The 57,671-nt window shown below is 31.4% G+C and carries 52 protein-coding genes (1 of these 52 running past the window's edge); 31 read left to right on the plus strand and 21 right to left on the minus strand.

Translation table 11 applies throughout. From position 1 onward, the window contains the following. Positions 1–155 precede the first annotated feature (155 nt). On the minus strand, positions 156–3,011 hold the full coding sequence (gene gcvP, locus MK851_RS12650) for an aminomethyl-transferring glycine dehydrogenase (protein WP_320244264.1): 2,856 nt from the start codon (positions 3,009–3,011) through the stop codon (positions 156–158). 131 nt (positions 3,012–3,142) lie between these two features. Here gcvP and MK851_RS12655 point away from each other — a divergent pair, with 131 nt between their 5' ends. Together MK851_RS12655 and serA are read left to right on the plus strand one after the other, a co-directional pair. Next, positions 3,143–3,952, plus strand: coding sequence for a hypothetical protein (locus MK851_RS12655; RefSeq protein WP_320244265.1), 810 nt, complete (start codon positions 3,143–3,145; stop codon positions 3,950–3,952). Positions 3,953–4,119: 167 nt separating this feature from the next. Next, a complete protein-coding gene (gene serA, locus MK851_RS12660; RefSeq protein WP_320244266.1) occupies positions 4,120–6,012 on the plus strand; it encodes a phosphoglycerate dehydrogenase in 1,893 nt (630 codons plus the stop codon). Between the two features lie 66 nt (positions 6,013–6,078). On the opposite strand, the gene MK851_RS12665 is transcribed toward serA, so the two are convergent. From MK851_RS12665 to MK851_RS12675, 3 genes are read right to left on the minus strand one after another with little or no spacing between them, the layout of a single operon-like run. After that, positions 6,079–6,531, minus strand: a complete 453-nt coding sequence (locus tag MK851_RS12665; RefSeq protein WP_303507009.1) for a hypothetical protein — start codon at positions 6,529–6,531, stop codon at positions 6,079–6,081. A gap of 57 nt (positions 6,532–6,588) precedes the next feature. Further along, complete coding sequence (locus tag MK851_RS12670) at positions 6,589–7,155, minus strand: Crp/Fnr family transcriptional regulator (RefSeq protein WP_303507007.1); 567 nt, start codon at positions 7,153–7,155, stop codon at positions 6,589–6,591. Between the two features lie 9 nt (positions 7,156–7,164). Then, a complete protein-coding gene (locus MK851_RS12675; RefSeq protein ID WP_303507005.1) occupies positions 7,165–7,941 on the minus strand; it encodes an IclR family transcriptional regulator in 777 nt (258 codons plus the stop codon). 148 nt (positions 7,942–8,089) lie between these two features. On the opposite strand from MK851_RS12675, the gene kynU reads away from it, so the two are divergent. Both kynU and MK851_RS12685 read left to right on the plus strand, forming a co-directional pair. Next, the gene (kynU, locus tag MK851_RS12680; protein WP_320244267.1) at positions 8,090–9,349 is read left to right on the plus strand and encodes a kynureninase; all 1,260 of its coding nucleotides are present in this window, start codon (positions 8,090–8,092) and stop codon (positions 9,347–9,349) included. Beyond that, positions 9,349–10,746: an FAD-dependent oxidoreductase gene (locus MK851_RS12685; protein ID WP_320244268.1), complete on the plus strand. Its 1,398-nt coding sequence runs from the start codon at positions 9,349–9,351 to the stop codon at positions 10,744–10,746. Before kynU ends, MK851_RS12685 begins: the two co-directional genes overlap by 1 nt. 4 nt (positions 10,747–10,750) lie before the next feature. Here MK851_RS12685 and MK851_RS12690 read toward each other — a convergent pair whose 3' ends face one another. Continuing rightward, positions 10,751–11,509: a helix-turn-helix domain-containing protein gene (locus tag MK851_RS12690; protein WP_320244269.1), complete on the minus strand. Its 759-nt coding sequence runs from the start codon at positions 11,507–11,509 to the stop codon at positions 10,751–10,753. A gap of 235 nt (positions 11,510–11,744) precedes the next feature. Here MK851_RS12690 and MK851_RS12695 point away from each other — a divergent pair, with 235 nt between their 5' ends. The 13 genes from MK851_RS12695 to MK851_RS12755 all read left to right on the plus strand — a co-directional run bounded on the left by MK851_RS12695 (position 11,745) and on the right by MK851_RS12755 (position 26,924). After that, positions 11,745–12,140: a molecular chaperone Tir gene (locus tag MK851_RS12695; protein ID WP_303506995.1), complete on the plus strand. Its 396-nt coding sequence runs from the start codon at positions 11,745–11,747 to the stop codon at positions 12,138–12,140. Between the two features lie 11 nt (positions 12,141–12,151). After that, positions 12,152–12,865: a PspA/IM30 family protein gene (locus tag MK851_RS12700; RefSeq protein WP_303506993.1), complete on the plus strand. Its 714-nt coding sequence runs from the start codon at positions 12,152–12,154 to the stop codon at positions 12,863–12,865. 2 nt (positions 12,866–12,867) lie between these two features. Continuing rightward, positions 12,868–13,578 (plus strand): hypothetical protein, encoded by a 711-nt coding sequence (locus MK851_RS12705; RefSeq protein WP_303506991.1) that lies wholly within the window; start codon positions 12,868–12,870, stop codon positions 13,576–13,578. Between the two features lie 27 nt (positions 13,579–13,605). Next, positions 13,606–15,675, plus strand: coding sequence for an SPFH domain-containing protein (locus MK851_RS12710; protein WP_303506989.1), 2,070 nt, complete (start codon positions 13,606–13,608; stop codon positions 15,673–15,675). An 86-nt stretch (positions 15,676–15,761) separates the two neighbouring features. Next, positions 15,762–20,594 carry a DNA repair ATPase gene (locus tag MK851_RS12715; protein ID WP_320244270.1) on the plus strand — a complete coding sequence of 1,611 codons (4,833 nt, stop codon included), beginning with the start codon at positions 15,762–15,764 and terminating at the stop codon, positions 20,592–20,594. After that, positions 20,594–21,115, plus strand: coding sequence for a DUF1697 domain-containing protein (locus tag MK851_RS12720; RefSeq protein WP_320244271.1), 522 nt, complete (start codon positions 20,594–20,596; stop codon positions 21,113–21,115). Before MK851_RS12715 ends, MK851_RS12720 begins: the two co-directional genes overlap by 1 nt. A 62-nt stretch (positions 21,116–21,177) precedes the next feature. Then, positions 21,178–21,591 carry a RidA family protein gene (locus MK851_RS12725; RefSeq protein WP_320244272.1) on the plus strand — a complete coding sequence of 138 codons (414 nt, stop codon included), beginning with the start codon at positions 21,178–21,180 and terminating at the stop codon, positions 21,589–21,591. Between the two features lie 66 nt (positions 21,592–21,657). Then, positions 21,658–23,100: an aldehyde dehydrogenase gene (locus MK851_RS12730; RefSeq protein ID WP_320244273.1), complete on the plus strand. Its 1,443-nt coding sequence runs from the start codon at positions 21,658–21,660 to the stop codon at positions 23,098–23,100. Next, entirely contained in the window at positions 23,093–23,311 is a 219-nt protein-coding gene (locus tag MK851_RS12735) for a DUF6500 family protein (protein WP_320244274.1), read from the plus strand. Before MK851_RS12730 ends, MK851_RS12735 begins: the two co-directional genes overlap by 8 nt. Before the next feature lie 2 nt (positions 23,312–23,313). Next, positions 23,314–24,090 (plus strand): SDR family oxidoreductase, encoded by a 777-nt coding sequence (locus MK851_RS12740; protein ID WP_320244275.1) that lies wholly within the window; start codon positions 23,314–23,316, stop codon positions 24,088–24,090. A gap of 96 nt (positions 24,091–24,186) precedes the next feature. Further along, positions 24,187–24,714: a 3-hydroxyanthranilate 3,4-dioxygenase gene (locus MK851_RS12745; protein ID WP_320244276.1), complete on the plus strand. Its 528-nt coding sequence runs from the start codon at positions 24,187–24,189 to the stop codon at positions 24,712–24,714. Positions 24,715–24,734: 20 nt separating this feature from the next. After that, complete coding sequence (locus MK851_RS12750; RefSeq protein ID WP_320244277.1) at positions 24,735–25,820, plus strand: amidohydrolase family protein; 1,086 nt, start codon at positions 24,735–24,737, stop codon at positions 25,818–25,820. Beyond that, a complete protein-coding gene (locus MK851_RS12755; RefSeq protein ID WP_320244278.1) occupies positions 25,821–26,924 on the plus strand; it encodes a hypothetical protein in 1,104 nt (367 codons plus the stop codon). 227 nt (positions 26,925–27,151) lie between these two features. Here the strand turns inward: MK851_RS12755 and MK851_RS15685 are convergent, their stop codons facing one another. Both MK851_RS15685 and MK851_RS15690 read right to left on the minus strand, forming a co-directional pair. Then, a complete protein-coding gene (locus MK851_RS15685) occupies positions 27,152–27,364 on the minus strand; it encodes a hypothetical protein (RefSeq protein WP_413788390.1) in 213 nt (70 codons plus the stop codon). Positions 27,365–27,428: 64 nt separating this feature from the next. Beyond that, positions 27,429–27,761, minus strand: a complete 333-nt coding sequence (locus tag MK851_RS15690) for a TetR/AcrR family transcriptional regulator (RefSeq protein WP_413788391.1) — start codon at positions 27,759–27,761, stop codon at positions 27,429–27,431. A gap of 198 nt (positions 27,762–27,959) precedes the next feature. Here MK851_RS15690 and MK851_RS12770 point away from each other — a divergent pair, with 198 nt between their 5' ends. Continuing rightward, positions 27,960–29,498, plus strand: coding sequence for a peptide MFS transporter (locus MK851_RS12770; protein WP_320244279.1), 1,539 nt, complete (start codon positions 27,960–27,962; stop codon positions 29,496–29,498). A gap of 55 nt (positions 29,499–29,553) precedes the next feature. Here MK851_RS12770 and MK851_RS12775 read toward each other — a convergent pair whose 3' ends face one another. From MK851_RS12775 to rsfS, 6 genes are read right to left on the minus strand one after another with little or no spacing between them, the layout of a single operon-like run. Further along, positions 29,554–30,186: a YceI family protein gene (locus MK851_RS12775; protein WP_320244280.1), complete on the minus strand. Its 633-nt coding sequence runs from the start codon at positions 30,184–30,186 to the stop codon at positions 29,554–29,556. A 5-nt stretch (positions 30,187–30,191) separates the two neighbouring features. Further along, a complete protein-coding gene (locus tag MK851_RS12780; protein ID WP_303506960.1) occupies positions 30,192–30,449 on the minus strand; it encodes an acyl-CoA-binding protein in 258 nt (85 codons plus the stop codon). Positions 30,450–30,475: 26 nt separating this feature from the next. Continuing rightward, positions 30,476–31,270, minus strand: coding sequence for a phosphatidate cytidylyltransferase (locus tag MK851_RS12785; RefSeq protein WP_320244281.1), 795 nt, complete (start codon positions 31,268–31,270; stop codon positions 30,476–30,478). A gap of 3 nt (positions 31,271–31,273) precedes the next feature. After that, positions 31,274–31,864, minus strand: coding sequence for a hypothetical protein (locus MK851_RS12790; protein ID WP_303506956.1), 591 nt, complete (start codon positions 31,862–31,864; stop codon positions 31,274–31,276). 11 nt (positions 31,865–31,875) lie between these two features. After that, positions 31,876–33,801, minus strand: a complete 1,926-nt coding sequence (ftsH, locus tag MK851_RS12795) for an ATP-dependent zinc metalloprotease FtsH (RefSeq protein ID WP_303506954.1) — start codon at positions 33,799–33,801, stop codon at positions 31,876–31,878. Positions 33,802–33,826: 25 nt separating this feature from the next. Continuing rightward, positions 33,827–34,195, minus strand: coding sequence for a ribosome silencing factor (gene rsfS / locus MK851_RS12800; RefSeq protein ID WP_047789323.1), 369 nt, complete (start codon positions 34,193–34,195; stop codon positions 33,827–33,829). 86 nt (positions 34,196–34,281) lie between these two features. On the opposite strand from rsfS, the gene MK851_RS12805 reads away from it, so the two are divergent. Then, the gene (locus tag MK851_RS12805) at positions 34,282–35,019 is read left to right on the plus strand and encodes a biotin--[acetyl-CoA-carboxylase] ligase (RefSeq protein WP_320244282.1); all 738 of its coding nucleotides are present in this window, start codon (positions 34,282–34,284) and stop codon (positions 35,017–35,019) included. Here the strand turns inward: MK851_RS12805 and MK851_RS12810 are convergent. Beyond that, positions 35,014–35,403, minus strand: coding sequence for an SRPBCC family protein (locus MK851_RS12810; protein WP_320244283.1), 390 nt, complete (start codon positions 35,401–35,403; stop codon positions 35,014–35,016). The genes MK851_RS12805 and MK851_RS12810 overlap by 6 nt on opposite strands. 10 nt (positions 35,404–35,413) lie before the next feature. Then, positions 35,414–36,064 (minus strand): orotate phosphoribosyltransferase, encoded by a 651-nt coding sequence (gene pyrE, locus MK851_RS12815; protein WP_303506945.1) that lies wholly within the window; start codon positions 36,062–36,064, stop codon positions 35,414–35,416. Positions 36,065–36,071: 7 nt separating this feature from the next. Between pyrE and MK851_RS12820 the strand changes: the two genes are divergently transcribed. The 8 genes from MK851_RS12820 to MK851_RS12855 all read left to right on the plus strand — a co-directional run bounded on the left by MK851_RS12820 (position 36,072) and on the right by MK851_RS12855 (position 47,285). Next, positions 36,072–36,692: an NUDIX hydrolase gene (locus MK851_RS12820; protein ID WP_320244284.1), complete on the plus strand. Its 621-nt coding sequence runs from the start codon at positions 36,072–36,074 to the stop codon at positions 36,690–36,692. Between the two features lie 121 nt (positions 36,693–36,813). Further along, complete coding sequence (gene dnaK / locus MK851_RS12825; protein ID WP_303506941.1) at positions 36,814–38,721, plus strand: molecular chaperone DnaK; 1,908 nt, start codon at positions 36,814–36,816, stop codon at positions 38,719–38,721. Positions 38,722–38,988: 267 nt separating this feature from the next. After that, positions 38,989–41,154: a choice-of-anchor D domain-containing protein gene (locus MK851_RS12830; protein ID WP_320244285.1), complete on the plus strand. Its 2,166-nt coding sequence runs from the start codon at positions 38,989–38,991 to the stop codon at positions 41,152–41,154. An 89-nt stretch (positions 41,155–41,243) separates the two neighbouring features. Then, positions 41,244–42,569 carry a hypothetical protein gene (locus MK851_RS12835; protein WP_320244286.1) on the plus strand — a complete coding sequence of 442 codons (1,326 nt, stop codon included), beginning with the start codon at positions 41,244–41,246 and terminating at the stop codon, positions 42,567–42,569. An 88-nt stretch (positions 42,570–42,657) separates the two neighbouring features. Next, the gene (locus MK851_RS12840) at positions 42,658–45,573 is read left to right on the plus strand and encodes a histidine kinase (RefSeq protein WP_320244287.1); all 2,916 of its coding nucleotides are present in this window, start codon (positions 42,658–42,660) and stop codon (positions 45,571–45,573) included. 2 nt (positions 45,574–45,575) lie between these two features. Beyond that, complete coding sequence (locus tag MK851_RS12845) at positions 45,576–46,325, plus strand: LytTR family DNA-binding domain-containing protein (protein ID WP_320244288.1); 750 nt, start codon at positions 45,576–45,578, stop codon at positions 46,323–46,325. Positions 46,326–46,334: 9 nt separating this feature from the next. Further along, on the plus strand, positions 46,335–46,757 hold the full coding sequence (locus MK851_RS12850) for a secondary thiamine-phosphate synthase enzyme YjbQ (protein WP_320244289.1): 423 nt from the start codon (positions 46,335–46,337) through the stop codon (positions 46,755–46,757). After that, complete coding sequence (locus tag MK851_RS12855) at positions 46,758–47,285, plus strand: hypothetical protein (RefSeq protein ID WP_320244290.1); 528 nt, start codon at positions 46,758–46,760, stop codon at positions 47,283–47,285. Here the strand turns inward: MK851_RS12855 and MK851_RS12860 are convergent. Next, complete coding sequence (locus MK851_RS12860; protein ID WP_303506927.1) at positions 47,280–47,714, minus strand: hypothetical protein; 435 nt, start codon at positions 47,712–47,714, stop codon at positions 47,280–47,282. The two genes, MK851_RS12855 and MK851_RS12860, sit on opposite strands and share 6 nt — an antisense overlap. 114 nt (positions 47,715–47,828) lie before the next feature. On the opposite strand from MK851_RS12860, the gene MK851_RS12865 reads away from it, so the two are divergent. The 4 genes from MK851_RS12865 (at position 47,829) to MK851_RS12880 (ending at position 51,241) form a co-directional block, all read left to right on the plus strand. Then, complete coding sequence (locus tag MK851_RS12865; RefSeq protein WP_320244291.1) at positions 47,829–49,142, plus strand: NAD(P)/FAD-dependent oxidoreductase; 1,314 nt, start codon at positions 47,829–47,831, stop codon at positions 49,140–49,142. Beyond that, positions 49,129–49,437 carry a hypothetical protein gene (locus MK851_RS12870; RefSeq protein WP_320244292.1) on the plus strand — a complete coding sequence of 103 codons (309 nt, stop codon included), beginning with the start codon at positions 49,129–49,131 and terminating at the stop codon, positions 49,435–49,437. Before MK851_RS12865 ends, MK851_RS12870 begins: the two co-directional genes overlap by 14 nt. Positions 49,438–49,797: 360 nt before the next feature. Next, positions 49,798–50,331 carry an alpha/beta hydrolase gene (locus tag MK851_RS12875; protein ID WP_303506920.1) on the plus strand — a complete coding sequence of 178 codons (534 nt, stop codon included), beginning with the start codon at positions 49,798–49,800 and terminating at the stop codon, positions 50,329–50,331. Further along, positions 50,318–51,241 carry an AraC family transcriptional regulator gene (locus MK851_RS12880; protein WP_320244293.1) on the plus strand — a complete coding sequence of 308 codons (924 nt, stop codon included), beginning with the start codon at positions 50,318–50,320 and terminating at the stop codon, positions 51,239–51,241. The genes MK851_RS12875 and MK851_RS12880 overlap by 14 nt, the downstream gene beginning before the upstream one ends. Before the next feature lie 72 nt (positions 51,242–51,313). On the opposite strand, the gene MK851_RS12885 is transcribed toward MK851_RS12880, so the two are convergent. From MK851_RS12885 to MK851_RS12905, 5 genes are all read right to left on the minus strand, one after another. Beyond that, complete coding sequence (locus tag MK851_RS12885; RefSeq protein ID WP_303506913.1) at positions 51,314–51,589, minus strand: hypothetical protein; 276 nt, start codon at positions 51,587–51,589, stop codon at positions 51,314–51,316. A gap of 424 nt (positions 51,590–52,013) precedes the next feature. Continuing rightward, a complete protein-coding gene (ribB, locus tag MK851_RS12890; protein ID WP_115900878.1) occupies positions 52,014–53,156 on the minus strand; it encodes a 3,4-dihydroxy-2-butanone-4-phosphate synthase in 1,143 nt (380 codons plus the stop codon). Next, on the minus strand, positions 53,134–54,606 hold the full coding sequence (locus tag MK851_RS12895) for an LptF/LptG family permease (RefSeq protein WP_320244294.1): 1,473 nt from the start codon (positions 54,604–54,606) through the stop codon (positions 53,134–53,136). Before MK851_RS12895 ends, ribB begins: the two co-directional genes overlap by 23 nt. A 93-nt stretch (positions 54,607–54,699) precedes the next feature. Continuing rightward, a complete protein-coding gene (locus MK851_RS12900) occupies positions 54,700–55,353 on the minus strand; it encodes a LolA family protein (protein ID WP_115900876.1) in 654 nt (217 codons plus the stop codon). Positions 55,354–55,392: 39 nt separating this feature from the next. Next, on the minus strand, positions 55,393–57,671 hold the 3' portion of the coding sequence (locus tag MK851_RS12905; RefSeq protein WP_303506900.1) for a DNA translocase FtsK. It continues 187 nt past the right edge of the window; only the last 2,279 of its 2,466 coding nucleotides appear in the window; its start codon lies beyond the right edge, outside the window; its stop codon occupies positions 55,393–55,395.

The following is a 57,671-nucleotide window of genomic DNA, read 5'->3' on the forward strand; positions in this document are numbered from 1 at the left end:
CCAAAGTTTAAATGGTGTGGCTCCTAATATTTTTAACCAAAACTGTCAACGAATTAGTTAACCTTTACAGAAATGACCGTTTTAGCGTAGTTTATAAAAGCAAAAACCTCATCTTTTTTTGATGAGGTTTTTTGAATTTGTATTGAATGTTGTTTTTAAGCTTCCGCCTCCATATAATCTTCAATAGGGTTACAAGAGCAAATTAAGTTACGATCACCAAAAGCATCGTCTACACGACGTACAGAAGGCCAAAACTTATTGTCTGCAATATACTCTAAAGGAAATGCTGCTTGCTTACGAGAGTATGGTAAATCCCATTCATCAGCAGTTAACATTTCTTGTGTATGAGGTGCATTTTTTAGCGGGTTGTTAGGAGTTTCCTTGATTGCTTCAGCAATCTCTTTTCTAATAGAGATTAAGGCATCACAAAAACGATCTAACTCAGCTACACCTTCAGATTCTGTCGGTTCAACCATAATCGTTCCAGCTACTGGGAAAGATACCGTAGGAGCGTGGAATCCGTAATCCATTAAACGTTTTGCGATATCAGTAACTTCAATTCCGTTTTGTTTAAACTCACGACAGTCTAAAATCATTTCGTGAGCTGCACGGTTCATTTCTCCTGTATATAAAGTGCTATAATGCCCGCTTAAACGTTCTTTGATGTAGTTTGCGTTTAAAATTGCATTCTTAGTAGAGTTTGTTAACCCGTCAGCACCTAACATAGTAATGTATCCGTAAGAAATTAAACATACCAATGCAGAACCCCAAGGAGCAGCTGAAATAGCAGTAATGGCATTGTCACCACCAGTTGCTATTACTGGATTGGTTGGTAAAAACGGAACTAATTGTGGCGCTACACAAATTGGTCCAACACCTGGTCCACCACCACCGTGAGGAATCGCAAATGTTTTGTGTAAGTTTAAGTGACAAACATCGGCACCAATAGTTGCAGGATTTGTTAATCCTACCTGTGCGTTCATGTTTGCACCGTCCATATATACTTGCCCGCCATTATCGTGAATAATTTGCGTAATTTCTTTAATAGCCTTTTCAAATACTCCGTGAGTAGATGGGTAGGTAACCATTAAAGCAGCTAAATTATCAGCATGTTTTTCAGCTTTAGCACGTAAATCTTCTACGTCGATATTTCCTCTTTCATCCGTTTTAGTAACTACCACTTTCATACCCGCCATAACAGCAGATGCAGGGTTGGTTCCGTGAGCAGATGCAGGAATTAAACAGATGTTTCTGTTGGTGTCTCCATTTGCTTCGTGAAATGCTCTAATAGTCATTAATCCAGCAAATTCACCTTGCGCACCAGAGTTAGGCTGTAAAGAAGTACCTGCAAAACCAGTAATAACGTTTAATTGGTTTTCAAGGTTATCTAACATGATTTGATATCCTTCTGCTTGGTTTAATGGTGCAAACGGGTGAATATTCCCCCATTGAGGATTGCTTAACGGTAACATTTCAGAAGCAGCATTTAACTTCATGGTACAAGACCCTAAAGAAATCATTGAATGATTTAATGCTAAATCTTTACGCTCTAATTTTTTGATATAACGCATCATGTCAGTTTCTGATTGATACGTATTGAATATATCGTTATCTAAGAAAGAAGTTGCTCTCTTTACGTCTGTTGGAATTACATCTGTAGTAGTAAATTCAGTAACTAAAATGTCTTTGATATTGAATGCTTGTTCGAAACAATCAACAATTTCGTTGATTTCTTTTAATCCAACGGTTTCATTTACAGAGATTGAAATATGATTTTCATCAATGTAGTTAAAATTGATTCCGTTTGCTTCTGCTACAGGGCGTAATTTGTCTGCTTCAACTTCAACCAAAATAGTATCAAAATAAGCACTGTTTTTTTGTTTGAAACCTAAATCGTTTAACGCTTTTGCTAAGGATGTAGTGCTTGTGTGTACACGATCTGCAATGTATTGTAAACCATCTTTACCATGATATACAGCATACATACCTGCCATAACTGCTAATAATACCTGTGCAGTACAAATGTTTGAAGTTGCTTTTTCACGTTTAATATGTTGCTCACGTGTTTGTAATGCCATACGAAGGGCGCGACCACCGTCAACATCTTTGGTAACTCCAATAATACGACCAGGAATACTACGCTTATAAGCTTCTTTAGTAGCAAAATACCCAGCGTGAGGCCCTCCATATCCTAAAGGAATACCAAAACGTTGTGTAGTACCTACCACAACATCAGCACCAAATTCAGCAGGAGCTTTTAACTTTACTAACGATAAAATATCAGCAGCAACAGCTACTTTAATATTGTTTGCGTTACAATTAGCTACGAAATCGGTGTAATCATACACTTGTCCATGCTTTCCAGGGTATTGTACGATAGCACCGTAGAATTCTTCAGAAAAATCAAATTCTTCATGATTACCAACTACTAAATCAATTCCGATAGGAATAGCACGTGTTTGTAATACTGATAAGGTTTGTGGTAAAATTTCTTCTGAAACAAAGAACTTGTTTACGTTTGCTTTCTTTTGTGCTCTTTCACGAACATCAAATAATAAAGCCATAGCTTCTGCAGCTGCAGTACTTTCATCTAATAATGATGCGTTAGCTAATTCCATTCCTGTTAAATCACAAATCATAGTTTGGTAATTTAACAAGGCTTCTAAACGTCCTTGTGCTATTTCAGCTTGGTAAGGGGTATACGCAGTATACCATCCCGGGTTTTCTAAAATATTACGTTGGATAACACTAGGTAAAATAGCTTCGTGGTATCCTAAACCGATATAACTTTTAAAAACTTTGTTTTTTGCACCTAATTCGTTAATGTGATTTAGGTATTCATATTCGCTCATAGCAGGAGCTAAATCAAGCTCTTTTTGTAAACGAATATCGTCGGGAATAGTTTCGTAAATCAATTGGTCTAAACTCTCTATGCCAATTGTTTGAAGCATTTGATCCTGATCTTTAACACGAGGACCTATATGCCTTAGTTGAAATGAATTTGTGTTCATTATTGTGTTGTTGTTTTTCGTGCCTCAAAAATAGTGAAATTGGTTGATTTGTTAACGCATATTTTTTTGTTAAAAGCAATATTTTTTTAACCAAAACAACTGGTTATAAACAGAAAAGTTATTTTTGTTAGATGAACCTTTTTAAAAAAGTACTCGATTTTTATATCAACTCTAGCATTCATGTTGCCTTTGCGGTGTTTTCTTTATTTAGAATTACAGAGCTATACTTTGGTTTTTCGTATGATGAATCACTAAGTTTTTTTGTGTTTTTTGCGACAATTACAGGGTATAACTTTGTAAAATATGCTGGTGTTGCAAAACTACATCACCGAAGTTTGACTAAAAATTTACAAATTATTCAAATATTTTCACTGATTTGTTTTTTGTTGATGTGTTATTACGCATGGTTACTTCCATTAAAGACATTATTATTTTTTGTGCCTTTTGGGTTGTTAACTTTTTTATATGCAGTGCCTTTTTTAAGTGGGTTTCAAAAAAACTTACGAAGTATTGGTTATTTAAAAATAGTAGTGGTGGCTTTGGTATGGGCGAGTACTACGGTATTATTGCCAGTATATGCGAGCGAAACTTTTTTTACAAGCGAAATGTATCTATCTGCGGTACAACGGTTTTTATTAGTGGTGATATTAATTCTCCCTTTTGATATTAGAGATGTACAATATGATGCTATTTCTTTACAAACGATTCCTAAAAAAATAGGTATAGAAAACACTAAAAAGTTTGGTGCTGTTTTGTTAGGGTTGTGTTTGGTGTTGGAGTTTATGATTAGTCCTAATACTCATTTTAGAACTGTTTTTTTGGTGTTGTTTTCTGTACTTTTAGTTTTATTAATGAGATCAAAAGTAAATCAATCTAAATATTATAGCTCTTTCTGGGTTGAAGCTATACCTATCTTTTGGTGGTTGTTCTTACTGGTTTAAAATTGAAGCTTTTTAGAGGGGTGAAATCTTAAAAAGTAATAGCTTTTAAAAAGTGTGTTTTCTTTAGTTAAAAACTGAAACTTAAGGGGTTTGTAATATGTGTTTTTAAGAAAACCTTTGTACATTCGTTGCTTAACAACACAACAAGAAAAACACAAATAAATAACATGAATTTAGTAAAACGAAATTTCGTTTTCGATTTCGATAGCACACTAACCAGTGTGGAAGCATTAGATGTTTTAGCTGAAATCACTTTAAAAGGAAATCAAAAAAAGGAAGAGATTATTCAAGAAGTAATCCATATTACCAATCAAGGAATTGATGGAGAAGTGTCCTTTACGGAATCCTTAGAAAAACGTATTCAGTTATTAAGTGCTAAAAAGTCAGATTTACCTTTGTTAATTGAAGAATTGAGACAAAAAGTGTCTCCTTCTATTGAAAGAAATAAAGAGTTTTTTGAGAGCTTTTCTGATGATATTTATGTGATTTCAGCAGGGTTTAAAGAGTTTATTGATCCTATAGTTGCGGAGTATAACATTCCGTCGGAAAGAGTATTCGCAAATACTTTTGAGTTTGACAAAGATGGAGTTATCATTGGATTTGATACAGAAAATCCATTATCTAAACATAATGGTAAGATAGATTGTTTAAAATCCTTAAATTTAGAAGGTGAAGTGCAAGTTATTGGTGATGGGTATAGTGATGCAGTTACTAAAGAGGCAGGTGTTGCTGATACTTTCTTCGCATATACAGAGAATGTATCGAGGGATAAAACGATTGCAAATGCCGACCATATTACGCCGAATTTAGATGAATTTTTATACGTTAACAAATTGCCTAGAAACTTATCATACCCAAAGAACAGAATTAAGATATTATTATTAGAAAACGTACACTCTGATGCTTTTACAAAGCTAACAGGTGATGGGTTTTCAGTAGAAACTGTATCAAGAAGTTTATCAGAAGATGAATTGATTGAAAAGTTAAAAGATGTTCATGTGTTAGGAATCCGTTCTAAAACACAAGTAACTCGTAAAGTTATTGAAGCTGCCGAAAAGTTAATGGTAGTTTCTGCTTTTTGTATTGGTACGAAGCAGATTGATTTAGAAGCTTGTAAAGAGAGTGGAGTAGTGGTTTTTAATGCACCATATAGTAACACACGTTCGGTGGTTGAACTAGCTATTGGAGAGATTATAATGTTAATGCGTAGTGTGTTTCAAAGAAGTACAGAAATCCATAACGGTCAATGGAATAAAACAGCACAAGGTTCAAGAGAGGTTCGCGGTAAAAAACTTGGAATTGTTGGATACGGAAACATTGGTAAACAATTATCTGTATTAGCTGAAGCTTTAGGTATGGATGTGTATTATTATGATGTAGAAGATAAACTGTCTTTAGGGAATGCCACAAAAATAGATACATTAAATGAATTATTGAATATTTCAGATGTAGTTACGTTACATGTTGATGATAATTCAGCAAATAAAAACTACATAGGAAAAGAGGAAATAGCACAAATGAAAAATGGTGCACACTTGGTGAACTTATCTCGTGGGTTTGTGGTAGATATTGAAGCATTAGTGAGTGCGTTAAAATCAGGTAAAATTGCTGGAGCTGCAGTGGATGTTTATCCTGAAGAGCCAAGAAAAAATGGTGATTTTTATACGGAGTTAAAAGGGCTGGATAATGTGATTTTAACACCGCATGTAGGAGGAAGCACTGAAGAAGCTCAAAAAGATATAGCTGATTTTGTTCCAAACAAAATTATGGCATATATCAACTCAGGAAATACGGTAGATGCAGTGAATTTCCCGAATATTCGCTTGCCAAAGCATAAAAACGCACACCGTTTTTTACATATTCATAAAAACGTACCTGGCGTGATGGCGAAAATCAATAAAGTATTAGCAAAATATGAGTTGAACATTACGGGGCAATACTTATCTACTGATGAAAAGGTAGGTTATGTAATTACTGATGTGGATAAAGAATACAATCAAGAAGTGATTACTAAACTTAAAAAAGTAGAAGGAACGATTAAGTTTAGAGTATTATACTAAATCATGTCTTAAACAAATTATATTGTTCAAGGTCTACAGTAAAATGTAGACCTTTTTTATTTATAATTACTTTTTTAAAGTAGAAAAGTACACCCAAACAATAAAAAAGAACTGTAAAGGAACTCTAAACCATAAATAAGAAAGTCCTTTACCATCATAAGTACCCGTTTGATAGTTTAAGTTCTCCAAGCTTGCTTTTATGTTGGCGGGTAACATTAATACAAGGAATACAATAAGAATCCAGCCCGTGGTTTTTTGGTAGTTTGGTAATAGTAAACCAATTGCCAATATAATTTCAAATACGCCTGTTAGTATTACTATAGATGATTTTAAAGGGATAAAATTCGGAATCATTTTACTCATGCCATCTATAAATAAAAAGTGTCCTAAAGCAGTAAATAGCAACATAGCACACATGGCGATTCTGCCAGAAAGAGTATAGTTCACACTTTTTAAAAATAGTTTCTGAACTCCTGTAGAAATTATAAAAATGATTAGTAAAATAAATAATGGTTTCATTGATTAAAATTTTTCTCAAAATTGAATAAACTTTTAAAAACAATCAATGAACTTGGGTTAATAAATTCGTTTTCTAATTCTACTCAACGCTTGTGGGGTTACCCCAATATAAGAAGCTATATATTTTAATGGAATTTGCTTGATTAACTCAGGTCTTTCATGAAAAAGGTTAAGATATCGTTCTTCAGGGGTGTTGTTTAATAAAGAAAGCTCTCGTTTTGACTTTAGCAAGAATAAACTTTCGGCATTTTTTCTTCCAATTTCATTACCAATAGAAGTATTTTGATAGATGCTTTCTAAATCATTAGAAGATAATCTCCATAAAACAGTAGGAGTCAACGTTTCAATACTATATTCAGATGGAGTTTGTGTTAAAAAAGAGTCATAAGCACTTATAAAGCTATTTTTAAAAACAAAACCAAAGGTAACATCGTTTTCAATTTTTGGAATAAACAATCTTAAAACCCCTTCCTCAACAAAAGAAAGGTAATTTTCTGTTTCTCCTTTGATCAATAGTATTTCCTTTTTTTGAAGCGTTTGTTTTTTTAGTTTAGAAGAAAAGTAATCTGAATCTTTATCAGAAATGTTAGCAAAAGATTGTAAAAGTGTTTTAATTTGTTTCATGATTCAATTTTATAATCTATTAAAATCACTTAGTCTATTTTCTATCTCAGCAGCACCATTCTGTAAGATTTTTATATAGCTAGCAACATTTTCCATTTTAAACCTACTGGAAGGTCCAGATGCGCTCAATCCAGCAATAACCTTTCCTTTTTTGTTGTATATGGGTATTGCAATACATACCAAACCAATTTCAAACTCTTCAATATCTAAAGCAAACTTTTGTTGCTGAATTAATTGTATTTCCTTTTTGAGCTTTGAGGTTGAGGTAAACGTATTTTTAGTGAATGATTGCAGTGTAACTGAACTAAAAAAAGTTCTTTGTGTTTCTAACGAAGAAAAAGCTAATAATAATTTTCCAATTGCGCTGCCATTAATAGGGGCGTAAGAACCAATAGAAGTGCTTATTTTTAGTCCTTGTAAACTGTCTGCTTTATTAATGTGTAGTACTTGTTGTTCTTTTAAAATACCCAACAAAACAGTTTCCTTAATTTCTAAGGCTACTTTTTGTATAGACTCGTTAGTTAAGTTTCTTAGTGATTTATAGATAGCAACACGGTTCCCTAATTCAAATAATTTACTTCCTAGTTGGTATTTTTCGTTGTTGTTTTGTTGCACAGCATTTAACGAAACTAAAGTGCTTAATAATCTGTATACGGTACTCTTGTTATAGCCAGTTATAGTAGCTAATTCTCTAACACCCCATTCTTTTTTATCATTAGTAAAAGCATCTAAAACAGTAAATGCTTTGATGATGGACTGATTTAAATTTTTAGAACCTGTATTCATTTTTTTTTAAAAATATTGACTAATATAATAAAAGTTGGTAAGTTTATAAAACGCTGTTTTAGTATATGAAACACTTTGGTTTTTATTTTGAGTCAAAAATGAAGTATCTTTAGTGTCTTTAAAATGGTTTTTAGAAATAAAGATAAGTATGCACAAACCAACACTTGATTACGCACAACAACTAGATAAAGAAGATAATTTAGCGCATTTAAGAGCGCAGTTTCATATTCCAAAAGATGCCGAAGGAAATGACTGGTTGTATTTTACGGGGAATTCTCTTGGATTACAACCTAAACAAACGCAACAATACATTCAACAAGAATTAGACGATTGGGCAAAATATGGAGTAGAAGGGCATTTTGAAGCTCGAAATCCATGGATGCCATATCATGAGTTTTTAACCAATTCGATGGCAAAAATTGTAGGAGCAAAACCATTAGAAGTGGTGGTGATGAATACCTTAACAACCAATTTGCATTTGTTAATGGTATCGTTTTATCAACCAACTAAAACAAAGTATAAAATTGTTATAGAAAGTGATGCTTTTCCTTCGGATAGATATGCAGTACAATCGCAATTAAAATTTCATGGTTTTGATACTGAAGAAGGATTGATAGAATGGAAACCCCGTGAAGGAGAAGAGTTATTACGAATAGAAGACTTAGAGAAAATAATTGATGAACAAGGTGATGAAATAGCTTTGTTGTTGATAGGTGGTGTGAATTATTATACAGGACAGTATTTAGATATCAAACGTATTGCAGAAATTGGACACGCTAAAAATTGCATGGTGGGAATTGACTTAGCACACGGTGCTGGAAATATTTCTCCAGAATTGCACAATAGTGGAGTTGATTTCGCTGCTTGGTGTACCTATAAGTATCTAAACTCAGGACCAGGAAGTTTAGGAGGCCTATTCGTACATGAAAAACATGCGCACAATAAAGACTTACCTCGTTTTGCAGGATGGTGGAATCATAATAAAGAAACTCGTTTCAATATGCGTCAACCCTTTGATGTAATGGCAGGAGGAGAAGGTTGGCAGTTGAGTAATCCGCCTATTTTATCGATGGCAGCAATTAGAGCTTCGTTAGATATGTTTGAAGAAGTAGGAATGGAAGCGTTAAGAGCTAAATCGGAAAAATTAACGGGTTATTTTGAATATCTAATCAATCAGATTGATACGGCCAGTATTAAAATAATTACACCATCTAACCCGAAAGAAAGAGGGTGCCAATTATCTATTCAAGTAAAGAACGCAGATAAAAGTTTGCACAAAAAATTAACCGAAAATAATATTATTACCGATTGGAGAGAGCCTGATGTAATACGTTGTGCCCCTGTGCCAATGTATAATAGTTTTGAAGATGTGTTTAGAATGGTTGAAATATTAAAAGAATTACTGTAATGAGTAAAAAAGATAACATAGTAATTATAGGTGCTGGTTTATGCGGAAGTTTATTAGCACTTCGTTTAGCGCAAAGAGGGTATAAAGTAGTTATATATGAAAGTCGTCCAGATTTACGAGTTACCGATATTTCAGCAGGACGTTCTATCAACTTAGCATTATCTGATCGTGGTTTTAAAGCACTTCGTTTATGTGGTGTAGAAGAAAAAGCGCGTAAAATTTGTATTCCGATGTACGGACGTTTAATGCACGATAGAGAAGGGAATACGTTTGCTTCTAATTATTCAGGTAGAGAAGGAGAATATATCAATTCTATTTCGAGAGGAGACTTAAACGGAATCTTATTAAACGAAGCGGAAGCACACGAAAATGTAAGCATTCATTTTAATACAGAATGTACTTCGGTAGATATTGAAAATACGGTAGCGCATTTTAAAAACTACAATACGAAGGAAGAGTTTTCAGTAGATGGAGATGTGATTTTTGGAACAGATGGTGCAGGGTCTGCATTGAGGAAAAGCTACTATTTAGAAAGAAAATTCTTGTTTAGCTATTCGCAGAATTTTTTAACACACGGATACAAGGAATTAGAAATTCCTGCAGACAAGTTAGGAAAACACCAAATTAGTAAAGGTCATTTGCATATTTGGCCTCGCGGAGAGTATATGTTAATAGCTTTACCTAACTTGGATGGAAGTTTTACGGTAACCTTGTTTTTAAGTTACGATGAAGGAGAGTACAATTTCAATAGCTTAACTACGGAAGAAAAAATAACTGAGTTTTTTGAAAAAGAATTTCCAGATGCCTTAGCGTTGATACCGAGTATTAAAGATGAGTTTATTAACAATCCAACAGGAGCTTTAGGAACGGTAAAATGCTCGCCTTGGCATTATCAAAATAAAACTTTGTTACTAGGAGATGCAGCACATGCGATAGTTCCGTTTTATGGACAAGGAATGAATGCCTCTTTTGAAGATGTAACTGTATTTGATACAATTTTAGATGAGCACGAAGGAGATTGGCAAGCTACTTTTAAAGCGTATGAAAAAGCGCGTAAAGAAGATACCGATGCGATTGCTGATTTAGCTATCGATAATTTTTACGAAATGCGTGATCATGTAGCAAATCCATTATTTAAACAAAAGAGAAAATTAGAAATGGATTTAGAAAAGACCTTCCCAACAGAATATTTTTCAAAGTACTCTATGGTAACTTTTAATGAAGAGATTCCGTATGCAGAAGCGATGAAAAAAGGACGTGCACAAGACAAAGCCTTATTAAATATGGTAGCGCATAACGATTTAGATACGGTAACTGATTTAAATGAGGTGTTGGAAAAAGTACAAGAAGAAACCAATGAAATCTTAGAAGAAGATAAAATAGCAGGATTTAGGTAACTGTTTACTGTGATTCTCTTTTTAGTTTTAAAAGCTCTTGTTCTAAAAAAGAAAGTTTGTTTTCTATCGAGGTGTTAAAATCAGGAACTCTGTTAAAAAGCACATATTGTATTTTCCATAATTCTTTGATGTCTTTAAAAGGAAATACTTTATCAGGTATATTTTTATGATCTGCACATAGTGTTATAGAATTATTATTAATATAAAGCCTACGTAGTATTAGTTCGTTTTTAACAAGAGTAAGAGCAAGTTCTCCGTTTTTTAAGTTCTTTATGGTGTTGTTTGGTGTAAATTCTCCTATTACTATGTCGTTAGGGTAGAATCCGTTATCGTGATTGGCCATTTCTAAATTTGAAATGGTGTAGGCTCTAAGTTTTTTTTGTGAGTTAATAGGGAGTTGAATTTTAGGTAAATTATTAATGAAAGAAGTTTTATTGTAGTGTTTGAGGTACTGTGTAGCTACTTTTTTAGTGATACAAGGTATTTTAGTGGTGGTTTCTTTGGAGGTTTTTTCTGTTTCTAGAGTTAGGTTCTCTTTGAACTGGAGTAAATTATTAACAGTAAGTTCTGAGGTTAGTAGGTTGTCTATAGGAATGCTAAAATAATTAGCAATTTTTATAATAGTATCAATTTTAGGTTCGCTTCTACCTTCTTCATAAGCACCTAAAGTGGCTCTTTTAAGATTGAAAAGTTCAGCAAAAGCTTGTTGGCTTAAGCGTTTAACACTTCTTATTTTTTTTATGTTTTTACCAAAAAACGACATATTTTGCTAATTTTATTTGCTAATTGTTTTTGTTTTTGTATATTTGAGCAAACAATATTAGCTAATTATTTTTGTTTTTGCTAATTTTTTTAGTTTAAAAATTAGAGAGAGGATGTTTAAATATTAAAATTATGTAACTAAATAATATTGTGTTAAGTGTCTTTAAATTTTAGAAACTTTTTGTAATATTATCGTTTAAAAAGAATGCTATACAAACTAATTAAACTACTTGAAAATGAATGCACATTTTAGTAAGGTAAAGATTTTTTTACTAGAGTTAAACTTCAATATTGTAAAAGAGAATCAAGAAGAAGGGATTTTTGTTGTTGAGAAAGAAAACGAAGGAATTAAAAACTTAATTATAGGAGTTGCAAATCCAATTATAATTTTTGAACAATATATCTTTAAAATTAAAGAGCCTAATCAAGAAATTTTTAGGAGTTTACTGCAAAAGAATAGAGATATAATCCACGGAGCTTTTGTCTTAGATGAAAGTGGAGAACGTGTTATTTTTAGAGATACACTTCAATTAGAGAATTTAGACGCCAATGAGTTTGAAGCTAGTTTAAACTCACTTAGCTTACTCTTAAGTGAATACTCAGATCACATTATTAATTTTTCAAAATATTAAAAAAAATAGATATGAATTTTTTTAAAAGACTTTTTAAAATAGGGCAATCAGAAGCAAATTCTGCGATAGATAAGATGGAAGATCCTATTAAAATGACAGAACAAGGAATTAGAGACTTAAAATTAAACCTTGAGGAAAGTTTAGAATCCTTAGCGCAAGTAAAAGCATTGGCTATTCGAGCTAAAAACGATGTAGAAGAGTTAACTTTTAAAAGTCAAGATTATGAGCAAAAAGCGATATTAATTTTGAAAAAAGGACAAAAAGGAGATATGGAACTTTCTGAGGCAGACAGACTAGCGAAGGAAGCTTTAATGAAAAAAGAAGAAATGAACCATAAAATATTAATGGTGAAAAAAGAAGAGGTTCAATTTAATGACTCAGTGAGTAAATTAGAATATAATATTCAGGAAATTAAACAGAATATTAGCAAATGGGAAAATGAGTTGAAAACATTAAAAGCTAGAGTTAAAGTTTCTAAAGCAACAAAGAATTTGAATAAACAAATGGCTGATGTTGATAGTACAAGTACAGTTTCTATGTTAGAACGCATGAAAGAGAAAGTAAAACAAGAAGAGGCTCTAGCTGAAGCTTATGGGGAAATAGCGAAATCTTCTAAATCAATAGATCAGGAACTGTCAGAGGCGGCAGATGTAACTGAAACTTCAGCAGAAGAAAGTCTGTTAAAATTAAAAGAAAAATTAGGGTTAAATAATAAAGAAGAATAAAATTGAACACTTTTACTGATATTATATTTTCATCTGTTAACTTACCACTTACAATACTGGTAATTATACTGTTGTTGTATTGGATAGTGACAATGATTTCAGGAGTTGATTTCGATTTAGATATAGACGTAGACATCGATGCAGATTTTGATATTGATACAGATTCAGGAATAGAAGGAGGAAATGCAGATTTTCACGATGTTTCAAATGCAGAAGTAAATAAAGAGGATGTATTAGGAAAGAAAAGAAAACCACTAAAATGGTGGCAAATATTTCTGATTTATTTCAACTTTGTAGGGCTGCCTTTTATGTTCACATTTACATGTTGGATTTTTATTTGGTGGATTTGTACAGCATTTTCTACTGTTTTAACAGGTAGTATAAATAATAGCTTTGGTTTTGTGCTAATGTTAATAGGTTTTTTACCGTCGCTATTCATCAATAAAATATTCACAACACCTTTTAAAAATTTTTTTAAGAACTTGAATCAACATGGAGATCTACCGATAGAAATAGTAGGTAGAGTAGGTGTTTCTTTATCTAGTATTAAAGAAAAAAAATTAGGTTCAGCCGAAGTAAAAGCTGAAGGGACTTATTTGTCAATAAATATTAAATCATTAGACGGGAGTCCAATACAATTTAGAGAGCAAATCTTGATTATAAAACAAAGTCAGGATAAGTCTTTTTATTACGCACAATCATATATTAATTAAAACAAAAATTTTTTAAAAAAAAGAACTATGACAAACAGTTTATTACAGGTTATTGGAGTAGGAGTAGGTTTAATTCTATTTCTTATTGTTTTATATTTTGCTATAATAGCAATGTTCTACAAAAAGGTACCACAAGGGGAAGCTTTGATACGTACAGGTTTTGGAGGTACCAAGGTGGCTACAGATAAAGGGATGTATGTAATACCTGTGTTTCACAGAGTAGAAATAATGGATATATCTGTAAAGAAAATTCAAATAGAACGTTTAGGTAATGATGGATTGCTTTGTAAAGATAACATGCGAGCAGATATTAAAGTTGCCTTTTTTGTAAGAGTTAATAATGAAGTAGAATTTATTAAAAAAGTAGCACAAACTATAGGTTGCGACAGAGCATCAGATATTTCAACTTTAGAAGACTTATTTGAAGCCAAGTTTTCAGAAGCGTTAAAAACTGTAGGTAAAAAGTTTGAATTTACTGAGTTATATGAGGCGCGTAGGGAGTTTAGAGATGAAATTGTAGATATAATTGGGACAGATTTAAATGGATACACGCTTGAAGATTGCGCAATTGATTATTTAGAGCAAACATCAGTATCTTATTTAAAAGCTGATAACATTTTAGATGCAGAAGGAATAAAAAAGATTACTGAACTAACTGCAGTACAAAATGTTAAGGCGAATTTAATTAAAAGAGACGAAGAGAAAACGATTAGAAAGCAAGATGTAGAAGCTCGTGAAGCTATTTTAGAGTTAGACAAACAATTGGCAGAAAAAGAAGAGCAACAGAAACGTGAAATAGCTAATGTTAAAGCTAGAGAAGAAGCTGAAATCTTAAAAGTTAACCAAGAAGAATTATTAAAGTCTGAGTCGGCAAGAATAGTAACAGAAGAAAAGGTACAAGTTGCAGAGGAAAATAAACAAAGGCAAGTTATTGTAGCAGCTAAGAACAAATTACGTACAGATGTTGTTGAAACTGAAAGAGTAGAAAAAGATAGGATGTTAGAAGCTACTGAACGTGAGCGAATTGTTACATTAGCTCAGATTGAAAAAGAAAAAGTAGTTGAGGTAGAAAAGAAAAACATACAAGATGTTATTCGTGATCGTGTTACTCTAGAAAAAGGAGTGGTTGAAGAACAAGAGAATATGAAAGATATTCAGGCGTTTAAAACAGCAGAAAGGGAAAAACAAGTAGCTATTACATTAGCAGAAGCAAAAGCTCAAGAAGATTTAATTAAAACAATTAAAGAAGCTGAGGCTCAAAAAGAAGCTGCAAAACAAAAAGCAGAAGAAATAAATATTGAAGCACAGGCACACAAAGAAGCAAGTGAAAAGGAAGCAGAGGCTCGTAAGACATTAGCAGATGCAAAAGCAAAAGAAGAAGCTACTTTAGGAATGTCAGAAGCACAAGTAATGCATGCCAAAGCAGATGCTAGCGAACGCTTTGGTACTATGGAGGCTCTTATTATAGAGAAGAAAGCAAAAGCTGAGGCTGTTGGAGTTGAAGCAAAAGCAGAAGCCTTAAGGAAAGAAGGAATGGCAGAAGCTGAAATTATAAGAGAAAAAGCCTTAGCAGATGCAGCTGGAATAGAAGAGAAAGCAGCAGCAATGAAAAAGTTAGATGGTGTTGGTAAAGAACATGAAGAGTTTAAACTACGTTTAGAAAAAGATTTAAAAGTAGATTTAGCACATATTAACATCCAAAAAGATATTGCAGATGCACAAGCTGATGTTATAGGACAAGCATTAAAGTCTGCTAATATTGATATAGTAGGAGGAGAAACAATGTTCTTTGAGCAAATCATGGGGCAAATCACCAAGGCAAAAGGACTGGACAAGATGATTGAAAACAGTAGTAATTTACAAGAAGTAAAAGACGCTATACTAAGTAGTGATGATGTAAAAGGGAATTTAATGGAACGTGTAAGAGATTTTGCAGTGAAATATGGAATTTCTTCTGAGGATATTAAAAATTTAACAATTGCTAATTTGCTAATGAGTTTAAAAGATAGAGCAACATCTGCTGATGATCAAACACTCTTAGGAAACCTTTTTAGTTTAGCAAAAGGATTAGATATTTCTAATAAAAAGATGAGTTAAAATAATATTTTCCGAGTATTGATTTTTCAATGCTCGGAATTTACTTTAAGTGTTTTAATATTAATTTTAAACTCGTAATTTTTTGCATGAAAAATCAACAACTTGATGGCGGAACCTATGAGATTATCCAGAATCGACTTCAAAAACAAAAAAAAGAGCTACTAGATAGGTTACAAAGATTAAACGAAGAAAGAAAACTTGTATTTGGTACAGTTGAAACGAAGCTTATAGCAAATGATAGAATTAACACAGAAAACAACTGTATTGCTAGAGATATAGTTTCTTTAGGAAATACCTCAATCTTTGGGTACAATGTTCATTTTGGACTAAGAACAGTTATCGAATTATCAGATGTTTTTAGTGCATATGAGTTTAATGAAAATCGATTTCAACCTAAACCACTAGATTTTCTTCATAACGAAACCTTTATAACAGACTTTACTAACTTATATAAGTATTATCGAAATACCATTTTTGCAAAATTTGCAATTATCGATAATTACCTTCATATGGTTTTTCAATTAAGTGAAAATAAAACAGATGTAAAGACTTTTAAATGGTTGATAAAAGAAAATGAATTAGTATATGTTGATAATAGAAGTGAACATGAATACAAGTTTCCAAAGCAACATGAATTTAATTGGCGGGAAGTAACTAGAGATATGCACCGTTATGGTACGTATTCTCATATTTCTATTTTAGATAAAGTTTTTGTAGAAACAATTGGAGGTGACCTAACTATCAAGATAGAAGATAACACTGATGAAGGAAAGGGAATTCTTGAAGAACCAGTAGAACATATTGATCAAACATTGGATGACGGTCAGTTTCGTTATGCTGATTTAGGAAACCTTATTTTGCTTGAAATAAAACCATTTCAAGAAGAAGCACGTTATTTTATTTATAACCACAAATTACAAGAAGTTCAAAAAGTTGATAGTATTAAAGACTGTGCAGTGTTATTGCCAGATGATCAAGGTCTTATTTTTCCTGACGGATATTATTTACAAACAGGTCAGTATAAACTTTTTCAAAACAATACTAAAGATGTAAAGTTTCAAGAGAAAATAGTTTCTCCTAACGGAGAAGATTTTTTATATGTATTTTATGCAACAATAAGAGGACTTTACATACTAATGTCTTATAATATTATCGAGCAAGGGGTAAAAACACCTATTGTTTGTAATGGCTTTGCAATTTTGGAGGATGGAGAGTTGTGTTATTTTAAAACAGAAAATGAACAAACAAAACATCATGTTGTTCAAATTTGGCAAACCCCTTATCTAAAAACAGACAACATTCCTTCATCACATGAAGACACTTTGTTGTATAAGATTGGTAATAAGGATATTGTTAAAGCAATGGCAGAATGCCATGAATTAATAACTCTTTTAAATAAAGAAGATAGTTATGCTGGCTTGTACAATGACATAGCTAAGAAATCAAATGATATTAATAGTAGTTATTATTGGATAAACGAACCTGAAACAGAACAATTAAGTATACCTGTTGCAGAAATTAAAGATGCTGCCAATGCTGCAATTGATGAATTTGAAAAAGTAACTCAGTTAAAGCAACAAGCAGCAAAAGAAGGTAAGGTTATTCAAGAAAAATCGAATGTTCTTTTAAGTAAGATTAAAAGTACATCGTTTAAAACGATAGAAGATTTTGTTGAATTACTAAATGAGTTACGAGTATTAAGAGGGCAGGTTATTAGCTTAAAAGATGTTCGTTATATAGCAATTGATGTATTAGAAAAAATTGAAAGTTCTATTGAAGAACAAAGCACTATTATATCAAAAAGATGTGTAGAGTTTTTATTGAATGATCAAGCTTTAAAGCCATATCATAATCGTGTTCAAGAAAAACAAGAACAATTAACATCTATTAAAAAAGTAATAGATGCTAAGAAGCTTGAAAAAGAAGTAGATAAAATAACAGCAGACTTAGAACTTCTAATTGAGATTGTAACAAACTTAGAGATTGAAGATACTTCACAGTCAACCAAAATTATTGATAATATTTCTTTAATTTTTGCAACATTAAATCAATTAAAATCAGGAATAAAAAATGTTATTAAGTCTTTAGGGAATAAAGAGGCTAAAGCGGATTTTGCTGCTCAATTAAAATTGATAGATCAAAGTATTATAAATTACATTGATATGGCTACTACGCCAGAAAAATGTGATGAATTTCTAACAAAAATAGCAATTCAATTAGAAGAATTAGAAGGTAGATTTGCCGATTTTGAAGAATTTATTTCTTTAATTCTTGAGAAGAGAGAAGAAGTACATAATGCTTTTGATGCTCGAAAAAGTACAATATTAGAAAAAAGAAACAAAAAAATAGAAGCATTAAGCTCTGCCTCTGAAAGAATTTTAAAAAGTATAGCAAAAAAGGCACAAAGTTTCCTATCGGTAGAAGATATAAATGGGTATTTTGCTGCTGATTTAATGATTAATAAAGTTAGAGATATTGTTAATCAATTAAAAGAACTAGAATCAGTAGGTAAAGCGGAAGCTATTGAAACCCAGCTTAAAGTAGCTAAGGAAGATGCGTTAAGAAAATTAAAAGATAAACAAGAGCTATACGAAGACGGAGAAAATGTAATCCGTTTAGGAAAACACAAGTTTGGGGTTAATAAACAACCACTTGATTTATCAATAGTTTATAAAGACCAAACATTACATTATCACTTAATAGGAACAAATTTCTATCAAGAAATTCAAGACGAAACCTTATTGAAATCTGAGAAGTATTGGAATCAAGAATTAATTTCTGAGAACAACTCAGTTTATAGGTCTTCTTATTTAGCATATAAACTGTTTACTTCTTGTTCAACAGAAGAACTATTAAAACTTAATGAACAAGATTTATTAACGCTGGTTCAAAATGAAAGTGGAAGCTTGTTTGCAGAAGGATATGTAAAAGGAGTACACGATATTGACGCATTTAAAATATTACATACCCTCGTTCATAAGCACCACGAATTAGGTTTGTTAACATATACATCAAATATTAGAGGGTTTGCTCAATATTTTTGGAATTCTTTACCTAAAGAAAGTCAAGATTATTACAATTTTTCTATTAAAGCTTCAGGAGAAGTTTTACGATTCTTTCCTGAAAGTAAAGAATATGATTTTTTAATAGATAAATTATACCAAGAAATAATTATTTTTTCAGAAAAAACTTCATTGTTTTCTAAAAAATTAGGAAAAGTAATAGCTAACTATTTATTTAGTCAATTAAATAATACAAATTCATTTGTAATTAGTGCTATTGCACTAGGAATAAAAGAAGATTTTGTAAAGCAATTAACAAAGCAAGATGCATTAAATGTGTTTAATAGCAATCTTGAAAAAACTGTAAATTATAAAGCAAAAATTCAATTAACTAAACAATGGGTTAGCTCTTTTATATCATCTATAAATGGGGATGAAAATTATATACATGAGATAATTTCATTATTACTATTTAATCATGAACCTAATACAGCTTTACATGCGAACCCTAAACAAACAATTAAAGGGCTAAAAGGTGACCATCCTACTATTATTGAAGGAGAACTATATTTTAACTACCATAACTTTATTAAAAAGTTAGAAGTTTTTTCAAAAGAAGATGTTCCTAATTTTTCAGCCTATAAAGAAGCTAAGCATTTATTGGTAGAAAACTTAAAAGAGACTTTAAAATTAAATGAATTTAAGCCGAGAGTATTATCATCTTTTGTTAGGAATAAATTAATAGATGAGGTTTATTTTCCTCTGATAGGTGATAATTTATCTAAGCAACTAGGAACAGTTGGAGATAATAAGCGTACCGATAGAATGGGAATGTTACTTTTAATATCACCACCTGGTTATGGAAAAACTACATTAATGGAGTACGTAGCTAATAGGTTGGGGTTAATCTTCATGAAAATTAATGGACCAGCAATAGGTCATGAGGTAACCTCAGTCGATCCGGAAGCAGCAACAAATTCAGCCTCTAGAGAAGAACTCAAAAAGTTAAATCTAGCTTTTGAAATGGGAGATAACGTAATGTTATATTTAGATGATATTCAGCATTGTAATCCTGAGTTTTTACAAAAGTTCATTTCTCTTTCTGATGGAACAAGAAAAATAGAAGGAGTATATAACGGAAAGCCAAAAACATATGATTTAAGAGGAAAGAAGTTTTGTGTAATTATGGCTGGAAATCCATATACTGAAAGTGGAGATAAGTTTCAAATACCTGATATGTTGGCAAACCGAGCTGATATATATAACTTAGGAGATATTATAGGAGATACAGATCATTTATTTAAACTTAGTTTAATAGAAAACTCATTAACATCAAATCCAATACTACACCAGTTAAGTAGTAAATATTTTGAAGATGTTTATGCATTAATTGATAGAGTTGAGAATAATACAGAAGAAAATACACTAAAAGGAAATCATACAAAACAAGAAATTCAAGATTATATATCGGTATTAGAAAAAGTAATAACTATAAGGGATACCATCTTAAAAGTAAATAAAACATATATTGAGTCTGCTGCAAAGGAAGATGAATATAGAACAGAACCCTCTTTTAAGTTACAAGGTTCATACCGAGATATGAATAAGCTAGTGGCTAAAGTAGTACCGATAATGAATGATAAGGAGTTAAAAAAAATGGTATTATCTCATTATGAAAGTGAGTCTCAAACATTAACATCTTCTGCTGAAGCAAATTTATTGAAGTATAAAGAATTAATAGGAGACTTAACAAAAGAAGAAGAAGCTCGTTGGAATGATATAAAAGATATTTTTGCGAAAAATAATAAGTTAAAGGGATTTGGAGATAAAAATGAAATGGCACAAATACTAAGTCAAATGATGTTATTTTCAGATAATTTAGAAGGAATCAAAGAGGTTTTAAGAAAAGGGCTTTAATGAAAAGATATATCGTCATATTACGTGGAATTAACGTATCAGGAAAGAATAAACTTCCGATGGCGGATTTGCGAGATATGTTAAATGAATTAGGGTTTCAAAATGTGCAAACCTATATTCAAAGTGGTAATATTATTTTAGATTCAAAAGACACAAAAGAGATCGTTTGTCAGAAAATTAAAGAAGCGATTGCTGCTAAATTTGGGTATGATATACCTGTATTGGCTAGAACACCAGAGGTATGGAAAAGTACACTAGAAAACTATCCGTTTTCACAAGAGAATGAAAAAATAGTAGCTTTTACTTTTTTAGATAAAGTAACTAAAGAATCAGTTATTGAAGTTAAAGGAATTAACGAAGACGAATATAAAATAGTTGATGATATTGTGTATTTATATTGTCCGTCAGGATTTGGAAAAACTAAACTGACAAATAGTGTAATCGAAAAGAAGTTGAAGGTAACAGCGACCACACGAAATTTAAAAACAACGCTAAAACTATTAGAATTAGCAACTTCATAAACGTCATTTTGACCAAAGGAGAAATCTCATGGAAATGTGTTTGGAAGCAAAAAATAAAAAACATGGATAGCAAAGTAATCAAAGGAAAGGCAATACCAAGAGGAAAATTTCCGCATGTAAAACAAGTAGGAGATTTCATTTATGTATCTGGAACCAGTTCAAGAAGACCTGATAATTCTTTTGAAGGAGTTGAGGTAGATGAATTCGGAACTACCAACTTAGATATTAAAAAGCAAACCCAAGCGGTTATTGAAAACATCCGAGATATTTTACAAGAAGTAGACGCAGATTTGTCAGATATTGTTGATGTAACGTCATTCTTAGTAAACATGAATGATTTTGGAGGGTATAATCAAGTATATGCAGAATATTTCGATTATAACGGACCTACCAGAACAACAGTAGCGGTACATCAATTGCCACACCCACATTTATTGATTGAAATTAAAGTGGTGGCGTATAAGAAAAAAGAATAAAGAACCAAGAACCAAGACAAAAGAAGTCTCTTTTCTTTTCTCTTTTTTCTTTAATCTGTGAATGAAATGAACATTAAAAACTACATAAACGGAGAACTGGTAGCGCCAGTAGCTAATAATTATATTGATAATTATAATCCATCAATTGGAGAGGTCTACGGGCAAATTCCTAATTCAACTAAGGAAGATGTAGCATTAGCATATAAAGCAGCTAAGGAAGCTTTTCCGTATTGGTCAAATACGACGTTGAATGAACGTAGAAGAATTCTTTCTAAAATAGCAAGTTTGATTCAAGAAAAACTTCCTGAATTAGCAGAAGCAGAGGCTAAGGATAATGGAAAGCCCTTAAGTCTAGCTACAGCGATTGATATTCCGAGAGCATCATCTAATTTCCAATATTTTGCAGATGCAATAACCCAATTTTCATCCGAAGCTCATGAAAGTATTGGCTTAGGAGCAATGAATTTTACGTTACGTCAGCCTATTGGTGTAGTAGCGTGTATATCTCCGTGGAATTTACCACTCTATTTATTCACATGGAAGATTGCTCCAGCAATAGCAGCAGGGAACTGCGTGGTAGCGAAACCGAGTGAAGTAACCCCAATGACAGCCTATTTACTAGGAGAAATTTGTAATGAAGCAGGTTTACCTAAAGGAGTGTTAAACATAGTTCACGGATTAGGAACGACTACAGGTCAAGCGATTATTGAGCATCCAGATATCAAAGCAATTTCATTTACTGGAGGAACGGCTACAGGAGCACATATTGCACGTACAGCTGCACCGATGTTTAAGAAATTGTCATTAGAGTTAGGAGGTAAAAACCCAAACATCATTTTCGCTGATTGTGATTATGATAAAATGTTAGAAACTACTGTACGTTCATCGTTTGCAAATCAAGGTCAGATTTGTTTGTGCGGAAGTAGAATTTTTGTAGAGGAAAGTATTTACGAGCAATTCAAAAAAGATTTTGTTCAAAAAGTATCAGAATTAAAAATAGGAAATCCGTTTGAAGCCGATACGAATATTGGAGCATTGGTATCGAAACCACACTTAGAAAAGGTAAAGTCGTATATAGATATTGCGGAACAAGAAGGAGGGAAAATTCTATATGGAGGTGACAGAGTCACTGTCAAGAATTGTGAAAACGGATACTATTTACAACCGACGATTATTGAGGTTTCTAGTAATCAGTGTAGATTAAATCAGGAAGAAATTTTTGGGCCTGTAGTTACGATTATGTCTTTTAAAGCAGAAGATGAAGCTTTAAAGTTGGCTAATGGTGTAGTGTATGGTTTGTCATCAACACTTTGGACAAACAACCTGACCAGAACTATGCGAATGTCTAAAGAATTGCACACAGGAATTGTTTGGGTAAATACTTGGTTGTTGCGTGATTTAAGAACACCTTTTGGAGGTCAGAAGGCAAGTGGAGTAGGGCGCGAAGGAGGTTTTGAAGCGTTACGTTTTTTTACAGAACCGAAAAATGTATGTATAAAATATGAATAAGGAAATACGACAAAAAATAATTGCTATCTGTGAAGAGAAGATTGCTAAAAAAGGAGAAAATGTAGGGCTTTCGTTTTATGCATTTTTCAAAAATAAAAATGATAATCCGAAAGTATTAATGGAAGTGGCTACTTGGTGGATTCAAACGCATCAATTAGATCATTTTGAGAAAGCAGTTAAGATTAAACAAATGATTCAGAATAACAAATAGAGATGAATTTAGAGATACAACATAAAAATGCCTTGGTATGTGGTAGTACACAAGGAATAGGAAAAGCATCAGCTATACAGTTAGCTCATGAAGGAGTAAATGTAACCTTGGTAGCTAGAAATGAGGAAAAATTAAAAGCAGTTTTAGCTGAGTTACCAAACAACAATCAAAAGCATGGATATTTGGTAGCCGATTTTTCAAAACCAGAAGAATTAAAAGAGAAGTTAACAGCAACTGATTTACAGTTCCATATTCTAGTAAATAATACGGGAGGTCCAGCTGGAGGTCCAGTATTTAATGCTCAGTTAGAAGAGTTTGAAAGAGCTTTTACAATGCATTTAAAATGTAATCATGTGTTGGTACAGGCGGTAGTCCCATTTATGAAATTAGAAGGTTATGGTAGAATTATTAATATAATCTCCACTTCGGTAAAACAACCATTGGATGGCTTAGGAGTTTCGAATACCATTCGTGGTGCTGTAGCTAATTGGAGTAAAACTTTGGCAAATGAATTAGGACAATTCGGAATTACTGTAAACAATGTGTTACCAGGAGCCACTGGTACTGAAAGGTTGACTGAAATTATTAATAACAAAGCAGCAAAAACCGGAAAGACAATTGAAGAAGTTGCAGAGACCATGAAAAATGCCTCTCCAGCAAAACGTTTTGCGAAACCTGAAGAAATAGCTAATGCGGTAGTGTTTTTAGCGAGTGAGAAAGCGAGTTTTATCAACGGAATAAATGTTCCTGTTGATGGAGGTAGAACAAAGTCCTTATAAAAGAATCCAGTATAAAGACTTTTAGAAACAAGACTATTTAAGTACCTTTAAAACAATCTCGAATTTGATGTCTAAAAGTTTAAAAATCTAAATAAAATGAGCAAGTTAGTACAACCTTTGAATTTCAAAAAATGGATAGATGAAAACCGTCATTTACTAAAACCACCTGTAGGAAATAAGCAAGTATGGGACAATGGTGAGTATATTGTAATGGTTGTAGGAGGGCCTAACAATCGTAAAGATTATCACTACAATGAAACACCGGAATTCTTCTATCAATTAGAAGGGGATATGGTGTTGAAAATTATTGATGACAAAGGTAAAATGATTGATGTTGAAATTAATGAAGGAGACATTTATTTACTACCAGGAAAGGTACCGCATTCACCGCAGCGAAAAGCAAACACAGTAGGTTTGGTTATTGAATATCCACGTGATGAAGGTATGATGGATGCTTTAGAATGGTACTGTGAAAATTGTGGACATCAATTGTATAGAGAAGAATTTGCGTTAGATAATATTGAAACCGATATGCCAATAATTTTCGATAAGTATTATTCTGATACAAAAAAATGTACTTGTTATAAATGTGGAACAGTAATGGAAGCTCCTAATAAAGCATAGATACCTTAATAGAAAAGAAAATGACAAAACGCAAACTACGAATAAACGGACATTCACATTTACTGCCTTACCCTGAGCAGATTCCTCAGTTTATGAAAGACAAAGGAATTTTTTGGGTAGATAAGGATAGAAAGTTCATGTTGCAAAAAGATTGGAGTCGACCAGTAACCGATTCTAGTTTCTTTTTAGATGAAAAACTTGAATGGATGGACCATTTTAAAATTGACCATGCAGTTGTTTTGAATCTATCTCAGTTATACGGAAACGGATTACGTTTAGAAGAGATGAAGCAAGCGTTACGTTTTCAGAATGATTTTAATGCACGTGTTCAACATGATAATCCAGGTAAGTTTACTTGTGGTTTTGTGGTACATCCAGGTTTTGTTCGTGGAGCTTTATGGGAAATTGAACGTTGTGTTGAGGTGTTAGGTATGCGTTTGTTGTGCTTACCAACGCATTATATGGATACAATTGGTACTTGGCGTTGTATTTTTGATGAGGAAAATGAACCGATTTTTGAGTTGGCAGATAAATATAATTTAGCGGTTGAAATTCATCCGTATGATGGTGAAAAATTTATCAAATTACAAAATACTTCGTGGCGTTTCCATTTAATTTGGATGTTAGCACAGTGTGCAGATGCATATCACTTTTTAACATTGAATGGGTATTATGAGAAGTACCCAAACATGCGTGTTTGTTTTGCGCATGGAGGACAACTAGCTCAAATGAATTTAGGACGTCGTATTCAAGGGTTTGATGGAAGACCAGATTTATTTGAAGGAAAAAGTCATCCAAGAAAAGCGGTAGGAAGTAAAAACATCTTCTTTGATACGTTGGTACACGATACAGGGTCTTTAGATTTGTTGATTAAAAACCAAGGCTCAAGACAAGTGTTAATTGGATTAGATGATCCTTATCCATTAGGAGAAATGGAAAGCGAAATTCAATCATCATACCCAGGGAAAATCTTAGATTTAGCTATTGATAGAAACATTATTAACGAGCAAGAGAAGGATGAGATGTGGGAGGATAATGTACTACAATGGTTGTTTGGAGATGATAAAAAAGCGAAAAAAGATTTAGTTTCTAAAATCTTACGATAAATGGCTGAAGTAACACAGTTTCATAACTTACTGCATACGTGTATTTCTTTTATTGGAGCTGTGTTATTGTTGGCAATCTACTATAACATTAGGAAACGATTTAAAGAAGTTTTAGAAGATGGAAACTCAATAAAAAGAGTTGATAAAGGTCTGTTATATTTCAGTTTTGGAATGTTGGTGTGGGTTACCTCTGGTATTTGGGCACTTTCAGCTAATTATTTCACTTTTGAAAAAACAACTATCTATCAAATTGGAGTAAACATCTTGTCAACAGTAAATAATTTATTTTGGCTGATGGCATTATATTATGTACATGATGCTCCAAGGTTTATTTACAGAAATGAAAAGAATGTGAAAATTATAGGGCTTATAATTGTTGTTGTGGCTTCTATAACTTTGTTGTTTTCTTCTTTATATGGAAACAATTTTTATTACGGAGTAAAAGTAGCAGCACTTCCAGATGTACTATTAACGACTTTTTTATGTTTTTTAATGGGAGTTTCTTTCTATAGAACTTTTATGTATAGAGATTTAAAATTAGTTGCTTTTATATCAATTATAGCAATACTATTGCTGTTCATTTCTCAACTATCTGATGTTTTAATTGGTTTTGATAATGAATTTACAAATCAATTAATTAGAGTTGTAGCAAAAACATCGTTAGTATCGGTTTTTTTAGTGTTAGCTACAAGTTGGGTAATACAATTAGCACATACACCAAAGCCCAATGAAATGAAAATTCAGTTTTTAGATTGGTCATTAATAAAGTTAACCATTCCCTCAAAAGGAATTGTAAATACTAAAATAGATTTTGGATCAAAAACAACGCAATATAAAAACCTACTAACATTTGCTTATAGAAGAAAATTTTTAGAGGCAGAAAAACAATCAATCATAGTAAATTCAGGAGGAGATATCAAAAGTCAAACATACGTTACAAGAATTATAGATAATATAAATTCAATTTTGAGGCTAGAAGAAGAAAAATTAGAACGTAAAGATCTCATTACATTTATAGGTGAAAGTAAATATCGTTTACGAATTCTTCCTGAACATATCGTTATTGATGAGGCATTGTTAGAAGAGTATAAACAGCAATTATAAACTGCATTAATTTTAAAATTTCATTAAAAACAACTCCTCAAGTAACTAGTATAACTAAAACAATCCAAGAAACAGAAACTTGTGCTGCTTGTAATAAATTTATAATAGCTTGTAACCTAAAGGTAAAGATAAAGCAACAATACCTTCAAAAATAGCTTAATATGTTATTTGTAAAGTGTCTTTTTTTTAGATTTATTAACCCAAGAAATCGTTGCCAAGGGATTAGTTTATTTTTCTTTTTCATTTAAAAGTACGTTTAATGTTAATTCTATAAAGAAGGATGCAGTACTCGTGTTTTTATCACAATTAGTAAGTGATTTAAAGTGTAATTTTACAAATTGTTGATGTAAACCCCCTTCAATTATAGTACTTGCTAGAGCTAAAGGATGCTTGTAAGAACTATTGTAATTACTAATTATTTCAGCAAAACGTTTTACCACTTCTTTGTATAGTTTAAAGAATCCTTTTTTATTTTCGGTATCTACTTCTTTTGTAGAGTACGATTTAGAGTTTTCGTTGATTACAATTAGGCTGAGTATTAATTAACTTTTCTTTAGGGCTGCTAATGCTATAAGTTTCTATTACTAATGAATACTGAATCCAACCCCAATACCAAGAGTAAACTAAAAGTTTATGTTTACTCTCAAAGTAACGATAAATTGAACTTTCGTTAGAGCCTATTATGCTACCGAGCTTCTTAAAATTGAAATTCTCAAAACCAATTTCTTCAATTAATACGATACTATTTTCTATTATTCTCTTACCTAATTCAGAAGTCTCAGGATCTTTTATATAAATTCCTGAAGGTATTTTTAAATTTGACAATAAATTCCTCATAAATAAAAATTAATAGCGAAAATATAATAGTAAAACTATTAATATAGAGTTTGAATGTATTAATAAGATATTAATTTTTACTATTAAATAAGGTTACAAAAAATTACAAAAGCTTATTTTTTACTACAATTAACTACATACCTTCTGATTTTATATGTGTAAAAATATATTAGCATAAACTTAAAATTTATTGAAGATATGAATTCAAAAACTGATGTTTTGGGGCATCCAAGGGGACTTTTATATTTATTTTTTGCTGAACTATGGGAGCGTTTTTCTTTTTACGGAATGCGAGCCTTATTGGTATTATATATGACAAAACATTTATTGTTTTCTGATGAAATGTCTTTTGGAGTGTATGCGGCATATATGTCTTTAGTGTATGTCACTCCAATGATTGGAGGAATGCTAGCTGATAAAATTTTAGGGTTTAGAAAAGCTATTATTTTAGGAGGTGTATTAATGGCATTAGGGCACTTCTTCTTAACTTTTGAACATCCTATATTTTTTTATGGTTCATTATCTCTAATTATTGTTGGTAATGGATTTTTTAAACCTAATATATCTTCATTTGTAGGGAAATTATATACAGAAGGAGATAGTAGGAGAGATGCAGGTTTTACTATTTTTTATATGGGAATAAATATTGGTGGTGCTGTAGCTCCATTATTATGTGCATGGTTAGCGGAGTTATATGGTTGGCATTATGGATTTGTTTTGGCAGGAATAGGAATGTTATTAGGATTACTGGTTTTTAAAGGAGGACTTAGAAGAAATGTTTTTGAAGATAAAGGTTTGATGCCAAATCAAAAGTTATATGAAGAAAAACAATTTGGAGTTAAAAAGGGAAATTTAGTAACAATAGCAGCACTTTTGTCTGTACCAGTATTTGCTTTGATAGTTTATTATCATGAGTTTGAACATTACTTGGTTTGGATTGTTTCGTTATTTTTAATACTATTTTTAGTGAAGATTTTACGAACGGTAACTTTAAAAGAACGTAAAAAACTTTCAGTAGCCATTTTTTTTACTGTTTTATATACATTGTTTGCAGCAATCTTTGAACAAGCGGGTAGCTCATTAACCTTGTTTGCTGATAGGAATGTTAATTTAGTAGGGATGAATGCTGCTCAAACAAATAGTATTAATTCAACTTTTATAATTCTTATGGCAATACCATTTTCAATACTTTGGGGCTATTTACATAAAATACATAAGAATCCAAACTCTGTTATAAAATTTGGATTAGGTCTATTGTTTTTAGGTGTAGGTTTTATAACTTTTGGTTTATCAGGTTATCAAGTTGATGAATTAGCAAAAACTCCAATGGTGTATTTGATTTTAGGGTACTTTATACTAACAACAGGAGAGCTGTTTTTATCTCCTATTGGATTATCTAAAATGACAGAGTTATCCCCAGTAAAGTATATTGCTTTTATAATGGGTGTATGGTTTTCAGCAAATTTTTATGGTCATTTTTTTGCAGGCAAAATAGCTAACTTAACTACTGTTGTTAATGGGAGCTTAGGAGTGTTTTCAAAAGGTTTTTTTGGTGAGGTAACAGAACTACTTACAGGTCTGTCTTCAAAAACTATAATGGAGCAATCAGAAGTTTTTCATCAATTATACTCATATGTTTCTGTATATGCTAACCTAGGAGTAATCTCAGTAATAATAGGTTTATTAGTTATAGTTTTTTATAAGCCAGTAAAAAAATGGATGTTTGAAGTATACTAAAAATAAAAAAGCCTCAGAATTACTCTGAGGCTTTCAAATATGTTTTTAATCGGTTTTATTTAAAAACAGATGTAATGTTTAAAGCTACTTCATCCCAAGTTTTAGAAACACCATCAGCACCTTTATGCAAGTCTTTACATGCAGTATTTAAAGACTCTAATGCTTTGTTAGCTTGCCAATCGGTAATTTTCATAGTTGTATTTAAGCTAAATTCTTTTCCGTTTAAAGTATAATTAAAAGGTAATTTTTTAGTAACGCCATTCATAGTAATGTTAGCGTAACCAATAGAATCATTTTCTAAAACTAACTTACCAGAAAGTAATTCAGTCTTATCCATTACTCCAAAGAAAAACTTTTTAATTTTAAAATCTCTGCTTGTATCTTTCGTGAAAATACTACTTACAGGAATAGAAAATTCAGCATTGTTGATAGCGTCTTTGGCTGTATCAGCTTCACCACCAGCAGTAATGTTTACTTTTTTAAACTGACCATTAACAGGTATTTTCTCAGTAGTTTTGTAAGCTACCCAGTTTATAGAATTGTTAGCATCTTGTAATACAAACGCAGCTTTTTTTTCTGTTTTAACTTCTTCCTTTGTGGTTTTTGTCTCTTTTTTTGCTTCTGATTTACAAGATGTCATTTGAAAAGCTGTAAAACAGATAACTAAAGAATAAACGATTTTTTTCATGAGGTTTATTTTATGATTGAATTTACTAATTTAATATATTCTTTTTTTGCTTCTCGTTCGTTCATGCCTCTAAGTTGCATCCAAGCATTAAATTTAAAAGCATTTCTTAAGTCGCTATTATCATTAAAAGTAAACCGATCTCCTTTTACCGCTTGTTTATAGTAAGCATATAAACGTAACATAAGGTCTGGAGGAAGCTTTTCCTCTAATTCAGATGCTTTTTGATAAGCTTCTTTAAACTTCAAATCTAAATCATCTTTCATAAATGAGGTTTGTATATGTAGATAGTTTACATAATGTAATGAATGTACAAATATACGAAGGGAGCAAGGAAAAACAAGCTATCTAGTCTATCTAATAAGCCTCCGTGACCTGGCATAATTGTACCGCTATCTTTCACATTTGCTTGTCTTTTAAACTTAGATTCTACTAAATCTCCTAAAGAACCAAAAATAGCCACTATAATAGCAATGATTATCCAATCTAAAATTGAAAAAAATCCTGAGTATTGACCGATTATAAAACCAGCAATTATTGAAAATAATAGACCACCTATAAAACCTTCAATTGTTTTTTTAGGAGATACCTTTTCGAATAATTTTCGTTTACCAAAATTTTTACCTACCAAAAAAGCAAAACTATCATTAGTCCAAATAATAAAAATTATATAAATAATTATGTTTGGATGATAAGTGTTTTCAATAAAAGGAAGGTTCATTAAGAAGTAAAACGGTAATATCAAGTATATAACTTGTAAAAATAACTTTTGAGTTAAAGTGCCCGTTTTAATTAGCTTAGAGCTTATAAGTAAATATAGTAAGATAAGTGACCCGACTATAGTAAAACCGAATAAGTAGTCGTTATACTTAAAAGCTGTACCTTGAAAGGAAATATAAGTAATACAGGCTAAAAGAATATAAGGGATAATACTTTTAATTTGTGTAATTTTAGAAAGCTCCCAGATACAAACAGTAGCAAAAAGAGCAAGCAGTCCTATATATGTTTCTGCTGAAAAAAGAATGGCAGAAATAAATAGAAAAGCATAAACAACAGCAGAAAGGCTTCTTACAAAAAGGTTAGACATATTTTAAAGGTCTTCAAAGAGCAGCAAATATAAATCTTTTGTGTTATTATTACCATAACTCAAGAAATTATCATCTTCAACTTCAAACGTATAATTCTTAACAGAACTAATGTTGGTTGGTATATTACCGCTAAAATGTGTTTTAATACCTGTTAATCCTTCTCCTGTGTTTTTTACTAGCTGACTCGTAGTTGCATAAACAATAAAATGTTTAGAGAGAGAAGCTATTTTATGACTGCCTAATTGATTAGATGAGAATAAAATTTCTCCTTTATCGGCAATTAAATGTTCACAAGATGTAAAAAAAGGTACAGATTCTGAGGAATGGTTTTGTACAGAGATATCAATTTTTTCAGTAATTTTTAATAAATCAAAATCGGTGCAAGTAACTTTACGCCAATTATTTTCCTGTAAGATATTTTTTAAATTATTACTTACTTCATTTATTGATGTACAGTATAAAAATTTCCCTCCTTTATTAATAAAATGATGAACAAAAGAATCATCTAAAGACAAATGAACTTCTTGTTCGTTGACTTTTTTTTCTTTAGATGATTCTTGATATGTTCTAAATAATTTTTTGAAAAAATTCATTAAAATAAAAACTATTCTTCTGTTGTAATTTCAGGTTTTTCCTTTTTACCAAAAGGCCTGTCTCCAAATATTTTTACTAAATCATCTTTAAATATAACTTCTTTTTCAAGTAATAAATCAGCCAATTCAGTTAATTTATCTCTGTTTTGATCTAGTAAATCAACAGCTCTTTTATATTGATTTTCTATTATTTCAGAAATTTCTTCATCAATTTTTTGTGCAGTTGCTTCACTGTACGGCTTTACAAAGGAATCATTACCTGAAGAATCATAATAAGTAACGTTTCCTACTTTGTCATTTAAACCATAAACAGTAACCATAGCTCGAGCTTGTTTAGTAACCTTTTCTAAATCACTTAACGCTCCAGTTGAGATTTTATTGAAAATTAATTTTTCAGCAGCTCTACCTCCCATGGTAGCACACATTTCATCAAGCATTTGTTCTGTTTGAACAATTTTTCTCTCTTCAGGAAGATACCAAGCAGCACCTAATGATTGACCACGAGGAACAATAGTTACCTTAACTAAAGGAGCAGCGTGTTCTAACATCCAACTAACGGTTGCGTGACCAGCTTCATGAAAAGCAATTACTTTCTTTTCTTTAGGAGTGATAACTTTATTTTTCTTTTCTAATCCGCCTACGATTCTATCAACAGCATCTAAAAAGTCTTGATGCTCAATAGCTTCTTTCCCTTTTCTGGCAGCAATTAAAGCGGCTTCGTTACATAAGTTGGCAATATCTGCACCTGAGAATCCAGGTGTTTGTTGTGCTAAAAATTCTAAATCGGCATTCGCAGCTAATTTTAAAGGTTTAATATGAACCTCAAAAATTTCTCTACGCTCATGTAAATCTGGTAAGTCAACATAAATTTGACGATCAAAACGACCAGCACGCATTAATGCTTTATCTAATACATCTGCACGGTTGGTAGCAGCTAACACAATTACATTAGTGTCAGTACCAAAACCATCCATTTCAGTAAGTAATTGGTTTAAGGTATTCTCACGTTCATCATTACCACCAGTCATGCTATTTTTACCTCTGGCACGTCCAATAGCATCAATTTCATCAATAAATATAATAGAAGGTGACTTTTGTTGCGCTTGTTTAAATAAGTCACGCACACGAGAAGCTCCAACCCCTACAAACATTTCAACAAAATCTGAACCAGATAAAGAGAAAAAAGGCACACCAGCTTCGCCAGCAACTGCTTTTGCTAATAAGGTTTTACCCGTTCCAGGAGGTCCTACTAATAAGGCTCCCTTAGGGATTTTACCACCTAATTTTGTGTATTTTTCAGGGCTCTTTAAGAAGTCTACAATTTCTTGAACTTCTTCTTTAGCACCTTCTAAACCAGCTACATTTTTAAAGGTAGTTTTAACCTTAGTATTTTCGTCAAAAAGTTTTGCCTTAGACTTACCGATGTTAAAGATTTGCCCTCCAGCACCGCCACCTCCAGCAGCTCCTGACATTCTTCTCATAAAGAAAAGCCAAATAACAATCAATAAAATAAAAGGAAGGAAGCTAATGATTGTGTCCATCATACTAGTTCTTTCTACATTTACTTTATCGAAATCAAGGTTTTTATTTTCTTTCTCTTTGTTGATTTCGTTTTCAAAGTTTTGTAAATCACCAAAGTTGTATGTGTAAAGAGGCGATCCTTTTCTGTAAAAAGGAGAATCTGCTAGTTTCTTATGCTCTTCTTTTTTTTCTGCTTCAGGCTTTAAAAATATTTGAGCAACATTGTTGTTTTCTACAACAATTTCTTTAATATCGTTTGCTTGAAGAATTTTAGTAAACTCGTTTTTTGTAATATTACGAGAACCTAAGTTACCAGAATTAAAAAAGCTTAATCCTAGTAAAATAACTATTATTGGTATGTATAGCCAAAATGAGTTAAAACTAAATTTTGGCGCATTTTTTTTATTATCACTCATAAAAAGGTGTATAAAATGTTAGCAATTATGCTGGATTGATTTCTGTAATTTTTGCATCTCCCCAAAGGCTTTCAATATCGTAAAATTCACGAACTTGTTTTTGAAAGATATGTACAACAACGTTTACGTAATCCATAAGAACCCATTCAGAGTTTCCTTGCCCTTCAATATGCCAAGGTTTATCTTTTAGTTCTTTACTTACTATTTTTTGTACAGAGCCCGAAATGGCATTTACTTGTGTGTTCGAGTTAGCAGAACAAACTACAAAATAATCACAAACAGTGTTTTCTATCTCTCTTAAATCTAGTAATTGGATATCCTCTCCTTTTACATCATCAATCCCTTTAATAATCACAGCTAAAAGATCGTCTGTGTTTGTTTGTTTTATTGTCATTAAAAAAAATTAAGTTTTAGCAAAGTTATTATTTTTTTGCGAGTAATTTATGTAATATTGATACTTGTTTTACACGCAAAACCTACATGAAAATAATCAAACTTAATGCCATCGACTCTACCAACACCTTTTTAAAGAATATGGTGTCAAAAGTGGTAGTTGATGATTTTACAGTGGTGGTTGCAAAAACGCAAACCAAGGGGAGGGGGCAAATGAATTCTGAATGGGTTGTTGAAGAGGGGAAAAACCTTACTTTTAGTGTGTTTTCTAGGTTTATAGATTTAAAAGTGGAGAATCATAAATATTTGAATTTTTGCGTTTCACTGAGTGTTTTTCAAGCTTTAGAAGCGTTGGGATTGCTAAATTTGTCGGTAAAATGGCCAAACGACATTCTGTCAGGAAATAAAAAGCTAGGAGGTATATTAATTGAAAATATCCTGAAAGGTAGTAATATAGTGTCTTCTGTAATAGGAATTGGGGTTAATGTAAATCAAAATTCATTTCCTGAGAATTTACCCAATGCGTCTTCTGTAAAAAAGATTTTAGGAAGAGAATTTGATTTGGATGTGTTATTAGAAAATATTTTAAAGAATCTAAAAGGGTATTTTAATCTCTTAGAAAGAAAAGAATATAATTTACTAGAAGAGGCTTACTTAAAAGTATTGTATAAAAAAAATGTTCCAACGATGTTTAAAAACAGCCAGAACATTTTATTTATGGGTAAAATTATTGGAGTTTCAAAAAATGGAAATCTCGAAATAGAGTTAGAAAACGAAACGATTCAAGAATTTGGTTTGAAAGAAGTTTCGTTTGCCACTTTATAGCTTTTCTAAATTTTCAGTTAGCGTACCAATAAACTTTGTTAATGGTGCTTTAACTATCATAGCCATCATTGCATTAAATTCACCGTTGAATTTTAAAGTAGCTTGACTCTCATTATCGCCAATCTCAATAATGTTAGCAGCTAAAGTAAAAGGTAATTTACTACTTGCGGCACCTAAAGTAACATTTGAGTATTCCGTTTTTTCTTTCATTACTAAACGAATTTCTGGCATACCTTTTAAGCCAAAAATAAAACTATCACCATCAACCTCAAATTTTTGAGTATTTTCAGGCATTAGTTGTTCAAAGTTTTCTAATTTGGTTAGAAATTCAAATAAATCTTTAGATGATTTTTTTACAGTAACTGTATTTCCTTCTATATTCATTATTGTGTTGTTATTTATCGTTTTGATTCCATTCACTAGGGGCAATTCTCCAATCTTCTAAAGTTCGAAGTTCTTCACTAGTAATATATTTACTATCTAAAGCTTGCTCTAATAAATGCTCGTAATTACTTAAAGTAGTAAGTTCTACTTTATCATTGTTAAAATTCTCTGTAGCAATATTAAATCCATAAGAAAAAATAGCAATCATTCCTTTTACATTGGCATGTGCTTCTTTCAATGCTTTTACAGCATTTAAACTACTTTTACCTGTACTAATTAAATCCTCAATAACTACTACGTTTTGACCACTTTCTATATGTCCTTCAATTTGGTTTTGTCTACCATGTTTTTTAGGTTCAGGCCTAACGTATACAAAAGGCACTCCTAATTCTTGAGCAACTAATATACCAATAGCAATAGCGCCAGTAGCAACTCCTGCAATAACATCAGGTTTGCCATGTTTTTCTTCTACTAGTTTAGCAATTTCTTGTTTTAAAAAGTTTCTAACGGGAGGGTACGATAATGTGATTCTGTTGTCACAGTAAATAGGTGATTTCCAACCAGAAGCCCATGTGAAAGGTTCTTGGGGGCTTAATTTTATAGCCTTAATTTGCAAAAGAAGCTCGGCAGTTTTTTTTGCTGTATCTTTGTTAAAATCCATAGCGCAAATGTATAAAGTTTTTGTTAATGATAAACCAATAATCTTTACAACTTCAATTAAAAATGAAGAAGATTATCCAGTTTATATTTACAAAAATACAATTATTGAAGAACTTATTTATAAGTTAAAAGTAGGTAAATTAAGTAGTGTTTATATCTATTCTAATAACCTGACAGAGGATTGGTTAGATTTTAAAGTAAAGTTTAAAGTAATTACAGCGGCTGGAGGACTAGTTTTAAATGAAAACAAAAAAATACTATTTATTTATAGAGGAAATAAATGGGACTTGCCTAAAGGACGCGTTGAAGAAGGGGAAGGATTAGAAGCAGCAGCTGTTAGAGAGGTTGAGGAAGAATGTGGTATAGAAAAACTAATAGTTCAACAAAAACTACTCGTTACTTATCATTTATTTATGCAACAAAACGAATATCGTTTAAAAGAAACACACTGGTATTTAATGTATTCTAATTATAAAGGAAGTTTGACACCTCAATTAGAAGAAGGTATTACCAAAGTTGTGTTTAAAGACAAAAAAGTCAGAAACAAAGCGTTACAAAATACATTTGCGAATATAAAAATGGTATATGAATCCTATTTAAAAACTGTAATCGATGACACTCTGTCATAAAAAACAACTTGTTTTACACCTTTTTCTGTCAAAATATAGGTGAAAAATCAATGGCATACACTTTGACTACTATTACTCGTAAAATTGAATTTAAAACTTTTAAAAAAGATAAATAAAAATTATGAGTAAAATTATAGGTATAGATTTAGGTACTACGAACTCATGTGTGTCTGTAATGGAAGGTAATGAGCCAGTAGTAATTCCAAATGCAGAAGGAAAAAGAACAACCCCTTCTATTGTAGCATTTGTTGAAGGAGGAGAGCGTAAAGTAGGAGATCCTGCAAAGCGTCAAGCGGTAACTAACCCAACTAAAACAGTTTATTCTATTAAACGTTTTATGGGGAATAAATATTCTGAGTCTGAAAGAGAAGCAGGAAGAATTCCTTACAATGTTGTAAAAGGGGACAACGATACACCAAGAGTAAAGATTGATGATCGTATGTACACGCCTCAAGAAATTTCTGCAATGATATTGCAGAAAATGAAGAAAACTGCTGAAGACTATTTAGGTCAAGGAGTTTCTGAAGCGGTAATTACTGTACCAGCATACTTTAACGATGCGCAGCGTCAAGCAACTAAAGAAGCAGGTGAGATTGCTGGATTAAAAGTTCGTCGTATTATCAACGAACCAACTGCAGCAGCTCTAGCTTACGGATTGGATAAAGCAAACGATGATAAGAAAATTGTTGTATTTGACTTTGGTGGAGGTACACACGATGTTTCTATCTTAGAATTAGGAGACGGAGTATTTGAAGTATTAGCTACTGATGGTGATACACACTTAGGAGGTGATGATGTTGATGAGAAAATCATTAACTGGTTAGCAGATGAGTTTAATGCTGAAGAAAACATGGATTTACGTAAAGATCCTATGGCATTACAACGTTTAAAAGAAGCTGCTGAAAAAGCAAAAATCGAATTATCAAGCACAACTTCTACAGAGATTAACTTACCATATATTACTGCTACAGCTAGTGGACCAAAGCACTTGGTAAGAACGTTAAGTAGAGCTAAGTTTGAGCAGTTAATTGATGATTTAGTAAAAAGAACGATTAAGCCATGTCAAACAGCGTTAAAGAATGCTGATTTATCAACATCTGATATTGATGAAGTAATTTTAGTAGGAGGATCAACTCGTATTCCTGCAATTCAAGAAGCAGTTGAGAAGTTCTTTGGGAAAGCACCAAGTAAAGGTGTAAACCCAGACGAGGTTGTATCGTTAGGAGCAGCAATTCAAGGAGGAGTGTTAACAGGTGATGTAAAAGACGTATTATTATTAGACGTTACACCTTTATCATTAGGAATTGAAACAATGGGTAATGTATTTACAAAGTTAATCGATGCAAATACAACCATTCCAACTAAAAAGTCGCAAGTATTCTCTACAGCAGTAGATAACCAACCATCGGTAGATATTCACGTATTACAAGGTGAAAGAGCGATGGCAGCAGATAACAAAACAATTGGCCGTTTCCAATTAACAGATATTCCACCAGCACAAAGAGGTGTTCCTCAAATTGAAGTAACTTTTGATATTGATGCAAACGGAATCATCAAAGTATCTGCAGTAGATAAAGCAACTGGTAAATCACAAGATATCCGTATCGAAGCTTCTTCAGGGTTATCTGATGAAGAAATTCAAAAGATGAAGCAAGAAGCTGAGGCAAATGCTGATGCTGACAAAAAAGCAAAAGAAACTGCTGAAAAAGTTAACGGAGCAGACTCTATGATTTTTCAAACAGAAAAGCAACTAAAAGAGTTTGGTGACAAATTATCAGCTGATAAAAAAGAGCCAATTGAAGTTGCTTTAGAAGAGTTAAAGAAAGCACACGAATCTAAAGACCTTGATGCTATTGATGCAGCAATGGAAAAGATTAATGAAGCTTGGAAAGTTGCCTCTGAAGAAATGTATAAAGCACAACAAGATGCACAAGCTAATGGAGCTGGTGCGCAAGGAGGTGCTGATGCAGGAGCTTCATCAGAAAGCGGAGATAACGTAGAAGATGTAGACTTTGAAGAAGTAAAATAAATTTTGATTGTATTATCCTAAAAAGCATTACAAGTTTTATTAGGACTATAGATATAAAAAGCTCGTCATTTGACGAGCTTTTTTACTTTTAAATAGATATTAGGTGTTTTAGAAACAAAAAAAAGTGTTTTAGAAAAAGATAAAATCACTTCAGCAGTTTTTTCATTGTAAGAGGTGTCTTGTGTGTAATTTTACTTCCAATATAAGGGAGAAGTGCTTTATAACTATAAGGAAGCACAAAAAATTAAATCAGAAAAATAAACACACATGAGAAAAAAAATTAACATGTATGCAAGTGCTATTCTTTTTGTACTTGTAAGTATCACAAGTTGTGATAAAGATGAAGAAATTATTCCAGCAGAGTTTTCTATTACTGATATAGAAAAGAATTTTGGAACAGTAGAAGTAGAACAAACTATTAACTATTCGTTTAAAGTAACAAATGAGGGAGGTTCAGATTTAGAAATAGATGAATTTGTATTAAAAGGAACAAATGCTGCTGATTTTTCAACTAGTGCAGTACCGAAAGTAATTAAAAAGGAAGAATCGTATACTTTTGAAATTTCCTTTGCTCCTTTAACAGAAGGAGAAAAAGAGGCTATCTTAGAAATTACGACTAATATTGGAAAAAAAGAAGTAAAAGTAACAGGAATTGCAAAACCAAAACCATTACCAGGTGTTGATTTAAGTGAAACGGCTTTGGTTTTTGGAAACGTAGAGATTAACCAAACAAAAGACGCTACGTTTACTATAACTAATAGTGGAGATGCAGATTTAGAAATTACGGGCTTTGAAATAAAAGGGGCCAATGCTGCTGATTTTTCAACTTCAGCAACAACAGAAACTTTAGCTGCTGGAGAAACAAAAAACATTACGGTAGTATTTGAGCCAACCAATGTAGGAGAAAAAACAGCAAGTTTAGAGGTGACAACTAATACAGGTGTTAAAGCTATTGCCTTAAGTGGTAAAGCTACAGCAACACCTATATCAGTTATAGAATTTAGTGAATCACCTGTAAGTTTTGGGAATGTTGAAGTAGGTAAAGACTTATCTAAAAATATTACAGTTTCTAATACAGGAAATGCAGATTTAGAGATTACTAATGTGAATATTATAGGAGGTAGTTCATCATCATCTTTTACAGTAATAGGAGGAACAAGTTCATTAATAAGAACTATTGCTCCAGGTGATACATATACTTTTGAAGTTAAGTTTACGCCAAGTTCACAAGGATCTGCTTCAGGATCTATTAAGTTTTTTAATAATTCTAGTGATAATGAAGCGTCTTTACCAATGAATGGAACAGGAACAGCACCAGCACAACCTGCAATTGCTTTTAGTGAAACTGGATTAAGTTTTGGAGATGTTACAGTAGGTAACTCTTCAAATGATTTAACTTTTGCTATTCAAAATAATGGTCAAGGAAGTTTAGAGGTAAGTAATATTAGAATGAGTGGACTTAACTCTAGTGACTTTACCTTGGTAAATGTATCTGCACCACAAACAATTGCTCCTAATGGTGGCGTTTATGAGGTAACAGCACGTTTTACACCACAATCTGAAGGACAAAAACAAGCAATGATAGTTGTAGAAAGCAATGATCCTACAAAACCAAGTTATGCTATTATGATTAATGGCACGGGGTTACAAGCCGCAACTGGTACTATTGTAAATATACCAGATGCTAATTTTAAAACGGCTTTAGTAGCTGATAACGCTATTAATACTAATGGAGATAGTGAAATTCAAGTATCAGAAGCTCAGGCATATTCAGGTTCAATTCGTGTTGATGGGTTAAGTATTTCAGATGTTACAGGTATAGAGGTTTTTGTGAATATTACAGAGTTTAATGCTATGAATAATTCGTTAACGAGTATAGATTTAAGTCAGAATACAGCAATAACAAGATTAACGTTAAGAGGGAATAATTTAACAGCTTTAGATCTTTCAGCTAATACAGCTTTACAAACTATATTAATTGAGCAGAATAATATAAACTCAATCGATTTATCTAATCACTCAAGTTTAGTTAGCTTTCAATGTGGAGGTAATAATATCTCAACATTATTATTACCAACAACAGCCAATGGGTTAAGAACTTTATACTTAGAGCAAAATCAAATTAGTACGTTAGATGTTTCTATGTATCCAAATTTAAGAACTTTAGTTGTTTACAACAACAATTTAACAAGTGTAGATATTTCTAATAATTCAAAAGTTAGGGGTTTACAAGTTAGAGGTAACAATTTAACAAGTTTAAACGTAGCAAATGGTAATAATGTAAATTTCATTTATATGGTTGCAGATAGAAATGATAACTTAACGTGTATTCAACATGATGCTGGTTTTGATCCTTTAAACCCACCAAATACGCAAGCAAACCAATGGGCTAAGCCATCTGGAGCTTCCTGGAGCACAGTCGCATGTCAATAAAAAACATTCCCTTTAAATAGTAATTCAAGAAAGAAAGTTACCTGTGTAAAAAGCAGGTAGCTTCTAATAGCATAAAAACAATAATAGAAATGAAAAAATATACAATATTAGTTTGTTTATTCTTCGCTAGTTTTTTGTTTCATCAAACAGCCAATGCTCAGTTTGGTAACATGTTAAAAAAAGCTAAGCAAAAAGTAACAAAAAAAATAGAAGAGAAAGCTTCTTCATCAATAGAAAAATCAGCTACAGGTTCAAGTACTAATTCAACGTCTAATACAAATGAGTATTCAGATGAAGAGTTTAAAAAAGAGTTAGCTAAAAAGTATCCCAACGATAAAGAAAAGCAAGATTTTTATTTTAAAAAGTATAAAGAATATCAACAAAAACAAGCAGCAGAAAAAGAAGCTTTGTTAGCTAAAGAAAATAGTAAAGGAACGGTTGTGAGTGAAATTCCTTCACCTATAGAAAGTAGTGAAAATGATAAATTTAAAGACAATCAAATTTATGTATTAAACAGAACGAAATTTAAAAAAATGCCTGCTTATGATGGTGGTTTTTCTGATAAAATGAAACTGTCTGGTTACTACCATCTATCACAATATTTTGTTAGAAATCCAACAAACCATTTTGATAGAGATCCAGGTGATATTTACGAAGGTTTTTCTATTGAATACGATCCAACATCATATCAGTTAAATGCATATTTTTCACCAAACCAAAAACGTTATGGTGTGGTTCCTGAAAAATATAGAAAATCTGCCGATAAAGGCAATATTCAGTTCCAATTTGGAATGGGAGACGGACCAGAATGGACTAATGCTAATGTTCTTTTATTGGAGCCAGGAGTATTATTAATTGGAGCAGAGGTATATCATAAAAACGATAACGTTGGTCATAAGTGGATGAATAATGCTCAACCAAAGCAGTTTGTAATTGCTGCAAAAAATCCAGAAAAAATTAAGAAGTATTATAAAAATCCTGAATTAACATCTCAAACAACTTTTGCTAAGTTTGATAACTTACGTAAAGATTGGTTAGGAGCAAAGTTAAATAGTGTAACAATGCCAGCAAAAGGAATTTTTGATAAAAACTCAGCAATTAAAAATGTAGCTGTAAACGGATTGAATAAATATTTTGGTAAAATGAGTATGCAAAATATATATCAATATATGACATCAAATAGGTGGTCAACAGTAAAACATAAGGTAACAGGAGTGCCTTTATATCAATGGGCTGTAGGAGCTGTTGTACAGAAAAATTCAGATGGACAATGTATGTTACAACAGTTTATAGTAAGAAGAGATTACACTGGAGGTGGAAAATATGGAAGTCCTTTTTTTAATGGAATTAACAGAGGAAGTGTTAGAGCTCCTTATGGAGGATATGTAAAATGTGATGCTAAACCTAAAAACTAAATATAGACTTTAAGTTAAGAGTAGTTCTAAAAGGTGGTGTTTTGCGTATTATTGCATAACCACCTTTTTTTGTAGTAAAATTAAATTTGTGAAAAAAACTTTTTATATACTAGTCTTTATTTCTTTTCTCTTTGAAAATGTATTTTCACAGGAGCCTTTTTATACACAATTTACATCTGATGATGGATTAGTATCTTTAGCAAATTATAATATTATACAAGATAAAAATAACCTAGTTTGGGTGGGAGGGGAGCAAGGTTTGTTTTATTACAATGGTAAAAGATTTAGGCAAGTTAAAAATACTATTTCAACCACAAAAAGTATTTTTAACTTACAAATAGATGAGGAAGGACAAATTTGGTGTTCGACCATTTCAGGACATATTTATAAAGTAGTAAATAAAGAACTACAATTATTTAAAGATTTTTCAAATGATTTAAAAGGAACCTATGCTCATTTAATAGTGATGAAGAATAATATCTTTTTTCTATCACAGAAGAAGAGCTATCTTATAGCTAAAAAAACCGGATTTGTAAAAAAAGATTTAAATGCAGAAATTTCAAAAATAACAAAATCTGAAAACGGTTTTTTTTATTATAATTTAAAAGAAAGAAATATAATTACTCATGTTTATGAAAATGAAGATGAACCTGTTTTTAGAAAAGTAAAATGTAATAAAGAAAAATATTTTTTAGATAATGGAAACTTTCAAATGTTTCAATGGTTCGATGAGATTGTAATTAAGTTAGATAAAGATGTCTTAAAACCATTTTCAATTAATATACATACAAGAAAAATTACCACAACAAAACTCCCTCAAGCTCTTGAAAAAGCACAGATTTATAATACCAAAAAGTTTAAAGAAAACTGGTTGTTAACATCAAAAGGTATTTACAGAACTTTAAATAAGAATAAAGTAAATAATACTAAACAAATTTTTAAAGACTATCATATAACCGATGTTTTAAAAGATTATGAGAATAATTATTGGCTTACAACACTGCAAAATGGAATTTTCGTTGTGCCAAGTTTAGAAATAACGAAGAAAAGTTTTTTAGAGATAAAAGAAGATATTATCTCAATAGAAACTATTGGTAATAATAGGCTGTTATTAGGAACTCAAAATGGTAATTTAATAGATTACAATACAAAAGGTAACGATTATAAAATTATCAGTTTATCTAATCAACGACCTGTTAATAAAATAAAATATAATAAAAACCTACAAAAAGCATATATAAGCACAAACGGAACTAGTAGCTATACATATGATATAAAAAAGTTAAAAATTACTAATGCAGGAAATCAGTTTACCACAGCTAAAGATTTTACGAAAATAAATAAAGATTCATTGGTGTATCTATCATATCGACGTGCTATTATTTATACTCAACTTTCTAGGAACAAGGAATATATAGTTTTAGAAAACAAAAGACCTATTAGTACTCATTACGATTCAAAAAACAAACTTATTTACGTTACTTATATTGATGGAACGGTAGCCTATAACAGTAAACTACAAACTATTCCAGTACATCATCAAAATAAACCTATTATTTTTTCTGAATATACTCAAACTACTAACGGTAAAATATGGGCAACTACAAGAGATAAAATTTTAGGTTTAGAGGCAGGAAAAGTAACTGACAGCATAACATGTTTAAACGGATTGTTACAATCTCAAATAAAAGGAATTTTAGGGAAGGACAATTTTCTATGGATTGTTACTGAAAAAGGAATACAGCGATACGATACAGATAAAAAAATAATAAATACAATAAATTTAACTGATAAAAGTGCTATAAAATTTAAAACTCCAGTAATACAAAATAATTATTTATGGATACCTGGTAACAATTTTTTATGTAGAATAAATACATCTGTTCCAGAGTTAATAGAACCAAAATTAGCTCCGTTAGCCTACATAAGTAATGTTAAAATTGGAGGAATAGAACAAGAAATAAAAACAAAATACAAACTGCCTTACAAAACTAACGACATTACATTTAACTTTAATGCTAATGGATTTAAATCTAGTAGTAAAAATGTTTTTCAATATAAACTTTTAGGTTTTAATACAGAGTGGCAAACATCTGAGTTAAACGATGATGTAGTAAGGTATATTGGAATTCCATCAGGAAAATATAAGTTTTTACTTAGAACTAAAAGTTTAGATGGAAGTATAGGAAAAGAAAGTAAAGGAGTTAAAATAATTGTACAAAAGCCTTTTTGGGAAAGTTGGTGGTTTATTGTGACAATATTTATAATATCTGTTTTAGGAATAATAATATATTACCGAATTAAATTAAAATGGAAAGAAGAGGAAGGAGAGCGAGAACTAGAAAGGGTAATTTTAGATAGTAGAATAAGTAAGTTAAGGCTAGAAAACTTACGCTCACAAATGAACCCTCATTTCATTTTTAATTCCTTAGGAGCTATTCAAGATTATGTAATGAAGAATGAGAAATATTTAGCAAGTGATTACTTAGTTAAATTTTCTCGTTTAATAAGAATGTATTTAAATCATAGTAGAGTAAATGTAATACTACTCAAAGAAGAACTTAGTTCACTCGAGATTTATATATCATTAGAGCAATTACGATTTGAAAATAAATTTAAGGTTCACTTCTTAGTAGATAAAAACATAAATAAAGATCAAATTGAAGTTCCGCCGTTGTTTATACAACCTTTTGTAGAAAATGCTATAAAACACGGACTTGTTCATAAGAAAGACCGAGGGAATTTATGGATAACAGTAGAAGAAAATATTAACAAGGTTTTAATTATAACGATAAAAGATGATGGTGTTGGACGAAAAAAATCTTCAGAAATTAATAAGAAAAGAAAAGGACATAAGTCTTTTGCTGTAAACGCTACTCAAGAGCGAGTTTTGTTGTATAAGAAAGAAAAGTTATTTGATATTTCAGTAGATTTTACGGATAAAGTAGATGAAAACAATAATGCTACAGGAACGATAGTAACACTAAAAATAAAAAGAATTTAATAATGAAAGCTTTAATAATTGATGATGAGGCAAAAGCACGTAGTGTAATGAAAACGATGCTTACAGAGTTTTTTCCTGAAATAAAAAATGTTATTACAGCAGATAACTTAGTAAATGGAGTAAAGTCAATTAAAGAAAACAATCCAGATATTGTTTTTTTAGATATTGAAATGCCTGAGTACTCAGGTTTAGAAATATTAGATTTTATTTCAGAACCTATAGAGTTTCAATTAATTTTTACAACAGCATATCAACAATACGCATTAGAAGCATTAAAATTATCTGCAATAGACTATTTGGTTAAACCAATTGATAGAGAAGAGTTACGAGTAGCTATAAATAAAGCAAAAGTTAATATTAACCAAAAAAAGGTAACAGCACAATTTTCAGAGTTAAAAAAAGCCATTCAATCGTTATCATCACATAAAATAGCTTTAGAAGTACCAGGAGAAATTATTTTTGTTTCGCATGAAGATATTTTATACTTAGAAGCAGATGGAATGTATACAAAAGTACATTTAGCAAATAGAGAAAGAGAATTAATTTGTAAACCACTAGCATACTTTGAAAATCAACTTCAGGGAAATAACTTATTTTTTAGATGTCATAGATCTTACTTAATAAACCTTCATTATTTAGAAAAATTTGTAAAAAAAGACGGAGATTTTTTACTAATGCAAAATCAAACAACAATTCCTATTTCAAAAACAAAAAAGCAAGAATTTCTAAAAATTATAAAAGAAGTATTTTAGATTTGTAAAATGCAATTTTATCAAAAAGAAATTCAATTACCAGCATTTAATAGAGGCTATCATTTAATTACAGGTGTTTTGTTAGAAGCACTTCCAGAACTTGAAAATATTCAAATAGGTCAGCTACAAATATTTATAAAGCATACATCTGCAAGTTTAACCATTAATGAAAATGCAGATCCTACCGTTCGAATAGATTTCGAATCGCATATCAATAAAATGATTCCTGAAAATATGCCATACTATAAACACAATTATGAAGGTGCCGATGATATGCCAGCACATATTAAAAGTTCTATGTTAGGATGTCAGGTACAAATTCCAATTACCAATGGAAAGCTCAACTTAGGAACTTGGCAAGGAATATACTTAGGTGAGCATAGAAATTATGGAGGTAAAAGAAAAATAGTACTAACCGCTTTTGGAAATTAAATGAAGTATCATAAATTCAATTTTTACCGAAGTACGTACTGTGAGTTTGAAATGCAAAATGTCAATTTCTTTGATGATATGAAGGCGCATTTTCAAAGTAAATCAGGTAGTTATTACTATTACACAGCGGAGGGTGTTTTTCGTTATTCAAATCACTGGGGTAGAGTAGCCAATTGTCGTTGGAAGATTCAAGGGATAGATAATTATAAAAATCAGCAATATTATGTAGGATATGCAAATTGGTCAAGCTTTTATCCACTAAATACCACAGATAAAGTATTTTATTTAGATGTTGACTATGCAAAAGCCAAAGTAAGCATTAAAAGAGTGAAAAATAACGCTACAAATAACCAATATTTAATGACTTCAGAGTTTGCACATCAGCGCTTAAAACAAATTCAAACTTTGTTTAAAGAATACAAGTGGGCACGTTATTATGAAGAGGATATTGAAACTTTAAGAAAAATAATAATTGATAAACTCATCACAACAAACAAAACCTTACAGCAAGTAAAATTTGAGTTATGAATCTTTATAATCTCTATTAACACCAATACTAAACCCAAAACGGGTATCACTTTCCCTACCTAGCCTGTGAATAGCAACTTTTCCTAATGGAATTTTGCCAAACTCATTATTGGTAATTTCTTCATTATTTAAAAAAAGCTTTCCTTTAAACTGTTTTTTGGTGTTATATTCACTTCTATCTTTTTTATTCTGATAAACATTCATAGATAAAATATTATCTCTATCAGTATAACCACAAAAAATACCGTGTGTATCCCAAATAATATAATCATTACTTTTTTTTAGTTCTCTACTAGGTTTACCTAAAACATCAACTAAAGTGGTATAATTAGTGGGAAATGTAAGGGGTTTATTATTAATATGTATAACGTTAGTATCACATATAATAGTTAAACTCGTTACTTTTTTCTTTTTAAAAAAATTAAACATGACAGTTCTTGATTTGATTAACGGGGGTTAAACGTAAAACTAAAAAATAAATTTTAACTAACTCCTTTCTCTTTTAGTTAAATTTGCTAATTAGATTTAAAATCCTAATAAACAATGAACATACCTCAAACAAGTTTTCCTCGAATAATAATTATAGGAGGTGGGTTTGCAGGATTAGCAGTAGCAAGAGCTTTAGAAAACCAAGATTTACAGGTGGTTTTAATAGATAAGCACAATTACCATACTTTTCAACCTTTATTATATCAAGTAGCTACAGGAGGGTTAGAACCTGATAGCATAGCGTTTCCTTTAAGAAAAAGATTTAACGATATAGAAAACTTTTTCTTTAGGCTAGCAAAAGTTACACAAATACATCCAGAGAAAAACTATATAGAAACTACGATAGGAAATTTAGAATATGATGAACTAATTATAGCAACAGGATCAACAACTAATTTCTTTGGAAACACTAATATTCAAAAGTACGCTATGGAAATGAAATCGGTTCCACAAGCACTAAATATTCGTAGTTTGGTATTAGAAAACTTTGAAGAAGCATTATTGGTTACCGATTTAGAAAAACGAAGAGCGTTAATGAATTTTGTAATCGTTGGAGGTGGACCAACGGGAGTAGAGTTAGCTGGAGCTTTGGCAGAAATGAAAAAAGGAATTTTACCTAAAGATTACCCAGACTTAGATATTCGACAGATGAAAATCAACCTCATCCAAAGCTCAGGAGAGCTATTAAAAGGGATGAGTAATAGAGCTTCTAAAAAAGCGGAAGATTTTTTAATAAAACTAGGCGTAAATGTGTGGAAAAATCTTCGTGTGCTAGACTACGACGGAGAAACTGTTACCACAAACAGAGATGATCACTTTAAATCGCAAACAGTTATTTGGGCAGCAGGAGTAAAAGGAGACGCTATTAATGGTTTAAAACAAGAGAGTGTAGTTGAAAGAGCCAACCGATTTAAAGTAGACGAATATAATAAGGTAATTGGTTATGATAATATATATGCAATTGGTGATATAGCATATATGGAAGCAAAAGGTTATAAAAGAGGACACCCAATGATGGCACAACCAGCCATTCAACAAGGACGATTGTTAGGTAAAAATATCTTAGCAAAATTAAAAAGTAAAAAACAAAAGCCATTTGTGTATAACGATAAAGGTTCCATGGCAACTATTGGAAGAAATAAAGCGGTAGTAGATTTATCTCGTTGGAAATTTCAAGGAGTTTTTGCATGGTTTATTTGGATGTTTGTACACTTATTTTCACTTATCGGATTTAGAAACAAAGCAGTAGTATTTATGAATTGGGTGTATAATTATGTACGCTTTGATAGAGAAACTAGGCTTATCATACGACCTTATAAAAAGAAAAATAAATACAGCTTTAAAGAACAAGAAAATGGCAATTACTAGAAACGTTAAATGCCCTAATTGCGGAGTTTTTAATACCAATAGAGATTACTGTAAAAACTGCAACACATTAATTTCTTTTAAAAAAAAACAAGAACAAAAAGTTATAGCTTACAAACAAGAAGAACTCAAAAAAGCGAAGCATGAAATAGAAAACCCTAATTTAGCAGAACGATTAAAAAAACATCCATTTTGGTTGTATCGTGTTGTTGGTTGGATTTTATATTCAGCATATTTATTGGTGAGTGCTATAGGTGCTTTAATAGCATGGTTTATAGCTATGGTAGCAGCAGGGTAGTGTGCGAAAAAAGATACTTACATATTATTTTATAATTTCAATAGTTATAGGAAGTCTTATCTATGTTGCACAAAAATTAAGTGTAAAACTTCCCTCTTTCATTAATAATTATGTGAACGACTTTCTAATAATACCTATAATATTAACTATATGCCTTTATATTTTAAGATGGAGTAAGAATAATAAATATTATCAAATACCTTTAGGGGTAATAATTTATATATGCGGATTATATTCGGTTTTTTTTGAGTTTATAATACCGAAATATATGGAAAGGTATACAGCAGACATATTTGATGCTATTTTATATTTTATAGGAGGTTTTGTGTTTTTTATTTTGCAAAAAAAAGGTAGAAGTACATGAAAAATCGATTAATAATTTTATCAGACCTTTGGGGAACGACTGATACTCGTTGGGTTTCGATGTATGTTGATAAACTGTCAGAAGACTTTGAGGTTACATTTTATAGTAGCTGTGAACTATCTGAAATGCCAGAAAAGAATTTGTCAGAAGAAGAGCGACACCATTTTTTTGTAAACGGAGGAATAGAGAAGGCAGTTAAAAACTTAATAGAGTTAGAAAAAGAACGACTTACTGTTTTAGCTTTTAGCATAGGAGGAACTATAGTTTGGAAAGCCTGTTTAAAAGGTTTAGATGTTGAAAGTCTTTATACTGTTTCAGCTACAAGATTACGTTATGAAATAGAAAAAAACAAAGGAAAAATAGTGCTTTATTATGGTGAAAAAGATACTTATAAACCAAATAATAATTGGTTTGAAAGAATGGAGGTTGATTATAGTATAATTCCACAGAAAGCTCATGAGGTGTATAAGGAAGAAGAATTTGCTACCAAGTTATGTTTACAAATAAAAAGTAGTTATGAAATCATCTAAAAAAACACCTAATAAAACAGCAATTCGCATAAGCAAGGCTATCTATTTTATAGAAGAAAACTTAGAAAAGAAACTTATTCTAGAAGAAATAGCAGGAAGAGCTTACTTCTCTCCATATCATTTTCACAGACTTTTTAAGGCAGTAACTAAAGAAACCGTTAATGATTTTATAACCAGAAAGAGAGTAGAAAAATCGGCTTCGTTTTTACTAAATAAAAAAAGCAAAACGATTACAGAAGTGTCTGAAATAGTTGGTTTTACAAGTTTGTCATCGTTTTCAAGAGCATTTAAAAAATTTTACGGAATGAGTCCTGCTGAATTTAAAAAAGAAAGTCCATCTAAATATAGCAAGATTTGTAAAACAGAAAGCAAGAATGGAAAAATAGAAACACAGTTTGAACAATACATTTGTAATATAGATACAAACTTAAAATGGATGCAAATGAAAGCTAAAACTGAAGTAAAAAAAATGCCAACCTTAAAAGTAGCCTACTTAACACATCAAGGAAAAATGGATGCAGTAGAAAATGCTTACCATAAACTAATGAAGTGGGCTTACCCTAAAGGGTTAATGCAGCAGGAAAATTTAAGAATGTTAACGGTATATCACGACAGTCCTAAAATTACTGATGAAGACAAAATAAGAATGAGTGTTTGTTTAACTTTAAATTCAGAGGTAAAAACTGAAGGAGAAGTAAGTATAAAAGAAATACCAGAAGCAAAATGTGTGGTTTCTCGTTTAGAAATTACTCCGTCAGAATTTCAACAAGCATGGGAAAGTAGTTTTGTGTGGATGAGTGAACATGGTTTCAAAAAAGCAGATCAAGATCCGTACGAGATTTTTTATAACAATCCTAATGAGCATCCAGAAGGTAAATGTATCGTAGACATTTGTATACCTGTAGAGTAAAATACCATAAAACAAAAATAGTGCATAGCACTATTTTTGTTTTATGGTATCAAAGGTTTAATGTTTTATCACCTAAGATAATTCTTTTATAGTATTAGGTTTTGCAGACAACATATTTCTAACAACAAAATAACTAACTAAACCACAAGCCAGTCCTACCATTGCAGCAGGGAAAATAGTATTATCATTTATACCCACAGTAAAGGCAAATATTACAAAACCTAAGATTTCAGCTCCAAACCAAGAACCAATCATTATACCTCTCCATTTTTTAGGACTTTCTCCTTTTTCTTCTGCTAATTCAGCTATTTTCTTACCTAAAAAAACTAATGCTAATATTTCTATCATACTTTTATTTTTGATTAAATTTTTCTTTTCATTCATTATGTATTAACACATAAATAAGACAAAAATTACTATTGCACCTTGTTATAATATAAAGGAAGAAGTCTATAGCAATTTTCACGGTGTCAAATATAAAAAATAAATGCAAAACATGTTTAATTATTATCGGAGTGATACCCCAAGCCTAATTGGGATGTCTTTTCCTGTATAAGGGGAGTGGCACTCCCATAGTAAGGGGAACGATACTCCTTGGGTAAGGGGAGTAACATTCATTGCCTAATAGAAGTGTTTTAAACAAACTATTTGTTGTAGAAAAATGTTAGTTAATTAGTAAGGTTGAAAAAAAAGACTGTAATAACTGATAGTTGTATAAAACAAAAATCCCGAGTTAATTAACTCGAGATTTTTGTTTTATATATTGTTTTGATTAGTAGTTTACATAATCAACAATTTCTAGTCCGTAACCAATCATACCCACACGTTTGGTTTGTTTGGTGTTAGAAACTAAGCGTAATTTATGAATGTGTAAATCGTGTAAAATTTGTGCACCAATACCAAAATCTTTGTTGTCCATCACCACATTAGGAGCTTTCATTTCTCCTTTAGCTTGGTTTTCTTTTAGCATACGAAGTCTATTCAATAAATTTAAAGCTTGCATTTGTTGATTAATGAATAAAATAGCGCCTCTACCTTCTTCATTAATAACCTTAAACATTTGGTCTAGTTTTTTGTCGGCATTATTAGTTAAGGTTCCTAAAATATCGTTGTTTACTAAAGTAGAGTTTACACGAGTTAAAATAGGTTCGTTTTTACTCCAAGTACCTTTAGTTAAAGCAATATGTACTTGATTGTTGGTAGTTTGTTGGTAAGCACGTAAGCGGAAATCACCAAATCGAGTTTGAATATTAAAGTCTTCTTTCTTTTCTATTAAAGAATCGTGTTCCATTCGGTAGGCTACTAAATCTTCAATAGAAACAATTTTTAAATCGAATTTTTTAGCAACTTTCATTAGTTGAGGTAAGCGAGCCATGGTACCGTCTTCATTCATAATTTCAACGATAACTCCAGCAGGCTCTAAACCAGCTAAACGAGCAAAGTCAATAGCTGCTTCAGTATGACCAGTTCTACGTAATACACCACCGTTTTTGGCTTTTAAAGGAAAAATATGCCCTGGTCTAGCTAAATCAAAAGGTTTGGTATCTGGATTCATTAAGGCTTGTACAGTTTTAGCTCTATCAGATGCAGAAATACCCGTAGTAACCCCGTTTCCACGTAAATCTACCGATACGGTAAAAGCAGTTTCCATAGGGTCAGTATTGTTACTTACCATCATATTTAGTTCTAATTCTTTACAACGAGTTTCGGTTAATGGAGTACAAATTAATCCACGACCATGGGTTGCCATAAAATTGATCATTTCTGGAGTAATCTTTTCAGCAGCAGCTAAAAAATCACCTTCATTTTCACGATCTTCATCATCAACTACGATAATAACTTTACCGTTTTTAATGTCTTCTATAGCTTCTTCAATTGTATTTAATTGAATATTAGTTGGAGTTTGTGTTGTCATTATGTTGTGGTTTTCTCTTTTTAGAGAATAAGTTTTTTACTGAGTTTCGTATCGGAGCAAAAAAACTATTAATATCAAATAGTCCTTTGTCTTTGGTCGCTCTAACAGTTAAAGTAATAGCCAAAGGTAGCATTAAAAATACACTTAGCCAAGAACCAGTAATGGCTGTAAGTGAACTTTCTTCTGCTAAATTCCTTCCAAAAGTATTGGAGAAAAAGTATAGTACATAAATGGCTATTGCCAAAATCATAGGTAATCCCATTCCTCCTTTTCTAATAATAGAACCCAAAGGAGCACCAATAAAGAAGAGTAATAAACAAGAAAGTGAAAAAGCTACCCGATTGTAAAACTCAATATCATATAAGTTTAAATACTTTCGTTTGTTTTTTAAGGTGTCTTTGTTAGACTTGTTGTTATTTATTGTACGTTCTAATTTAGAAGTAGCTGTTGAGAGAATATTTAGTTTTTCTTTTAACTCAAAGTTTTCAAGAATATCTAAGGAAAGGTCTTTGTTTTTTAATGAATCAGGATACTGATGTAAGTCTTCTACATCAATACTTAAAAATAAGTTTTTTGCTCTACTATTAACAAAGGCATCGTAGTTTTGCTTCAAGGTTGGCAAAGTATCTTTTAACTGAGCCAAACTTAACATATTGTAGTTTGTTTTATACTTTTCGTCTTCTAGGTCATCGTTACTAAACGAAGAAATATCAATATTAATGGTGTATTTTTCAAAGTCTGCGTATGAGGCAGGCATCTTTTCACGCTTTTTAAAAGAAGCTCCGTTTTTTAAATGATGCTCAAAATAATAACCATCTTTTAAAACTAATGTCATATAACGACTACCTTCTTCTGAAAGAATTTCACCTCTTTTTGCTGTAATAATTTTATTGTTTCCTTTTTTTGAAGATAGATCGTAAATCATTACCTCTTTTAAAAGGTTGTCTTCTTCGCCGTATTTCTCTTTAAATTTTATTTGAAAATTAGGGATTTCAGTGTTAAAGCTTCCGGCAACTAAAGCAATAGCTGGTTGTTTCTTTTTAATGTTTACCTTCATGTTTAATTGCTTAAGCATTGCATATGGATACACGTAATTAAGAAACAAAAAGTTAATACCACTTAAAAAAATAGCTAAAAAAACGATAGGACGAACCATACGTTGTAGAGATACACCAGCAGACTTGGCTGCGGCAAATTCATAATTTTCAGATAAACTACCCAGCGTCATAATAGAAGATAATAAAACACCAATAGGTAAGGCTTGAGGGGCTACAAGAAGTGTAGTGTACCACAAAAATTTTAAAATAATTCCAGCACTAATACCTTTACCAGCAAAATTATCAAAAGCCAACCACAGTACTTGCATTACTAGTACAAATAAAATGATAAAGAAGGTTGCTAAAAAGGGAACTATAAAACTTTTTAATATATATCTGTCTAATGTTTTCACAGAAGCAAAGGTAGTAGGTTAGTGGTATATAAACACAAAAGTTTTGTTAATGATTTTTTAAGTAAACCAGTAACAAAACTTCTATATAATTTTTTAGTCGATATAGTATCCTTGTTTAGCGTACTTAGTTCTATCAAAAGAAAAAAGCTGAGCAGATATAGGTTGATTACTTTTAAACTTAGTAATTGTAAAGGTAGTTTCAGCTCCGTTAGAACCTATTTGGGTTAATTTATAAATATGCTTTGTTTTAGCATCGATACCTAATTGAACTTTTACAATATCAGAGTTACTATCAATAGGAGTAAGCTCTATATATTGAACTTTACGTCCGTTACTGTTCTTTAAAGCTCCCATTTGGTAATTATATCCTTCTTTGTAAAAGGTTAATAGTTTAGAAGGGTAAATAAAACCGTCTTCTTCATCTAAGTTACCGTTGTTAATACTTACTTCTTTTTCATCTTGGTTGATAACAACTAATTTTTTTCCATCAAAAATAAAGGTATTCCCAAGATAATCTAAGTTGTACTTTTCACCAGATAAGGTAATTACTCCTCTAATAGGAGGGTCGTTGGTAATGCCTGCTTCTCTATTTATTAAAGATGAGTTAAAACCGATAACCATATTTCTATAGGTGCCCATTTTGTCTGAAACTTCATCAAGCATTTTTTTTGCTTCAGAAGAATTTGTTTGCCCCATAGCACTAATGCTAATACATAATCCAATAAATAATAATCCTATTTTTTTCATCGTCTTTCTTGTTTCCACTTTCGGAATAGTTTATAATTATTAATTTTTTTCACTCTCTAATAATTGCTCTAAAGCAATTAAATCTGGTACAAGTACTTGTCGTGCTTTACTACCTTCAAAAGGACCTACAATACCTGCAGCTTCTAATTGATCTATCAATCTTCCAGCACGATTGTATCCTAGCTTTAATTTACGTTGCAATAACGATGCCGAACCTTGTTGAGCAGTAACAATAACTTCAGCTGCATCTTTAAACAGTTTATCCCTGTCTGCAATATCAACATCAAGATTTGTGCCACCTTCTTCACCAACATATTCTGGTAATAAATATGCTTCAGGGTAGGCACGTTGAGAGCCAATAAAATCAGTAATTTTTTCTACTTCAGGAGTGTCTACAAAAGCACACTGAATACGTATAACATCATTTCCTCCAGAATATAACAAATCACCTCTACCAATTAATTGGTCTGCTCCTGGAGCATCTAAAATAGTTCTAGAGTCAATTTTTGAAGTTACTCTAAATGCAATTCTAGAAGGGAAGTTAGCTTTAATAATACCTGTAATTACATTTACTGAAGGACGTTGTGTTGCTACAATTAAATGGATACCGATAGCACGTGCTAATTGAGCCAAACGTGCAATAGGAGTTTCTACTTCTTTACCCGCGGTCATAATTAAATCAGCAAACTCGTCAATTACCAATACGATGTATGGTAAAAAACGGTGTCCGTTTTCAGGGTTTAGTTTACGAGCCTTAAACTTAACATTGTATTCTTTAATGTTACGAACCATGGCATTTTTAAGTAAGTCGTAACGGTTATCCATTTCAATACACAATGAATTTAAGGTGTTCACCACCTTAGTAGTATCGGTAATAATAGCTTCAGAATCGTCTGGTAATTTGGCTAAATAATGACGTTCTATTTTGTTGAATAATGTTAATTCTACTTTTTTAGGATCAACCAATACGAACTTTACTTCAGCAGGATGCTTCTTGTATAAAAGTGATGTTAGAATAGCATTTAATCCTACCGATTTACCTTGTCCTGTAGCACCAGCCATTAATAAGTGAGGCATTTTAGCTAAATCGATAACAAAAGTTTCATTTGAAATCGTTTTTCCAAGAGCAATAGGAAGTTGCATTGGAGATTCTTGGAATTTTTTAGAAGCAATTACTGAATGCATAGAAACGATAGTTGCTTTCTTATTTGGTACTTCAATACCAATAGTTCCTTTTCCTGGAATAGGGGCAATAATACGAATTCCTAAAGCTGAAAGCGATAAAGCAATATCGTCTTCTAAATTTTTAATTTTTGAAATACGAACTCCAGCTTCAGGTACAATTTCATATAAAGTAATGGTTGGACCAACTGTAGCCTTAATTTGAGCAATACCAATTTTATAGTTTTTTAAGGTCTCTACAATTTGATTTTTCTTTGCTTCAAGTTCAGTAGGGTCTACAGAAATACTTTCATTATATTCTTTTAGTAAATTGAAAGAAGGGAATTTAAAGTTTCCTAATTCTAACTTAGGATCAAATTCACCAAAATCTTTTACTAATTGATCGGATAAGTTTTCAGAAACACTTTTTTCTTCTGCAATTTTTTCAATAGCAACTTCTACTTCTTTTTTACTTTCTTCTGATATTTTTGATGATGGTTCACCAGTTTGAGTAATATCTAGAGAAATTTCTTGTTTTTTCTCATAGTCTGAAGTTTCGTCAACACCAGAGTAGTTAGAAATAGTTGGTTGTAAGTTTTCTAATGATAATTCAAAGTCTGATTTATCTTTTCTAGACTCTTCATTTTTTGGACTTTCGGTATTGTTTACATCAGTGTCATTTAAAATAGTTGAATCATCTCGGTTTACTTTTGTAGAGTTTTCTGCAGTGGTTGTTTTATTTTCTTTATGAACTTTTACTTTTTCACTAATTGCTTCTGGAGTAATACTAAAACGGATAATTAGATAGGCAACCAAAAAGAAAATGAGAAGAATAGCTAATCCTGTTTTGCCTAAGAAAGTTTGTAAATATTCATTTAACTCAAAACCTATAACTCCTGACAACAGGGCATGCTTTTTTTCAACAAAGCCAAGAGCAGTAGCAAACCAAAGCATAATTAAGATACCCCAGTTCCAGGAAATTATAATTCTTTTTAGGTTGGTTTGTAGTAAGATTCTAGCCCCTGTTAAAAATAATGTTAGAGGTATAATAAAGGCACCTAGCCCGAAACCTTTGTATACAAGAAAGTTGCTTAGTTTAGCACCTATTTTTCCTAATAAGTTTTTAGTAGGGATAGTTCTGTTAGCAAATTGATTGA

The organism is Tenacibaculum sp. 1B UA, from assembly GCF_033978845.1.
GTDB lineage: Bacteria > Bacteroidota > Bacteroidia > Flavobacteriales > Flavobacteriaceae > Polaribacter.

Excerpts from the sequence above, each read along its gene's own strand:
- MK851_RS12880 (WP_320244293.1), top strand. The coding sequence starts at position 50,318 with ATGAAATCATCTAAAAAAACACCTAATAAAACAGCAATTCGCATAAGC.
- pyrE (WP_303506945.1), bottom strand. The coding sequence starts at position 36,064 with ATGGATTTTAACAAAGATACAGCAAAAAAAACTGCCGAGCTTCTTTTG.
- MK851_RS12860 (WP_303506927.1), bottom strand. The coding sequence starts at position 47,714 with ATGTTTAATTTTTTTAAAAAGAAAAAAGTAACGAGTTTAACTATTATA.
- MK851_RS12900 (WP_115900876.1), bottom strand. The coding sequence starts at position 55,353 with ATGAAAAAAATAGGATTATTATTTATTGGATTATGTATTAGCATTAGT.
- MK851_RS12805 (WP_320244282.1), top strand. The coding sequence starts at position 34,282 with ATGAAAATAATCAAACTTAATGCCATCGACTCTACCAACACCTTTTTA.
- MK851_RS12770 (WP_320244279.1), top strand. The coding sequence starts at position 27,960 with ATGAATTCAAAAACTGATGTTTTGGGGCATCCAAGGGGACTTTTATAT.
- MK851_RS12870 (WP_320244292.1), top strand. The coding sequence starts at position 49,129 with ATGGCAATTACTAGAAACGTTAAATGCCCTAATTGCGGAGTTTTTAAT.
- MK851_RS12855 (WP_320244290.1), top strand. The coding sequence starts at position 46,758 with ATGAAGTATCATAAATTCAATTTTTACCGAAGTACGTACTGTGAGTTT.
- MK851_RS12730 (WP_320244273.1), top strand. The coding sequence starts at position 21,658 with ATGAACATTAAAAACTACATAAACGGAGAACTGGTAGCGCCAGTAGCT.
- MK851_RS12785 (WP_320244281.1), bottom strand. The coding sequence starts at position 31,270 with ATGTCTAACCTTTTTGTAAGAAGCCTTTCTGCTGTTGTTTATGCTTTT.
- MK851_RS12830 (WP_320244285.1), top strand. The coding sequence starts at position 38,989 with ATGAGAAAAAAAATTAACATGTATGCAAGTGCTATTCTTTTTGTACTT.
- gcvP (WP_320244264.1), bottom strand. The coding sequence starts at position 3,011 with ATGAACACAAATTCATTTCAACTAAGGCATATAGGTCCTCGTGTTAAA.
- MK851_RS12755 (WP_320244278.1), top strand. The coding sequence starts at position 25,821 with ATGGCTGAAGTAACACAGTTTCATAACTTACTGCATACGTGTATTTCT.
- kynU (WP_320244267.1), top strand. The coding sequence starts at position 8,090 with ATGCACAAACCAACACTTGATTACGCACAACAACTAGATAAAGAAGAT.
- ribB (WP_115900878.1), bottom strand. The coding sequence starts at position 53,156 with ATGACAACACAAACTCCAACTAATATTCAATTAAATACAATTGAAGAA.
- serA (WP_320244266.1), top strand. The coding sequence starts at position 4,120 with ATGAATTTAGTAAAACGAAATTTCGTTTTCGATTTCGATAGCACACTA.
- MK851_RS12665 (WP_303507009.1), bottom strand. The coding sequence starts at position 6,531 with ATGAAACCATTATTTATTTTACTAATCATTTTTATAATTTCTACAGGA.
- MK851_RS12780 (WP_303506960.1), bottom strand. The coding sequence starts at position 30,449 with ATGAAAGATGATTTAGATTTGAAGTTTAAAGAAGCTTATCAAAAAGCA.
- MK851_RS12885 (WP_303506913.1), bottom strand. The coding sequence starts at position 51,589 with ATGATAGAAATATTAGCATTAGTTTTTTTAGGTAAGAAAATAGCTGAA.
- MK851_RS12835 (WP_320244286.1), top strand. The coding sequence starts at position 41,244 with ATGAAAAAATATACAATATTAGTTTGTTTATTCTTCGCTAGTTTTTTG.
- dnaK (WP_303506941.1), top strand. The coding sequence starts at position 36,814 with ATGAGTAAAATTATAGGTATAGATTTAGGTACTACGAACTCATGTGTG.
- ftsH (WP_303506954.1), bottom strand. The coding sequence starts at position 33,801 with ATGAGTGATAATAAAAAAAATGCGCCAAAATTTAGTTTTAACTCATTT.
- MK851_RS12740 (WP_320244275.1), top strand. The coding sequence starts at position 23,314 with ATGAATTTAGAGATACAACATAAAAATGCCTTGGTATGTGGTAGTACA.
- MK851_RS12710 (WP_303506989.1), top strand. The coding sequence starts at position 13,606 with ATGACAAACAGTTTATTACAGGTTATTGGAGTAGGAGTAGGTTTAATT.
- MK851_RS12845 (WP_320244288.1), top strand. The coding sequence starts at position 45,576 with ATGAAAGCTTTAATAATTGATGATGAGGCAAAAGCACGTAGTGTAATG.
- MK851_RS12675 (WP_303507005.1), bottom strand. The coding sequence starts at position 7,941 with ATGAATACAGGTTCTAAAAATTTAAATCAGTCCATCATCAAAGCATTT.
- rsfS (WP_047789323.1), bottom strand. The coding sequence starts at position 34,195 with ATGACAATAAAACAAACAAACACAGACGATCTTTTAGCTGTGATTATT.
- MK851_RS12690 (WP_320244269.1), bottom strand. The coding sequence starts at position 11,509 with ATGTCGTTTTTTGGTAAAAACATAAAAAAAATAAGAAGTGTTAAACGC.
- MK851_RS12865 (WP_320244291.1), top strand. The coding sequence starts at position 47,829 with ATGAACATACCTCAAACAAGTTTTCCTCGAATAATAATTATAGGAGGT.
- MK851_RS12720 (WP_320244271.1), top strand. The coding sequence starts at position 20,594 with ATGAAAAGATATATCGTCATATTACGTGGAATTAACGTATCAGGAAAG.
- MK851_RS12745 (WP_320244276.1), top strand. The coding sequence starts at position 24,187 with ATGAGCAAGTTAGTACAACCTTTGAATTTCAAAAAATGGATAGATGAA.
- MK851_RS15690 (WP_413788391.1), bottom strand. The coding sequence starts at position 27,761 with ATGAGGAATTTATTGTCAAATTTAAAAATACCTTCAGGAATTTATATA.
- MK851_RS12875 (WP_303506920.1), top strand. The coding sequence starts at position 49,798 with ATGAAAAATCGATTAATAATTTTATCAGACCTTTGGGGAACGACTGAT.
- MK851_RS12725 (WP_320244272.1), top strand. The coding sequence starts at position 21,178 with ATGGATAGCAAAGTAATCAAAGGAAAGGCAATACCAAGAGGAAAATTT.
- MK851_RS12685 (WP_320244268.1), top strand. The coding sequence starts at position 9,349 with ATGAGTAAAAAAGATAACATAGTAATTATAGGTGCTGGTTTATGCGGA.
- MK851_RS12820 (WP_320244284.1), top strand. The coding sequence starts at position 36,072 with ATGTATAAAGTTTTTGTTAATGATAAACCAATAATCTTTACAACTTCA.
- MK851_RS12695 (WP_303506995.1), top strand. The coding sequence starts at position 11,745 with ATGAATGCACATTTTAGTAAGGTAAAGATTTTTTTACTAGAGTTAAAC.
- MK851_RS12790 (WP_303506956.1), bottom strand. The coding sequence starts at position 31,864 with ATGAATTTTTTCAAAAAATTATTTAGAACATATCAAGAATCATCTAAA.
- MK851_RS12655 (WP_320244265.1), top strand. The coding sequence starts at position 3,143 with ATGAACCTTTTTAAAAAAGTACTCGATTTTTATATCAACTCTAGCATT.
- MK851_RS12735 (WP_320244274.1), top strand. The coding sequence starts at position 23,093 with ATGAATAAGGAAATACGACAAAAAATAATTGCTATCTGTGAAGAGAAG.
- MK851_RS12700 (WP_303506993.1), top strand. The coding sequence starts at position 12,152 with ATGAATTTTTTTAAAAGACTTTTTAAAATAGGGCAATCAGAAGCAAAT.
- MK851_RS12750 (WP_320244277.1), top strand. The coding sequence starts at position 24,735 with ATGACAAAACGCAAACTACGAATAAACGGACATTCACATTTACTGCCT.
- MK851_RS12670 (WP_303507007.1), bottom strand. The coding sequence starts at position 7,155 with ATGAAACAAATTAAAACACTTTTACAATCTTTTGCTAACATTTCTGAT.
- MK851_RS12775 (WP_320244280.1), bottom strand. The coding sequence starts at position 30,186 with ATGAAAAAAATCGTTTATTCTTTAGTTATCTGTTTTACAGCTTTTCAA.
- MK851_RS12715 (WP_320244270.1), top strand. The coding sequence starts at position 15,762 with ATGAAAAATCAACAACTTGATGGCGGAACCTATGAGATTATCCAGAAT.
- MK851_RS12810 (WP_320244283.1), bottom strand. The coding sequence starts at position 35,403 with ATGAATATAGAAGGAAATACAGTTACTGTAAAAAAATCATCTAAAGAT.
- MK851_RS12850 (WP_320244289.1), top strand. The coding sequence starts at position 46,335 with ATGCAATTTTATCAAAAAGAAATTCAATTACCAGCATTTAATAGAGGC.